At 55.9% G+C, this 57,671-nt stretch carries 53 protein-coding genes (2 of these 53 running past the window's edge); 35 read left to right on the forward strand and 18 right to left on the reverse strand.

Features of this window, described 5'->3' with window-relative positions:
* The 4 genes in view from EY643_RS08955 to EY643_RS08970 are tightly spaced (at most 50 nt apart) and all read right to left on the reverse strand, a layout consistent with a single transcriptional unit that may run on beyond the window.
* Positions 1-391 carry the 5' portion of an SDR family NAD(P)-dependent oxidoreductase gene (locus EY643_RS08955; protein ID WP_152661884.1) on the reverse strand. It extends 335 nt beyond the left edge of the window, so only the first 391 of its 726 coding nucleotides appear in the window; its start codon is at positions 389-391; its stop codon lies off the left edge, out of view.
* A 50-nt stretch (positions 392-441) separates the two neighbouring features.
* The gene (locus EY643_RS08960) at positions 442-1,509 is read right to left on the reverse strand and encodes an alcohol dehydrogenase catalytic domain-containing protein (protein ID WP_152661885.1); all 1,068 of its coding nucleotides are present in this window, start codon (positions 1,507-1,509) and stop codon (positions 442-444) included.
* Between the two features lie 19 nt (positions 1,510-1,528).
* On the reverse strand, positions 1,529-2,587 hold the full coding sequence (locus tag EY643_RS08965) for a phosphotransferase family protein (protein ID WP_152661886.1): 1,059 nt from the start codon (positions 2,585-2,587) through the stop codon (positions 1,529-1,531).
* A 2-nt stretch (positions 2,588-2,589) separates the two neighbouring features.
* Complete coding sequence (locus tag EY643_RS08970; RefSeq protein ID WP_152661887.1) at positions 2,590-3,810, reverse strand: acyl-CoA dehydrogenase family protein; 1,221 nt, start codon at positions 3,808-3,810, stop codon at positions 2,590-2,592.
* An 84-nt stretch (positions 3,811-3,894) separates the two neighbouring features.
* On the opposite strand from EY643_RS08970, the gene EY643_RS08975 reads away from it, so the two are divergent.
* From EY643_RS08975 to EY643_RS09020, 11 genes are all read left to right on the forward strand, one after another.
* Complete coding sequence (locus EY643_RS08975; RefSeq protein ID WP_170287338.1) at positions 3,895-4,635, forward strand: FadR/GntR family transcriptional regulator; 741 nt, start codon at positions 3,895-3,897, stop codon at positions 4,633-4,635.
* Between the two features lie 228 nt (positions 4,636-4,863).
* The gene (locus EY643_RS08980; RefSeq protein ID WP_152661889.1) at positions 4,864-6,375 is read left to right on the forward strand and encodes a flavin-containing monooxygenase; all 1,512 of its coding nucleotides are present in this window, start codon (positions 4,864-4,866) and stop codon (positions 6,373-6,375) included.
* Positions 6,356-6,541 carry a hypothetical protein gene (locus tag EY643_RS19670; protein WP_205743190.1) on the forward strand — a complete coding sequence of 62 codons (186 nt, stop codon included), beginning with the start codon at positions 6,356-6,358 and terminating at the stop codon, positions 6,539-6,541. The genes EY643_RS08980 and EY643_RS19670 overlap by 20 nt, the downstream gene beginning before the upstream one ends.
* A gap of 296 nt (positions 6,542-6,837) precedes the next feature.
* Positions 6,838-7,311 carry a hypothetical protein gene (locus EY643_RS08985; RefSeq protein WP_152661890.1) on the forward strand — a complete coding sequence of 158 codons (474 nt, stop codon included), beginning with the start codon at positions 6,838-6,840 and terminating at the stop codon, positions 7,309-7,311.
* Positions 7,284-7,997 carry a WS/DGAT domain-containing protein gene (locus EY643_RS08990; protein ID WP_152661891.1) on the forward strand — a complete coding sequence of 238 codons (714 nt, stop codon included), beginning with the start codon at positions 7,284-7,286 and terminating at the stop codon, positions 7,995-7,997. Before EY643_RS08985 ends, EY643_RS08990 begins: the two co-directional genes overlap by 28 nt.
* 80 nt (positions 7,998-8,077) lie before the next feature.
* The gene (locus tag EY643_RS08995; RefSeq protein WP_205743191.1) at positions 8,078-9,721 is read left to right on the forward strand and encodes an AMP-binding protein; all 1,644 of its coding nucleotides are present in this window, start codon (positions 8,078-8,080) and stop codon (positions 9,719-9,721) included.
* 175 nt (positions 9,722-9,896) lie between these two features.
* On the forward strand, positions 9,897-10,670 hold the full coding sequence (locus EY643_RS09000; protein ID WP_152661892.1) for an SDR family NAD(P)-dependent oxidoreductase: 774 nt from the start codon (positions 9,897-9,899) through the stop codon (positions 10,668-10,670).
* 152 nt (positions 10,671-10,822) lie between these two features.
* Positions 10,823-11,608, forward strand: a complete 786-nt coding sequence (locus tag EY643_RS09005) for a hypothetical protein (protein ID WP_152661893.1) — start codon at positions 10,823-10,825, stop codon at positions 11,606-11,608.
* Positions 11,605-13,134: a porin family protein gene (locus EY643_RS09010; protein ID WP_152661894.1), complete on the forward strand. Its 1,530-nt coding sequence runs from the start codon at positions 11,605-11,607 to the stop codon at positions 13,132-13,134. The genes EY643_RS09005 and EY643_RS09010 overlap by 4 nt, the downstream gene beginning before the upstream one ends.
* A 60-nt stretch (positions 13,135-13,194) precedes the next feature.
* Entirely contained in the window at positions 13,195-13,998 is an 804-nt protein-coding gene (locus EY643_RS09015; RefSeq protein ID WP_240732870.1) for a hypothetical protein, read from the forward strand.
* Positions 13,999-14,103: 105 nt separating this feature from the next.
* Entirely contained in the window at positions 14,104-14,952 is an 849-nt protein-coding gene (locus EY643_RS09020; RefSeq protein ID WP_170287339.1) for a ThuA domain-containing protein, read from the forward strand.
* Here EY643_RS09020 and EY643_RS09025 read toward each other — a convergent pair.
* Entirely contained in the window at positions 14,921-15,958 is a 1,038-nt protein-coding gene (locus EY643_RS09025; protein WP_152661896.1) for an SDR family NAD(P)-dependent oxidoreductase, read from the reverse strand. The genes EY643_RS09020 and EY643_RS09025 overlap by 32 nt on opposite strands.
* Positions 15,959-16,068: 110 nt before the next feature.
* Between EY643_RS09025 and EY643_RS09030 the strand changes: the two genes are divergently transcribed.
* Positions 16,069-16,902 (forward strand): class I SAM-dependent methyltransferase, encoded by an 834-nt coding sequence (locus EY643_RS09030; protein ID WP_152661897.1) that lies wholly within the window; start codon positions 16,069-16,071, stop codon positions 16,900-16,902.
* On the opposite strand, the gene EY643_RS09035 is transcribed toward EY643_RS09030, so the two are convergent.
* Positions 16,899-17,276, reverse strand: a complete 378-nt coding sequence (locus tag EY643_RS09035; RefSeq protein WP_152661898.1) for a Rap1a family protein — start codon at positions 17,274-17,276, stop codon at positions 16,899-16,901. The two genes, EY643_RS09030 and EY643_RS09035, sit on opposite strands and share 4 nt — an antisense overlap.
* A gap of 114 nt (positions 17,277-17,390) precedes the next feature.
* Here EY643_RS09035 and EY643_RS09040 point away from each other — a divergent pair, with 114 nt between their 5' ends.
* Both EY643_RS09040 and EY643_RS09045 read left to right on the forward strand, forming a co-directional pair.
* Positions 17,391-18,770 (forward strand): M20/M25/M40 family metallo-hydrolase, encoded by a 1,380-nt coding sequence (locus tag EY643_RS09040; protein ID WP_170287340.1) that lies wholly within the window; start codon positions 17,391-17,393, stop codon positions 18,768-18,770.
* Positions 18,771-18,778: 8 nt separating this feature from the next.
* A complete protein-coding gene (locus EY643_RS09045; protein WP_152661900.1) occupies positions 18,779-19,822 on the forward strand; it encodes a TIGR03617 family F420-dependent LLM class oxidoreductase in 1,044 nt (347 codons plus the stop codon).
* Here EY643_RS09045 and EY643_RS09050 read toward each other — a convergent pair.
* Together EY643_RS09050 and EY643_RS09055 are read right to left on the reverse strand one after the other, a co-directional pair.
* Positions 19,819-20,499 carry a nitroreductase family protein gene (locus tag EY643_RS09050; RefSeq protein ID WP_152661901.1) on the reverse strand — a complete coding sequence of 227 codons (681 nt, stop codon included), beginning with the start codon at positions 20,497-20,499 and terminating at the stop codon, positions 19,819-19,821. The genes EY643_RS09045 and EY643_RS09050 overlap by 4 nt on opposite strands.
* Positions 20,500-20,507: 8 nt before the next feature.
* Entirely contained in the window at positions 20,508-21,302 is a 795-nt protein-coding gene (locus tag EY643_RS09055) for a PaaX (RefSeq protein ID WP_152661902.1), read from the reverse strand.
* A gap of 101 nt (positions 21,303-21,403) precedes the next feature.
* Here EY643_RS09055 and EY643_RS09060 point away from each other — a divergent pair, with 101 nt between their 5' ends.
* From EY643_RS09060 to EY643_RS09080, 5 genes are all read left to right on the forward strand, one after another.
* On the forward strand, positions 21,404-22,345 hold the full coding sequence (locus EY643_RS09060) for a fatty acid desaturase family protein (protein WP_152661903.1): 942 nt from the start codon (positions 21,404-21,406) through the stop codon (positions 22,343-22,345).
* An 80-nt stretch (positions 22,346-22,425) separates the two neighbouring features.
* Entirely contained in the window at positions 22,426-23,862 is a 1,437-nt protein-coding gene (locus EY643_RS09065) for a DUF3336 domain-containing protein (RefSeq protein ID WP_240732872.1), read from the forward strand.
* An 89-nt stretch (positions 23,863-23,951) separates the two neighbouring features.
* On the forward strand, positions 23,952-25,076 hold the full coding sequence (locus tag EY643_RS09070; protein WP_152661904.1) for an NAD(P)H-dependent flavin oxidoreductase: 1,125 nt from the start codon (positions 23,952-23,954) through the stop codon (positions 25,074-25,076).
* Positions 25,077-25,122: 46 nt separating this feature from the next.
* A complete protein-coding gene (locus tag EY643_RS09075; protein WP_152661905.1) occupies positions 25,123-27,618 on the forward strand; it encodes a c-type cytochrome in 2,496 nt (831 codons plus the stop codon).
* Between the two features lie 90 nt (positions 27,619-27,708).
* Positions 27,709-30,495, forward strand: a complete 2,787-nt coding sequence (locus tag EY643_RS09080) for an immune inhibitor A domain-containing protein (RefSeq protein ID WP_240732873.1) — start codon at positions 27,709-27,711, stop codon at positions 30,493-30,495.
* Between the two features lie 4 nt (positions 30,496-30,499).
* Here EY643_RS09080 and EY643_RS09085 read toward each other — a convergent pair whose 3' ends face one another.
* The gene (locus EY643_RS09085; protein ID WP_240732874.1) at positions 30,500-31,228 is read right to left on the reverse strand and encodes a sulfotransferase-like domain-containing protein; all 729 of its coding nucleotides are present in this window, start codon (positions 31,226-31,228) and stop codon (positions 30,500-30,502) included.
* Between the two features lie 3 nt (positions 31,229-31,231).
* Complete coding sequence (locus EY643_RS09090; protein ID WP_152661906.1) at positions 31,232-32,143, reverse strand: aminotransferase class IV; 912 nt, start codon at positions 32,141-32,143, stop codon at positions 31,232-31,234.
* 125 nt (positions 32,144-32,268) lie between these two features.
* Here EY643_RS09090 and EY643_RS09095 point away from each other — a divergent pair, with 125 nt between their 5' ends.
* Genes EY643_RS09095 through EY643_RS09105 form a run of 3 tightly spaced genes read left to right on the forward strand, consistent with a single transcriptional unit; the run spans position 32,269 to position 35,284 of the window.
* Positions 32,269-33,045: an efflux RND transporter periplasmic adaptor subunit gene (locus EY643_RS09095; RefSeq protein ID WP_170287341.1), complete on the forward strand. Its 777-nt coding sequence runs from the start codon at positions 32,269-32,271 to the stop codon at positions 33,043-33,045.
* Between the two features lie 11 nt (positions 33,046-33,056).
* Positions 33,057-34,202 carry an ABC transporter permease DevC gene (gene devC / locus EY643_RS09100; RefSeq protein WP_153240977.1) on the forward strand — a complete coding sequence of 382 codons (1,146 nt, stop codon included), beginning with the start codon at positions 33,057-33,059 and terminating at the stop codon, positions 34,200-34,202.
* Positions 34,202-35,284, forward strand: coding sequence for an ATP-binding cassette domain-containing protein (locus EY643_RS09105; protein ID WP_152661908.1), 1,083 nt, complete (start codon positions 34,202-34,204; stop codon positions 35,282-35,284). The genes devC and EY643_RS09105 overlap by 1 nt, the downstream gene beginning before the upstream one ends.
* Here EY643_RS09105 and EY643_RS09110 read toward each other — a convergent pair.
* The gene (locus EY643_RS09110; RefSeq protein WP_152661909.1) at positions 35,281-36,357 is read right to left on the reverse strand and encodes a BamA/TamA family outer membrane protein; all 1,077 of its coding nucleotides are present in this window, start codon (positions 36,355-36,357) and stop codon (positions 35,281-35,283) included. The genes EY643_RS09105 and EY643_RS09110 overlap by 4 nt on opposite strands.
* Positions 36,358-36,422: 65 nt before the next feature.
* Between EY643_RS09110 and EY643_RS09115 the strand changes: the two genes are divergently transcribed.
* Positions 36,423-37,166, forward strand: coding sequence for a YciC family protein (locus EY643_RS09115; RefSeq protein WP_152661910.1), 744 nt, complete (start codon positions 36,423-36,425; stop codon positions 37,164-37,166).
* On the opposite strand, the gene EY643_RS09120 is transcribed toward EY643_RS09115, so the two are convergent.
* From EY643_RS09120 to EY643_RS09135, 4 genes are all read right to left on the reverse strand, one after another.
* On the reverse strand, positions 37,163-38,713 hold the full coding sequence (locus EY643_RS09120; RefSeq protein ID WP_152661911.1) for an acyl-CoA synthetase: 1,551 nt from the start codon (positions 38,711-38,713) through the stop codon (positions 37,163-37,165). The genes EY643_RS09115 and EY643_RS09120 overlap by 4 nt on opposite strands.
* A 273-nt stretch (positions 38,714-38,986) precedes the next feature.
* Positions 38,987-40,690 (reverse strand): class I adenylate-forming enzyme family protein, encoded by a 1,704-nt coding sequence (locus EY643_RS09125; protein WP_152661912.1) that lies wholly within the window; start codon positions 40,688-40,690, stop codon positions 38,987-38,989.
* A gap of 143 nt (positions 40,691-40,833) precedes the next feature.
* A complete protein-coding gene (locus EY643_RS09130) occupies positions 40,834-41,253 on the reverse strand; it encodes a nuclear transport factor 2 family protein (protein WP_170287342.1) in 420 nt (139 codons plus the stop codon).
* A gap of 17 nt (positions 41,254-41,270) precedes the next feature.
* Positions 41,271-41,738 carry a type III secretion system chaperone family protein gene (locus tag EY643_RS09135; RefSeq protein WP_152661914.1) on the reverse strand — a complete coding sequence of 156 codons (468 nt, stop codon included), beginning with the start codon at positions 41,736-41,738 and terminating at the stop codon, positions 41,271-41,273.
* 121 nt (positions 41,739-41,859) lie between these two features.
* On the opposite strand from EY643_RS09135, the gene EY643_RS09140 reads away from it, so the two are divergent.
* Positions 41,860-42,615, forward strand: a complete 756-nt coding sequence (locus tag EY643_RS09140) for an ABC transporter substrate-binding protein (protein ID WP_152661915.1) — start codon at positions 41,860-41,862, stop codon at positions 42,613-42,615.
* A gap of 27 nt (positions 42,616-42,642) precedes the next feature.
* Positions 42,643-43,731: a DUF3089 domain-containing protein gene (locus tag EY643_RS09145; protein ID WP_152661916.1), complete on the forward strand. Its 1,089-nt coding sequence runs from the start codon at positions 42,643-42,645 to the stop codon at positions 43,729-43,731.
* Between the two features lie 38 nt (positions 43,732-43,769).
* Here the strand turns inward: EY643_RS09145 and EY643_RS09150 are convergent, their stop codons facing one another.
* Entirely contained in the window at positions 43,770-44,675 is a 906-nt protein-coding gene (locus EY643_RS09150; RefSeq protein WP_152661917.1) for a VOC family protein, read from the reverse strand.
* Positions 44,676-44,877: 202 nt separating this feature from the next.
* Between EY643_RS09150 and EY643_RS19675 the strand changes: the two genes are divergently transcribed.
* The 9 genes from EY643_RS19675 to EY643_RS09195 are packed head-to-tail and all read left to right on the forward strand — an operon-like array spanning position 44,878 to position 52,539.
* Positions 44,878-45,318 (forward strand): Zn-ribbon domain-containing OB-fold protein, encoded by a 441-nt coding sequence (locus tag EY643_RS19675; RefSeq protein WP_152661918.1) that lies wholly within the window; start codon positions 44,878-44,880, stop codon positions 45,316-45,318.
* Between the two features lie 10 nt (positions 45,319-45,328).
* On the forward strand, positions 45,329-45,844 hold the full coding sequence (locus EY643_RS19680; RefSeq protein WP_152661919.1) for a Zn-ribbon domain-containing OB-fold protein: 516 nt from the start codon (positions 45,329-45,331) through the stop codon (positions 45,842-45,844).
* A gap of 3 nt (positions 45,845-45,847) precedes the next feature.
* Positions 45,848-46,906, forward strand: coding sequence for a lipid-transfer protein (locus tag EY643_RS09165; protein ID WP_152661920.1), 1,059 nt, complete (start codon positions 45,848-45,850; stop codon positions 46,904-46,906).
* On the forward strand, positions 46,906-48,069 hold the full coding sequence (locus EY643_RS09170; RefSeq protein ID WP_152661921.1) for a thiolase domain-containing protein: 1,164 nt from the start codon (positions 46,906-46,908) through the stop codon (positions 48,067-48,069). The genes EY643_RS09165 and EY643_RS09170 overlap by 1 nt, the downstream gene beginning before the upstream one ends.
* A gap of 19 nt (positions 48,070-48,088) precedes the next feature.
* Complete coding sequence (locus tag EY643_RS09175; RefSeq protein ID WP_152661922.1) at positions 48,089-49,717, forward strand: acyl-CoA synthetase; 1,629 nt, start codon at positions 48,089-48,091, stop codon at positions 49,715-49,717.
* Positions 49,718-49,735: 18 nt separating this feature from the next.
* Positions 49,736-50,554: a crotonase/enoyl-CoA hydratase family protein gene (locus tag EY643_RS09180; protein ID WP_152661923.1), complete on the forward strand. Its 819-nt coding sequence runs from the start codon at positions 49,736-49,738 to the stop codon at positions 50,552-50,554.
* Between the two features lie 45 nt (positions 50,555-50,599).
* Complete coding sequence (locus tag EY643_RS09185) at positions 50,600-51,274, forward strand: nitroreductase (RefSeq protein ID WP_152661924.1); 675 nt, start codon at positions 50,600-50,602, stop codon at positions 51,272-51,274.
* Between the two features lie 8 nt (positions 51,275-51,282).
* Entirely contained in the window at positions 51,283-52,044 is a 762-nt protein-coding gene (locus EY643_RS09190) for an enoyl-CoA hydratase-related protein (RefSeq protein WP_152661925.1), read from the forward strand.
* Between the two features lie 54 nt (positions 52,045-52,098).
* Positions 52,099-52,539 carry a GNAT family N-acetyltransferase gene (locus tag EY643_RS09195; protein ID WP_152661926.1) on the forward strand — a complete coding sequence of 147 codons (441 nt, stop codon included), beginning with the start codon at positions 52,099-52,101 and terminating at the stop codon, positions 52,537-52,539.
* 23 nt (positions 52,540-52,562) lie between these two features.
* Here EY643_RS09195 and EY643_RS09200 read toward each other — a convergent pair whose 3' ends face one another.
* Entirely contained in the window at positions 52,563-54,617 is a 2,055-nt protein-coding gene (locus EY643_RS09200; RefSeq protein WP_152661927.1) for a TonB-dependent receptor, read from the reverse strand.
* Between the two features lie 191 nt (positions 54,618-54,808).
* On the opposite strand from EY643_RS09200, the gene EY643_RS09205 reads away from it, so the two are divergent.
* Positions 54,809-57,238: a penicillin acylase family protein gene (locus EY643_RS09205; RefSeq protein ID WP_170287343.1), complete on the forward strand. Its 2,430-nt coding sequence runs from the start codon at positions 54,809-54,811 to the stop codon at positions 57,236-57,238.
* A gap of 55 nt (positions 57,239-57,293) precedes the next feature.
* Here EY643_RS09205 and ribB read toward each other — a convergent pair whose 3' ends face one another.
* A protein-coding gene (ribB, locus tag EY643_RS09210) for a 3,4-dihydroxy-2-butanone-4-phosphate synthase (protein ID WP_152661929.1) crosses the window boundary here: on the reverse strand, positions 57,294-57,671 show its end. Its footprint extends 738 nt past the window's final position; the window shows 378 of its 1,116 coding nt (coding positions 739-1,116); its start codon lies beyond the right edge, outside the window — the gene reads right to left on this strand; the stop codon is at positions 57,294-57,296.

Here is a 57,671-nt window from a genome sequence, read left to right on the forward strand (position 1 = left end):
CGATATTACCCTTGCTGGCTTCCAATAGCGGGAAGAACTCAGTGCACAACTGCATTGCGCCGGTTAGATTGATGGTTAAAATCTTCTCGAAGCCTTCTCGTTCAAACTCCGCCTTGCCCCACAATACAGAGCCTATGCAATTTACCAATACATCCAGCGTTTGAAAATTTTGTGCGAGTGCTTCAATGGAATCGGCATCCTGGATATTCAGGGAATAAAATGTCATGCCCGAAAAATCATTGTCGTAATCTTCAGCAGTGCGTGTGCCGGTAATGGATACGTCTGCGCCCGCTTCTAACAGGGCCTTTGCCACACCGTAACCGATGCCGTCCGAGGCTCCGCATACCAATACGTTTTTGCCGCTAAAATCTAATGCATTTACCAAGCTCATATCGCTTTCCTGTGTTAAAAATGTTTTCCTGGTTTGAGTGAAGCGTCGGGCTAGGGGGTGATAAGTAGCTTCATTACACCGTCTTCCTGGGCATCAAACATGCGATAGGCTTCGGCGCCATCGGAAAGATCAAAGTGATGGGTGAATACGCCTTCGCCTTTAATTCGGCCAGATTGCAACATCGGGATAAGTTCGGGCCATGAATCTACAATACCGGCAATGCCCATGTGCACGACCAGGCTTTTGCCTTGAACGATATGCAGCGGCATGCTGGTATTTGCCTGGAGTATGCCCAGCACCGATAAACGGCCGCCGACGCGGGCCATTTTTACCGCCTGGGTGAGGGTGGGTCCAACACCGACGGCTTCTATGACTGAGTCGACACCCAGGCCCCTGGTATCTTCATAAACGCGTTGCACGGCTTCGTCGGGATGTAAGCCAATGGCTCCAAAGGTTTGTGCCATGTTGCGACGGCTAGCTTGCGGGTCGATGGCATAAACCGCCGAGGCGCCTACGGCAAGAGCAGCCTCTGCTGCAAGTCGTCCTATAGGCCCTTGCCCGATAACTGCCACCGTGTCACCAGGGCCAACCCCTGACATTTTCACACCGTAATAGCCGGTAGCTAGTGCGTCAGTTAGTAATATCGCTTGTTCGTCGCTAACACCCTCTGGAATGCTGGTTGCGGTAAGGTCGGCATTGACGACTTCAAGGTAGTCAGCATGTCCGCCGTTAAGGTCGGGAGAAATGCCGTAGGCTGTTCCGTGCGCTGCACCAGTGCGATACGCCTCGCACAAGTTGGCTTGCCCCGCAAGGCAGCGACGACATGTGCCACAGGCCGCGCCGCCGGAAATAACTATGCGGTCACCCACTTTGTGGGAGCGTACCCCCGAGCCTATTTCCATGACTTCGCCGATGGCTTCATGGCCGGTGCAAAAGTGTTGCATCGGTTGGGAGTAATCAAGCTTACCGATGCGGTCACCGTGATACATATGCAGGTCAGAACCGCAAATACTGCAGTTCAGAACCTTCACAACGAGATTGCGTTCATCACGGATAATAGGATCGTTGAAGGATTCGTAACGAATATCTTTGGGGCCGTTAAAGACTAGCGCTTTCATATTCTGCCTCTTTAATTTTTTAGACTTGAGTAGGGATACCCTGTGCAATCCAGCGATGAGCTCGATTGAAAAGCGTTAAGGTCAAGCCGTGTAAGTGATCGCCCATGGCCTTGTCGGCTTTACCGGCACATGCACGCGCATGGGTTCCTTCCAGAATAATGCCCAGCTTGTAGCAGGCCAGCACCGCGTACCACTGAAGAGATGTAAGGTCTCGGCTAGAGTGCTTGCCATAATGGGCAACCATTTCGGCGATGCTCAAAAAACCATCCGCGGGTTCGATGTTTGTCGTTGTAAAGCCGTCGCCGTCGTCACTGGTAGCCATTACCCAACCAAGATCTATTAACGGGTCACCTATCGTGCTCATTTCCCAGTCAATGAGTGCGGCGAGTTCGCCATTGTCATTGTTGGTCATGGTGTTGGCCATGTGGGCGTCGCCATGAATGATCCCAGGTGTGGTAGCTGCCGGAATATTGTTTTCCAGCCAGTCGTAAATCTCTTGCTGATAGGGCAGGGGAGAGTCGCCGTAGCCTTCAAGCTCATAGAAACTTTCTAATTCGCCGCGCCACCGCGCCGGTTGTCGTTGCAGAAAGCCTTCGGGCTTGCCAAAACCATCAAGGCCCAGGCTTGTGTAGTCCAGCATACCTAGCTTGGCCAGGGCTTCCATATGGCACTCCGACATACGTCGGCGGATGGTAGCATCGCTGCGGTGTGGCTCAGGCATGCCGGTGGATGGGTTGAACCCCTCCACCGGCTCCATTAGAAAGAAGGCTGCACCCAATATGGATTCATCTTCACAGTGGGCAATGTATCCGGGGTGAGGTATACCGCTGCCAGTGAGCGCCTGAAGAATCCGAGCTTCGCGCATCATAACCTTGTTGCTGCTGGCACGAAGGTGCTTGGGTGGACGTCTTAAAACAAAGGGGCGACCGCCGCGCTCAAAATAGAGCAAAATATTTTGGGTGCCACCGGTTAGCAGCCGTTGGTTTTCAAACGCGCCTTCGCTGGGTAGGCCTTGTGCCTGCATCCAGTCACTGAGTCGATCGAAATCAACCAGCTCTTTTTCTACAAGTGCTGGCATATTTATGCATTCTCTACAGCAGCTTTGATGGTCATTTTACCTAGCTGAGACATATGGACTTCACAAGGCCCATCGGTAAAACGAATCATGCGGGCGGTGGCGAAGATGTTGGCAATGGGGGTGTCCTGAGAAATTCCCATACCACCGTGCGCTTGCATGGCACGGTCAGCAACGTCTTGGCACATTTGCGGTGCAACAATCTTGATCATGGCAATCAGGTCTTTAGCTTCTTTGTTGCCCACTTTATCCAACTTGTCGGCAGCGGCCAGCGTCAGTAGTCGAGCCTGTTCAATCTCACAGCGAGACCTGGCAACGTCCTGACGAATGCTGCCCTGAGCAGACAGTTTTTTACCAAACGGTGCACGTTCTTCGACGCGGTGGCACATCAGATCCAGACAGCGCTGGGCGGCACCGATTTGACGCATACAGTGGTGGATACGACCTGGGCCAAGACGGCCCTGGGCAATTTCAAAACCCCGGCCTTCACCCAGAATGATGTTCTCTACCGGGACACGAACATTTTCAAGCAGAACCTCACCGTGGCCTGCGGGCGAGTGATAATGATTCATCACTTTTAGTGGACGAACCAAGGTAACCCCCGGGGTGTCTTTGGGCACAATAATGGTCGATTGTTGGGTGTACTTGGGTGCATCGAAGTCAGTTTTACCCATGACCAACAGCAGTTCACAGCGAGGGTCATAAACACTGGAAGACCACCACTTGCGACCGTTAATCACGTACTCATCTCCATCACGAACAATGGAGCACTCGACATTGGTGGCGTCGGAACAGGCTTTTTGTGGTTCGGTCATCAGGTAGGCAGAGCGAATGTCGCCGTCTAGCAATGGACGCAACCACCGTTCTTGCTGTGCAGAGGTGCCATAACGAGCCAGGACTTCCATATTGCCGGTGTCAGGTGCGCTACAGTTAAACACCTCACTGGCAAATCCCACGCGGCCCATCAGTTCTGCCAGAGGGGCATACTCCAGGTTAGTCAGACCCGGGCTGAATTCACCATACTCTTTAGGCAGGAAGAAGTTCCAGAGGCCTTCAGCCTTTGCCTTGGCTTTGAGCTCTTCCAGAATTGGCGGGACAACCCACAGATTGGCTGGGTCGGTCGTAAAGTCTTCGTAAGCCTCTTCGTTAGGGTAAATATGTTCCTGCATAAAGGCTTCAATGCGAGCCATTAGCTCTTTTACTGCGTCCGTATGTTCAAAATTCATCAATAACTCCCTCGATGCTGGCTTATGGTCGTACTGTCCGACCAAAATTGCATATTATTGGAGCGGTGTGATACAGTCAAGCTCATGCCGACCCAAACCTTGCAGCGTGAGCCCCTCTACCGCCAGATCTACCAGATCCTGGAGAGCCAGATTCTGAAAAGTGAACTGAGGGTGGGAGACACCATTCCCGCCGAACAGGCCCTCGCCGACAGCCTGCAGGTGCACCGCTCATCTGTTCGTGAGGCACTGCGCCTGCTGGAGGAGAATGGCCTGGTGGAAAGAAAGCCCGGCGGCAAGAAGCTGACAGTGCGTTCACCTGATCGCAATAAGATAGGCAGTCGGATTTCCAATACGCTTATTCTCGAAGAGGTCACCTTCAACGAACTTTATGAGGCCATCCGAATTATCGACTCAGATATAGCGGGTGTAGCTGCCGAAAAAATTTCAGACAGTCAGTTGGATAAGTTGGCAAAAAACCTGCGCCAGACTGAGGCGAACCTGGGCGACAGCGAAGCCCTGGAGGAATTGGATTTCGAATTCCACACGCTGATCGCCGAGGGCTGCTGTAACCGGGTATTGCAGCTGAGCAGGCTGGGTATTTCACAACTGTTCTTTCCTGCGGTGCATCAACTTATGACTAATCTGGATGTTAACCAGCGGCTGCTGGAGGCTCACCGACAGATCTACGAAGGATTGCGCAATCACGATCCGGAGCATACGCGCACCTGGGTGCTGAAGCACACGGATGATTTCAAGCGTGGTTATGAAGTAGCAGGGCTGGACATGCAGGGGGCAGTGGGTTCCTTAACCAGTAACGTAGTCTAGTCTGAAAAGTGGTAGTGCCTACTCGATTGCTCGATTTCTTAAGTGCTAACGGGTTATTGCAACTTCGGTCAATGTAGCTGGCACACCGGTGCGTTTGAGTACCATTACATCGCCATTGTTGGCCGGACATGTCAATTTTGGGCAGCGATTGTCATTCCCTTCTGTATTTAAATCGTGCAAGTCTTACTCTCCAGTCGACTATAAAAAAGTCCAATCGAGGGCAATGCTATGACTACAGCGGAAAACAAGCTAGTTGGTAAAGACGATCAACATTTTGATGTAATTATTGTTGGAGCGGGTATCTCCGGTATTGGCTCGGCCTATCACTTGCAAAAAAACTGTCCAGACAAACGTTTTGCCATTCTTGAGATGCAAGACACGTTTGGTGGCACCTGGAAAACTCATAAGTATCCCGGCGTGCGCTCTGATTCAGATCTATATACTTTTGGCTATGACTTTAAGCCCTGGGTCGGCGATCCGATTGCTACCGGGGAAGAAATACTCAACTACATGGGCGAAGTCATAGAAGAAAATGGCCTGGCTCCGCATATACGTTACGGCCATCGTATTACGGCCTGCAGTTGGTCCAGTGCCGAAAACATCTGGCATATCGATGTTACTCGTCTCGTCGATGGAGAACAGCTGAAGTTTACCTGCGGCTTCCTGTGGATGTGCCAGGGCTACTACGATCACGAAAAGCCCTATCTCCCCGACTGGTCGGGGATGGATCGATATCAAGGCGTGCTTGTACATGCGCAGCTATGGGATCCGAATACCGATTACACCGACAAGCGTGTCCTGGTGATTGGCTCCGGAGCAACAGCTGCAACGGTGATTCCCGAGTTTGCGAAAACAGCAAAGCACGTGACCATGCTGCAACGTTCACCGACCTATTTTTACTGTGATGAGAATCGAAATGAGCTGGCAGATCGTCTAAGGCTGATTGGCATAGACGAGGACACTATCCATCGCGTTGTTCGGGCCGACATTATCTATAAACAGTATGAGATGACCCAGCTTTCGGAGTCTGATCCTGATTCGATGATCGAGATGTTGAGGGACCAGATTCGCAGTTACGTGGGCGATGACTTCGAGTTTGAGCCCCACTTTGTACCAAAGTATCGGCCGTGGCAGCAGAGGCTCGCATTTTGTCCGGGAGCCGACATCTTTAAGGCCGCCGTCGATGGCAAATTGACGGTGGTGACGGACACCCTGGAGACATTCACCGAGAAGGGAGTGCGCACTGCATCTGGCGAAGAAATCGAAGCAGATATTGTCGTCGCAGCTACCGGATTCAATTTGAAGGTGATGGGGGGCATCCCGTTCGAAGTCGATGGTGAGCAGGTGAATTGGCACGAAACCGTCAATTATAGAGGCATGATGTTTACCGGTGTGCCCAACATGGTCTGGGTTTTTGGTTACTTCCGTGCCAGTTGGACACTGCGCGTGGATATGCTGGGCGAGCTCGTGTGTAAGCTATTCAAAAATATGGATGCACGAGAGGCAAAACGCGTTGAAGTGGCGTTGCGTGACGAAGATCAGGATATGCAGATATTGCCGTGGATCAGTGATGAGGAGTTCAATCCGAATTACCTGATGCGCGATCTCTCTCTTCTTCCCAGTCGAGGGAGTAAACCTGAGTGGCGTCATAATCAGGATTACTGGGTTGAACGAGAGCAGATTCCTGCCACCGACTTGAACGGCTCTGAGTTTGTCTATGATGGACACCGACATAGGTGATCACATCTGGCTCTGTACCAGGGCAGGGCGCTTCGACGGACTGGAACCATGCTCGAATCCCCGTGCGGAGCTTAACAAGATCGCCGAGAACCAACTGCAGGATCAACTGAACGAATGGGGCCAGACCTGGAGTCCGGCGGTCGGCTTGTTCAGCTTCAACCAATAAAAAGTTTCACATTGGCCGTTATCGTCAAGAAGTGGCCCAAACTATCATTCAAGCCTAGTCTCGGTATACCTACTCTTTATTGCGTAGGGGAAATCTCGTGCCTTATTTGCCCGCCCAGGAAATGTCAACCGCGCCCTGGTAGAGCAGGTAGTCAAGCAAGTGGCATGGGCGACGAGATGTTTACACTGATGACACAGTGTTTCAGCCAGCGGGCGCCCCGGGTTCAATGCAAAAGAATTTCTATAGCCGAGGGCACTCAACGCCTTCATACGACATAAAAAAGGGAGATTTATCTCATGAAGAACAAGTTTCGCATTGCAACAATGGCGGCTGCGGTAGCAGCAACCGGCAGTGGCGCATTGCCCGCTACGGCCCAACAGCTTGAAGAAGTTGTTGTAACAGCTCAGCGACGCGTAGAGAACATGCAAGACGTGGCTATCGCTGTCACCTCCGTGAGTGGAGATCAAATGGACGACGCCCGCGTATTCAATATTGAGAATATCAAGGCGGTCTCTCTCAGCATCTCTTTCAACAAGACCAATATTCCCTCTTCCTCTGCCAACATTCAGATCCGTGGCATTGGCACAACCGGCAATGCACGTACATTCGAGGGCGCTATCTTCGGAACTTATTGCCAGTGCCAAAACGGCTGTTTGATACGCGGAAACAATATTTTCAGCGCGACGATGCCAAGGGAAACGCGCCGAAAACGCGGTTCAATACAAAGATCGGTCACCACCGAGTGTTTGACGGTCGCGAATTTGCGCTGAGTGACATCAAGCAAATCCGTAGCAGTTTTTCCGGTGCAACCGTATACGATGTAATGCTTGCGGTAGTTGGTGGTTCGCTTCACAAATATCTGAAAGCCAAAAAGGACCTCCCGGAAAAGACGCTGAAAATTCGTGCGCCGATTTCCGTTCGTGATGAAAATGACAAGGACAGCGCGGGCAACCAGGTGGCGATGATGATCGTGGGTGGCGGCACGCATCTGGACAGCGCAGCAGAACGGCTGGAGTTTGTGATGGCCGAGACGCAAAGGTCCAAGGCGATGAATGAAGCGATCGGTGCGAAGACGCTCATGGAGATATCCGGCGCCATGCCTGCCGGGCTGACCGCTGCTGGAACAAAGATGATGGCGGGTCTTGCCGACCGGTTCAAGCCTCCAGTCAACACAGTCCTTACCAACGTGCCAGGCCCGAATTTCAGAATGTATTTCTCAGGCGCAGAGTTGGTCAAATCATTCGGCATGGGAATACTCGCCGAGGGGCAGGGGCTTTTCCATGTTGTGACGAGTTATAACGGCAACGTCATTCTCACGCTTCTTGCTGATCGAGATATCTTGCCTGATCCGGAGTTCTACGCCGAGTGCATGCAGGAGAGTTTCGACGACCTGCTGAAGGCCCAACCCCTTAAGAATTCAACGCCCAAGAAGCGCAAGCAGGCCTCTGCCAACTAGGCTCGTTCAGATCTTTTCGAATACTTTGAAGCAGTCATCTGATGATGTTGCATGACACCGTATAACCAGGGAAAAAACGCATGAAAAGAGAGATGTTACCACTGCAATGCTTCATGCAAAGAGTGAGCAAGCAGCCAAAAGCTGCTTACTTGCATCAGCCAGTGAACGGGGAGTGGACTACCTACTCGTATTCCGATGTGGCCAGTATGGCACGCAAAGTCGCCACAGGGCTCATAGAGAGAGGTTGTGAAAAGGGTGACCGAATCAGCCTCATTTCCAAGAATTGCGCCGAATGGTTAATCGCTGATCTGGGTATCATGATGGCAGGCATGGTCAGCGTCCCAATCTATCCGAACGCCGGTGTAGCGACCATCGAGCATGTGGTTGGCCACAGCCAGGCCAAAGCCATATTTATTGGGAAACTTGATGACTATACTGCTGTAGATGAAGCACTTGGCGAATGTGATCGAGTCACTTTCGGTGGATACGCGAAAGAGGGTGTGGATACACTGACGGACTGGTTTTCCCGCTTTGCTGAGCTCCAAGAACCGGTCATGCCACTGCCGGACGATTTGTGGACAGTCGTATATACCTCGGGCAGTACCGGCGTGCCCAAAGGCGTGGGCCTGACCTACAGCAACATACGCGCTTCCTCGCAGGAATTGCTCTCCGACAACTGTGACGTTGAGGGCCGCCACAGGGTGCTTTCATACCTGCCGCTTGCGCATGTGGCTGAAAGGGCCGCGGTAGAAATAGGGTCTATCTACGCCGATGTCGAGGTTTTTTTCAACGAATCGCTAGAGACATTTGTCAGTGATTTGCAGTACGCCAAGGTAACCCAGTTTGTGTCTGTTCCCAGACTCTGGGCTAAGTTTCAGGCGCAAGTGCTCGCCCAGATAGATTACGACACACTGGAAGGTCTACTGCAATCTGACGATGGCTCGACAGTGTCTGCAGCCATCCGCGACAAATTGGGGCTGGGCCACTGCAAAATCTTTGTATCAGGTACTGCACCGATAGCACCCGCCTTGCTAGCGTGGTATTCCCGCATCGGCATCGAGATCGTAGAGGGCTGGGGGATGACTGAGACTTCCGGAGTCGGAGCGGCCAATATACCCTTTGATCCAAGCCGCCTCGGAACAATAGGCATTCCCGTTAACGGACTGGAAATCAAGTTGTCTGAAGCTGGAGAGATGCTTATTCGCGGTGATTCAGTTTTCAGTAGTTACTACAAGAGCCCGGAAGCGACCGCGGAGTCTTTCGAGGATGGTTGGTTTCGCACGGGCGACAAGGCTGAGGTGAGCACTGAAGGTGTATGGCGCATCATTGGTAGAGTTAAGGAGCAGTTCAAGACAGCCAAGGGAAAATACGTATCACCTGTTCCCATTGAATCCCTTGTATCCGCGTGTCCGTTGATAGAACAGGTTTGTGTCACTGGGTCAGGGCAGCCGCAGCCTTACGCCCTTGTCGTATTAGCCCAGGGCGTGAGCGCGAGTAATGAAGACGTTGAAGCCGAGCTGGATCGTTTACTCGAGGATGTTAATGCAGGACTCGAATCACACGAACAGCTGTCTGGCGTGCTTGTGGTTCAGGATGAATGGTCCATCCTGAATGAAATGCTCACGCCTACCATGAAACTCAAGCGTAGCAATATCGAATCTGCCTACTCGCGGTTCAGCGATAGCGTTCGCGGGGTTAGATGGGCTGATTCGGTCGTGGCCTGATGGCCTATTGGCAGATCGCTGGCCGGAACCTTGTGCATCGTGTAGTGATACACGGATACATCTCAGCGTAAAGATTTGAACTAGTCTCAGTCGTTTGCGCTCGTGGTGCGGAGTTCAGCGCTTGCCAACGTATACTCCGGCGCTATCAATTGAGCATTTTCAGGACCTGACCAGCATGAATCAGACCAACGACCTCGTACTCATAACCGGTGGTGGCAGTGGCATGGGCCGCGAGGCTGCGCGCCGCTTTGCAGCAGCTGGCGCGACTGTGGCGCTTTTCGACGTCAATCAGGAGGGGATGGCTGAGACTGCTGCTGGTTTTGATACTGTGCACGCCTGGTCAGTAGATATCACTGATTTTGAGGCTGTTTGTGCTGCGGCTGCTGACGTTGTGGAGAAACATGGCCCGATCGGGCGTTTGTATAACTGCGCGGCGATCATGCCCTTTGGGATTCTTACCGAGCAGGACAATGCCATTATCCACAAGCAGATGGCGATCAACTACGGTGGGCTGGTCAATATTACTCAGGCAGTGCTGCCCGGCATGCTTGAACAGGGTCGCGGCGACTTTGTCAGCTTTGCCTCCATGGCCGGTTGGATTCCGATGCTGAAGACAGGCGCGTATTCAGCCACCAAGTTTGCGGTTCGTGCATTCACCGAGACCTTGTACCATGAGAATATCAACTCGGGTATTCGCTTTGCCTGTGTTTGTCCCCCAGCAGTTGCTACACCACTTCTGAAGCAGGGTAAGGAATCAGACTGGCCCAAGATGTTGGACAGCCAGGGTGAACCCCTCGCGCCTGGCGACGTAATTGATGCGATTGAGCAGTCCCTGGACAAGGGCAAATTTTTTGTTCTACCTACACGCGATAGTAGAATTGGCGTGTTGATGCGTCGATTCCTTCCGGGGCTTATCTGGAAGCAAGTACACGACGTTGAGGGTTTCTAGCCCGATTTGTGAGCGGTCTGGGCAGTACGGATAGATACACTAGCTGCGGTGGTGCCCTAAACTGGGGTAGTAACAGACTGATTTCACAGCGTATTATTAAGGCCCAATCGGTGGGCAGACACATCTAATAATAAGACGATCAGGAAGCGGGTATGACGACATCATCGGCCGGCGTTGGCTTTGAACACCTGGCGCCCCAGCGCGCTTTATCCCAACCCGCAAAGAGCGCCTTCAAAACATGGACGTTGACATGGATAGCCAGCACATTGGCTGTCATGGTCTTGTTTTACGTGGGTGTACTCGATTTTGTGAATAGTAGCCGGGCATCCATGTATCTGATCAGCGTCTGGCTCAATGGCTGGATTGTGGTCTGGTTTCTGCGGCGCTACAGCGGTCAGCAGAAGGAAGATTTGTATCACGATCTGCTCGTAGTCTGGATGGTCAGTTATGCGATCACCAATATCCAGTGGGAGATTCCCTGGGTCATTTTCTCGCCATTCGTGTTCGAGAATATTGTCACTTTAGAGGATCTTGTCGCGCAGACCGACTATATGCGCGAAAAACCCTGGCACCTCTACTATTGGGTGCTTTCCACGTTCGGCGCTCTCGACCTCCGGACGGTGAACCATAACGGCACGTTCTACGCGCTGGAGTGGTATGCGTTCGTCAATCTGGCGACCACATTCTATTTTTTCCATCTCAACAATAAACGCTCACCGTACCGCTACCTGGTAGTGGTGCTAGGGTGTGGTGAACCTATTGCGACGACCTTTATTTTTACATTCTCTGAAGTGTTCGACGGCTTCGTCAACATGCCGGGGAATATCTGGGATACTTTGCTTGCGCTTGTGTGGACGCAGTATCAGTACTTTGTTTTTCCAATGATATTTGGCGCTATTGGATGCAAGTTGCTCGTGCATGACTGGCGGCATTCGTGAGGCTTCTCAGTCTTGATCCAGTCCGTTATGGGCTTGTCTACGCGATGAAGCGCAGGCCCGCTCTTTCACACTCAGTACGACTTATTGGAACGTTTATCCTGGCTGCAGGCGTGACTGCCTGTAGTCAGTTTTCGCCCCAGCAACTTGAGCAGACCCGGCTGGACCTGGCGGAGCAGACAACACAAATTGTCCAGCAGACCGTCAAGCAATACCCGGACACTGAAGCGGAACTCAAGAGTGCAGCCGGTTTCTTTGCCGGGCAGTTCAGCGGTGCCAACATGTTGGTCGCCGGTGGCGGTACCGGGCTGGGGGAGCTACACGACAATCGCGACGGTAGTATCACTTACATCGACATCCGTAGACTCGACCTGGGTCCGGGTGTCAGTGCTTCGCGCTCCAGCGGACTGATCGTTTTCAAGGACGGTAAACTCCTGGACGAGTTTCGTAAAGGCAGAGCCATGCCATCTCTAAGCGCCGAATCCAGTATTGGCGATAGCGGCACAAAGCGCATCGCCTCGAGACAGGGTGAGGATTTCTCCCTTTACTACTTTGCTGAGCAAGGAGCGAGTGCCGTCCTTACGACGCGAGTGGTGAAAGCCAGCGTCAATGAAGCGTTGACGGATACGGGAGTTAGTGACATCGCAATACCTAATGCCACCCTCGATGACAGCGGTGACCACATCGAGAAGCCCCCGCGGCAGTGGGACCGCCCGCTACCCTTGATGGCGCAGCGCGTAGTCGATCTCGGTTACGATCTGCCACTTCCCTTCGGTGTGCGGCTGAACTATGCCGGCATTGACCAGGACATGTATCTTGGTAGCCTCGATGTCGGTTTTAACGGTGGCTCAAAAGAAGCATTCGAGTTCGTGAATTTCTCTGATGCCAGTGCAGAAAGTGATTCCGTGCAGCTGATTTTCGATGCCTGGCTGTTGCCGTTCATGAATGTCTCCCTGTTGGTCGGTGACCTCAAAGGCGATGCCCCAATGCTCATATCCCTTGACGGCAACGGCATGCTGGACCAGTTGGGAGAGGACTGCAGTCGGCCGGGGCCGAACCCACTGTGCAGGCTCTTGGAGGACCAGAGCTTCCTACTTGATATTGAACCTGATTTCAGCGGTACGACCTACGGGGTAGGGGTCATGTTCGCCGGGGGCTGGAATGATTTTTTTGTCACGATTCCCCTTAACTTCAGCTACGCGGATATGGATACCACCAAAACCGACGGTATCGCCTATACCGCCACCCCGCGTGTGGGCTACTCCTTCAAGCTGGGAAAATGGGGTACCGTCTCACCCTTTGTAGGCGGCAACTACCTCAAGGCGGAGCTGGATGTCACGGGCTCGGTGGATGTTCCAGGCGTGAGCCTCACTATTGATTACGAAATTCAGCAAAAGAATGTCGACCGTTGGAATGCACTGGTCGGCGCCAACTGGGATATCTCCAAGCGCTGGGCCGTGTCGGCGGAATACAATGGCTTCACCGGGTCGCGGGATGCGTTTATCACTTCGGTTAACTATCGCTTCTAGCCATAGGGTCAGATAGAGTGGGAATCATCAATGGATGACCCATTCCGAAGGGAAAGCAGGATGCGATCGAAAATTCTAATGATATGCGCAGCGGCACTCGTTGTGCTCCCCGCTAGTGCCCAGGACGAAACGGCCAGCGACAGTGATGTTCAGGATATGTCCGACCCGCTCGCGGTTTACACGCAGGTAGGAGCCGGTGTCACCAATAAGGGTATCAACCTGAAAGCTGGCAGGAGTTACGATACTGGTAGCCCCACGACCATGGCGATGAATGTACTTGAGGCCAAAGGCCTGCTCGGTGAGGCCGTGGGTTGGGACAGCGGTTCAGTGCGCGATAATTCTGCCGATTCTCTGCGTTTGCGCAACTTCAAAGTGGATTTGACCAACGGCCGGGGCGGGCAGTTGGATGTCAGTTATAACTTTGACGAGAATTATTTCGCTGAGGAGAGCGGCACAATTTCCTACGGGGTGATGCAGGCACTGCCGAAATTTGGCTCGATCAACATTTACCCCCTCGTGGGCCTGGGTCTTGCGTTTGGCAATAATGTGCTCGAGGACGATGGCAGTATCGACAGCGGTTATTCGATTCCCGGCACCTACGCCCTTGCCGGAATGTACGGGAAGTGGGCCATCACCGATAAAGTCTGGATGAATTACAACCCCTTCTTCCTCGCTACTTTGTCTGGCTCAGATATTTACAAAGATAACGCTTATGGCGCGGGCAACGACAACGTGCTGACACACGAGATCGCCCTGAGCTATCAGATCAGCCCGGTGTTTAATGTGCGTTACTTTGCCAACTTTACCGACGAGGTGGACTTTGCCGACGGCGACCATCGGGTTGAGTTTAACTACCAGCTCTAGACGCGTGTCGTCGATCGCGCCGAGTGTATATCTTGCTTGCCGCTAGATGCCTTACAATCCAGCAACGCAGCTAACGCGTGAAATCAAACTACTGGGGAATCTATTGTGCTGAAACGAATACTCTTGGGTGTACTGGTCGTGTTCATCGGTGGCGCCGCTTTCAGCTATTACCAGTTGAGGTCACTCGGGCTGATACCCAGGGCTGACTATGAAACACAGGCGCCGGAAGTCCCTGCGTTTACGCGCCCGGCGATTCTGGTGCACAGTAAAACCAATGGTTTCATACATAAAGAAGCTATTCCCGCGGGCAAGGCCATGCTTCAGCGAATTGCCGATGAGAACGGCTGGGAACTCTATTTCACTGATAACGCCGCTATTCACAATACCCAGGACCTGAATAAGTTCCAGGCCGTGGTATGGAACAATGTCTCTGGTGATGTGCTGACGACAGAACAGCGCGCAGCTCTGAAAACATGGATAGAGAATGGCGGCGGCTGGGTTGGCCTCCATGCATCAGGCGGTGATCCGTCTTATCAGTGGCAATGGTATGTAGACGAGTTGATCGGCGCACAGTTTGTTGGCCACACGATGGCCCCCCAGTTTCAGGACGCCCATGTACTGGTAGCAGAATCCATGCCGGGCATCACGGCGCATCTCGAGACGCCCTGGGTGGTGCCAGCTGAAGAGTGGTATGCCTTCGCCAGCAATCCGCGGGACAAGGGATACGAAATACTGCTCACCCTGGATGAAAGTTCCTATATCACCAAGGGGGAGACCTTCTTCGGTCAGGATCGGATGGAAGGAGAGCACCCCATCACCTGGCGTCATCTTCAGGGCGAGGGCAGGGTGTTCTACACGGCGATCGGCCACCAGGCGGCGACATACAGTATCCCTGGATTCCAGCGTATGGTTAGCGGAGCTCTTAGCTGGGTAGGGATGCCCACGGCACCGTAAACCCGGCGGTCATTTCTTCGGTCACTGCCCATAGTTCTGCCGCCATCTTGGCGTCAGTCATGTGGTGCGGACCACTTACATTGACTGGGTTGCAGTCTTCAAAGTATGCACCGGACACAGTGGCGAGCGCTGGCGCCGTTGCTACATAGAGCTGGGTCGCAGCACCCTGGGCCGGTGTTTTGGCGATCAGGCCGCCAAGCAGGCCAAAACCACGCCGAATAATGGTGGGAGCCGTGCGGGCGATGTTGGTTTTCACCAGGCCCGGGTGAATAGCATTACTGGTAACGCCACTACCTTGAAGTTGCTGTGAAAGTTGCAGCGAGAAGAGGGCGTTAGCCAGTTTTGAACGTCCGTACGCTTCCCCGGCATCGAAGACTTTTTCACCGCGAAGATTGTCGAAATCGATTCCCTGAGCGGGCGCCTGCGAGTAGCCCGAGCGGCTGCTCACATGGACTATCCTGCCACTGCCTCTGGCGACCATCGCAGGCAGGAGCTGATTGGCAAGTACAACATGGCCAAGGTAGTTCACCCGGAACATCTTTTCTATTCCACCTACCAACTCCAGGTCGCCGAACGTATTGATGCCGGCATTGAGTATGATGCTATCGGGCACCAGACCCATTGAGGCGATAGCTCCCGCGCAGTCCACGGCCGATTGGAAGTCACTGAGCTCGAGTGCGAGCGGCGTAGTCTTGCCTGTCACGCTGTCGCAAGCGACTTTGGCCTTTTCCAGGGTCCGGCCAGTACCCAGCACGTGGGCGCCGCGAAGGGCGAGCACGCGCATGGTTTCGTAGCCCAGACCAGAGTTGCAGCCGGTGACCAGCGCTACCTTGCCGGTGAGATCCAGTGCCGCTGTGACATCCTCTCCTGTCGATTGCTCGTCGAAGTTACCGATGGGGAGGCTTTGATTGATGCTGACTTGAAATTCGTTTGCACTGCACCCGGAAACAAACGGCGTGCTGGCAGCGGCCGTGCCGGCGAGTAGAATCTGACGGCGTGAAAGCATGTTCGATGGGCTCCGATGAAATTAATTCGTCTCAGTATAGCGAGTTTGTTGCGAATCCCCACCGCCACAAGATAAGCTTTCGCCATCTTTCAAATCATGGAATCCGTCGCATGAAACGTACGTTACTCACTTCTCTGGCATTTCTTCTGGGCGCACAGCTGGCAACAGCCGATGATGCAGCTCTTCAGCAGGCAATTGCAGGCAAGCACCGCACCGAGGCTTACGCGGCCCGCGATGATTATCGCCACCCACTGCAGACGCTGAAGCTGTTCGATATCCAGCCCCAGCACACGGTGATGGAAATCTGGCCCGGCGGCGGCTGGTATACCGAGATTCTCGCGCCTTATCTCAAGGAAGAGGGAAAGTTTATTGCCGCCCACTATGACGAGAATGACAAGCAGGCGAGTTACCGGGCCGGATCACGTCAGCGTTTCGAGAAGAAAATGGCTGCTGACGCGGATATCTTTGGCAAAGTCGAAGTGGCTTCGCTCATGTTCAACGAGGAAACAGGTGAGCTGGCCATCGCGCCAGTGGCAGATGGCTCAGTCGATAGAATTGTGACGTTCCGCAATGCCCATGGCTGGGTTAGCCGTGGCACGGTGGAGGCGGTGTTTGATCACTTCTACGCCGCACTGAAGCCGGGTGGAAAGCTGGGGCTGGTTCAGCACATGGCTGATCCGGAGCAGGACTGGCTGTCGAAGAATATCGGTTATGTGGGGCGCGAATATATCATCGCGCAGGCAGCTCGAGCCGGTTTCGTACTGGAGGCCGAGGGCTTCTTCAACAGAAATGCTCTCGATAACAAGCGCTACGAAGTGGGTGTGTGGCAGTTGCCGCCCGGGCTGCGCAACCTGAAAACCGATGAGGAAAAGGCGCCTTATCTTGCCATTGGTGAAAGCGAGCGGATGACGCTGGTGTTTCGCAAGCCCCAGGCTGGCGGTTAAGATTTACAGGGATAGTGCCGCTGTAGCGCATCGACCATAACGAGGGAGAAGGGCACTTGTATGCCTAGCTCCGAGAACTCAGTGTATTCAGCGTTGCGTACACTGAGTTCCTCTTTGAACAGTTCCAGGGCGAGGTCGAGCGTAATCTCTTCATCGTCCGGAATACACCAACCGCGCTTCTCCTCAGGCAGGTCGCGGGAGATCATAAAAAGCCCGTCCAGAAGACCATCAACGTACATACCCACCTGAATTTCAAGCACCTCGTTGTCCTCACCGTGCTTCGCCTGCATATCGCGGTAGCCGTCAACAGTCAGTGCGGCCTGGGTGCTGATACTGGCAAACAGCCAAGCTGCAGCGATGATAAGACGGTTCATGATGGTTCTCCGGCGGTCGGTCAGCAGTCGTTAGGCGGTGAGCTTAGCATGTGAACGTAGGGTTTTAGCGCACAAGCTGGTAAATTGACTGCAAATTCAAATAAGGGGAATCCTGTGCTTCGTTCTTTCATCTTGCTGGCAACATTGGCCAGCTTTTCTGTAGTCGCACACGCCAATCCTGAAGAGCGTCTGGCACAGGCAGTTCAGATACCCACCATCAGTCATCAAGACCCTGAACTGGTCGATAGAGAGGCTTTTGATGCATTCAAGCAGTTTCTGGAGTCCACGTACCCAAGGGTGTTTAGCGAACTGGTAGCGGAATGGGTGAACGAGTACAGCCTGTTGTTGGTCTGGCCCGGCGTTGGCTCCGGCGCGATTCTGTTTACCGCGCACCATGATGTGGTGCCTATCGAACCGGGAACTGAGCAGGATTGGACGCATCCGCCATTCGCGGGTGTGATTGCTGATGGTCGCGTTTACGGACGAGGCACTGTCGACGATAAGCTCGGAGTGATCAGCCTGCTCGAAGCAGTAGATCGCTTGCTGCAAGAGGGCTACGCACCCAGGAAAACGATTGTGCTTGCTTTTGGTCATGACGAGGAGGTGAGTGGTCGCAATGGCGCAGCAGCTCTCTCGGCGCGGATGCAAGCACTGGGGCTTGAATTCGACTGGATGGTCGATGAGGGCGGCTACCTGCTGACAGGGAACCCCATGTTGCCCGACAACACCATGGCGATGATCAATATCGCCGAGAAAGGCTACACAACGCTCACCTTGACCGCGAAAGGCGAGGGCGGACATTCATCCAGCCCGCCAGCGGTTTCCACTATCGGCCGGCTTGCCAGGGCTCTGGATAAGCTCGAGCAAAACCCTTTTCCCCCACGGCTCTCTGGTCCCGTCAAGGAAATGCTGGTTGCGCTGGCGCCGCACATGGGTCAACCCGAACAACTTATGTTCAGTAACCTTTGGCTCACTGACAAGATGATCGCCGGGCGCATGGCAGAAGACAGGCTGACCGCACCCATGGTCCGCACCACTACGGCGCTGACGATGTTCAATGCTGGGATCAAGGAAAATGTCGTGCCTCAGCGAGCAGAAGCGAAAGTGAATTTCCGCTTACTGCCTGGTGATACCGTAGACAGCGTCATCCGCTACGTGCGCGATGTCATTGATGATGATCAAATCGACATTGCGTCGTCGCCCTGGAGTGGCATGCCGGGCACGGCCAACACGGAAGGCGCAGGCTACCAGGCGATAACCCGCGCGGTAGCAGATGTGTATCCCGAGGCGATTCCAGTGCCGAGTCTGCTCATGGCCACCACCGACACACGTCACTATATCGAGCTCGCCAAAGATCAGTACCGGTTCCATGGCGCAGTGATCGACTATACCCAGGCCTCCGGCATACACGGCACCGATGAGTGGGTTGGTGTCGAGAGCTTCAGGAAGTCAATCGACGTGGCCACTGGCATGATGCGTTACGGTTCGGAATAGTTGCCGGAATGGAAATTCATACCACCCTGATTCAGGACGATCTTGGCAAGGTTTCCGGCGAAATCCGCCGGATCGAGGCTGCGGGTTACAACGGCGTGATGACGCAGGAAAACCGGCACGATCCCTTTTTGCCGCTCGCCGTGGCGGCTGTGAACAGCGAGCGCGTTACCCTGGGTACAGGGGTGGCGATTGCCTTTCCTCGCTCGCCCATGGTGCTGGCTAACACTTGCTGGGATCTGCAGCAGGCCAGCGCCGGGCGGTTTGTGCTGGGAATTGGACCACAGGTTAAAGGGCATAATGAGCGGCGATTTTCTGTGCCCTGGACACCACCGGCTCCGCGCATGAAGGAGTATATTCATGCACTGCGTGCGATCTGGGCGTGCTGGAAAAATGGCGGTACCGAACTCGACTTTGAGGGTAAGCACTATCAGTTCAGTCTGATGACGCCGAATTTTACGCCGGAGCCGATGGCGTATGCGCCGCCACCTGTGACCATGGCCGCTGTGGGGCCCGCCATGTTGCGGGTCGCGGGGGAAGTGGCGGACGGGGTTCGCCTCCATGCCTTTTGTACTCGCAAGTACATTGAGAACGTCATCTTGCCGCAACTGGAGACTGGACTGGCGCGCGGCGAGCGACATCGCGAGGACCTGCAAATCAGTGGCGGTGGCTTCCTGGTTACTGGTGCAAATGACGAGGAGGTGGCCACCAGCCTGGAGTTTTATCGCTCACGTGTGGCCTTCTACGGTTCCACGCGCGCTTACTGGCCTGTGTTGGAACAACATGATCTGCTCGATCTTGGGGAAAAGCTGAATCACCTGGCGCGCGAAGGAAAGTGGCAGGAGATGCCGGCCTTGATTAGCGATGACATCTTGCAGCTGTTCGGAGCGATTGGCAGACACGATGAAATCGTCGCCGAGATCCAGACCCAGTTCGGCGGCCTGGCGGATGTAATCGCCGACAGCGCCTCCTACGATATGCCGGGGAGCCTGCCGGCAGACCTGATTCGTGACATCCAGAGCCTCACAACCCCCTGGGCAGGCTTCAAACGCTAGTCCAGGAAGGTTGCGATTTCAGCCAGCGATTTCTTTTCCAGTGCCGCTGCCGGCACCGTGGCATCCTCGGCGGGGTGCCCGGCTACGATCAGCATGTATGGGCGCTCCGTTGCGGGGCGCTCCAGGATTTCACTCAGAAACTTCATCGGATTGGGCGTATGGGTGAGCGTCGCCAGCCCTGCGCTGTGCAGGGCGTTCAGCAGAAACCCCGTGGCGATACCCACTGATTCAGGCATGTAGTAGTTCTTGCGCTTATTGCCATCGCTGTCAGCTCCGCTGCGCTCGAGAAACACAGCGATTAGCCACGGCGCGGTTTCCAGAAAAGGTTTGTGTTGGTCCGTGCCCAGTTTGTCCAGGTCATTCAACCAGTCCTGGCTGGCTTTGCCGCCATAGAACTCTGCCTCTTCATGTTCGGCGGCGATCCGGATGGCGCGCTTGGTCTCTGGATGGCCCACACAGACGAAGTGCCAGGGCTGGTGGTTGGCGCCTGATGGTGCTGTTCCTGCAGCCCGGATGCACTGTTCGATCACCTCTCGTGGAACTGCCTTGGCGCTAAAACTCCTGACCGAATGGCGGGTGCGGACATGCTCGAAATAACCTTGGGCGCGTTTCTGCATTTCCGTGTCAGAGAGAACCTGACGGTGGGGTAGGGGGATTGCCTCGTAATCGTCCACGATATTCTGCCTTAGCCATTGCTGACAAACTGTTGCCAGATATCCTGCCCGAATTTGTTGTAGCGCACCATCGCGTTGATCATCCGACGTCGATTGCGGCCGTCGACAATGGCATCGGGTAGCAGCGGGTCGGCATTTATTTGGCGGATCACAGCTTCGCCGACCAGAAGCGTTTCGCGGGTCGCCTCGGGCAGAGGCAGCTTGCCAGCACGGTCGGTGCTTTCCTGCATATTTGTGATGTGACTAATGTAGGCGGTTTCGAGGTACTCCCTGGGCCAGAGCGCAAATAGTTCTTTCTCGCTAACTCCAGGCATATCCTCTGACTGCATGACAATGGCTTCCGGTTCCAGCCCAAGGCTGAGCAGTCTGGCCCTGGTGGCGCTGCTGCTTTCGCGGAGGTTGGCCGGCCGATACCAGAGCCCGGTGACATATTCCGCAAAGCCGTTGAGACGAAACGCCCGCTCGCGCGCACGCAATGCCGTGCGATTCACTCGACCAAGATGGCTGGTGTGTACAGCGATCCAGCCACCTCGCCAGGGGCCGATGCGGGTCTCGGCATTGACCCAGTCTCGGGCGGTGCTGGCGATCAATTCACCCTCGGGGCCCATTCGGTAGATCCCTCGCTGAGGTGAACTGAGGAGTCCCTGCCGGGTCAGTCTTCCGACAGTAACACGCATGGTTGCGGCATCGATCTCGAAAAGCTCGCCCCATCGCAACAGCAGGCCTACGCCAACCTCGGGCAAGCTCGGCGCGCTAAGCAGCGAGAGTACCAGGCGCTTGGGGCTGGGGTTTTCTGCGTCGAACATCTGTTGCGAACCGCTCCCTTAGTTCAAAATAATATAACGAAAGTATACATCATATGTTCTATGTTGTTACAATTTGCGAAACGGGAACAGGATCTACCTTGATGAAAACCACCGATTTTCTCACTCGCGAAGAGATAAACGACTTTACCCGCCGCAGTGATCTGGCGGGCGCGTGGATGGTAGTGTCCAACTGGGTGATGATCGCAGCGGTTTTCGCCATAGTCATCACCTGGACCAATCCGCTGACCATTTTGTTCGCGATCCCCCTGCTGGGCGGGCGCCAGCTGGGGCTGGCGGTGCTGATGCATGAGGCTGGCCACAAGACACTGTTCAAGACCGACGCCTTGAATCGTTCAATAGGGCAGTGGTTTTGCGCCTACCCGGTGATGGGCGACGTGGTGGCGTATGGTGAATCGCATCGGGTTCATCACCGCTATGCGGGGACTGACCAGGATCCGGACTTGCCCAACTATCGCAACTACCCCGTAAGCAAGGCCAGCTTCAAGCGCAAGATCATCCGCGATCTCACCGGGCGCACAGGTCTGTTGCTACTGCGCTCGCTGGTGGGCTCAGCCAAGGGGCGTAATGTCATGTTGCGAGAGGGGGAGGAAACCAACTCAGAGCGGCGCGGCCTGCTGGTTAACGCGGTCATGTTTCTGGCGATGCTGGCGATGGGGGTCGGTGCCTTCTACCTGCTCTGGCTGGTGGCCTATTTCATTGCCTATCCCCTGATCGCGCGCATCCGCCAGGTGGCGGAACACGGCAATGTAGCGGACCTCTATGACCCCGATCCACGGAAAAACACCCGTACCACTTATGCAAATGTATTGGACCGCTTGCTGTTTTGCCCCAACCACGTGAACTACCACCTGGAACATCACCTGCTGGCCAGTGTGCCCTGTCATCGCCTGCCGGCGTTGCACCGGCTGCTACTTGAACGCGGCTTCTATGAGGGTCACGAGGACGCAATCGCCAGGAGCTACCTTCAAATGCTCAAGCGGGCAGTACCTGAGCTTGGCGGCGGTGCAGCTCCTGCCACTTGAATAATAAGACCTTGATAGGGCTAAATAGGCGCTATAGATGACGTTGGTTAACACTGACGCAAGCTGGCTGGGGTAGGGAATTGAGTACAAGAGCGCTGCGCAAGATCGAAAAGGCCATGTCGGCCGCAGAAAACTACGATGAGTGGCGGGAAGCCGCCCTCGATTACGACGACCGCTCGGGTGGTGAGCGTTGGCGGAAGCGGGATCAGTCTCGCGATTACGACTACGTCTCGATTCGTCGCCGTCTTGATCGGTTGCGAGAGCTTCGCGCCCGGCACGATTACCCGGGGCTGCTTTTTACCCTGAACGAGGGTATTCACGGCAATGTCGGCGGTATGGGCAGGTCTTCCCTGTATAAAGTCTCCCGGTTGGGAACCAAACAGGTGATTGAGGACTATGTCGGTGAGATAGTCGATTCGCTGCACTTGCTTGCCGATGTCGAGCACGATGAGATCAGTGAGGACGAGCGCCTCGATTTTTTCCGCCGCGCCAATCATTGTTTCGGCCGCTCTGCGTTGATGATGAGCGGCTCCGGTATGCTGCTGTACTTTCATGTAGGGGTGGTGAAAACCCTGAGTGAACATCAGCTGTTGCCGAACATCCTCTCCGGTTCCAGCGGCGGCTCCTTCGTCGGCAGCATGCTCGCCACCCACGGTGAGAAAGATCGCGCGCGCTTCTACGACCCTGAATTTCTGCTGAAGCAGATCGAACAAGAGAAAATCGAGCTCAGTGCACTGCACAAGATCAGGCCGCAAATCCTGCAAATTCACGAAGTTCAGGGAATTATTGAGCGCCTGGTGCCTGACCTGACCTTTCAGGAAGCATTTGAGCTAACCGGTATTCACATGAATATCTCGATTGCGCCAGCTGAAACCCACCAGACATCGCGCCTGCTCAACGCCACAACCACCCCTAATGTCCTGATGCGCTCGGCGATCCAGGCGTCGACAGCCGTGCCCGGCGTATTCCCGTCAGTGACGCTGATGGCCCGGGACAAGTACGGCGACAAGAAAGAGTACCTGCCCTCGCGCAAATGGGTAGACGGTGCGATGTCGGATGACCTGCCTGCCAAGCGTCTGGCGCGTCTGTACGGCGTCAACCACTACATCGTGAGCCAGACCAACCCGCACATCATACCGTTCGTGCGCGATTCCAATCGCCGCAATACCAAGGGTGATATCCTCAAGACTGCCGCCACTCGCACCGCCAGGGAGTGGATCAACGCCTCTGCCGAGATCATGCAGAAGCCACTGGCGAAGCGGCCACGGCTGAACCAACTTACCAATACCATGTTGTCCGTGATCAACCAGGATTACATGGGTGACATCAACATCATGCCGCCATTCCGTTTTCACAACCCGGCGCGCATTCTCGCGCATCTGTCGGAACAAGAGATCATGAAGCTAATAAAGACCGGCGAGCGGGCCACCTGGCCAAAGCTGGAAATGATTCGCGTGCAGACTGAAATCAGTCGTACGCTCGACGATATTTGCCAGGATTTGGGCATTCTCGATTAAATAATCCACTCCTTTCGGCCTGTCTCACCATTCTGGTGAGACAACTATCGGGCCATCCTGTGTTCCTCGAAAAATAACAGGGCCAGGTCATGCAAACTGAATTCTGCAAACAGCTGGGCGTAGACGCGCCGATTTTCGCTTTTACTCACTGTCGCGATGTTGTCGTGGAGGTGTCCCGGGCAGGGGGGATCGGTGTCCTCGGTGCTGTTGGGTTCACGCCGGAACAGCTGCGCGAGGAGCTGGACTGGATCGATGCGCATATCGGCGATCACATTTACGGTGTTGATACCGCCATCCCTCAAAAGTACGAGGGCATGGACAAGTCGACACCGGAAGAGCTCGTGGCGATGATCCAGGATGCCATTCCCCAGCAACACCGTGATTTCGCCGAGAAGATGCTCAGCGATGCCGGTGTGCCCGATTGGCCTGACAAGAATGATGGTATAACGCTGAGTTTTTCAGCCGTGCAGGCACAGGCCCTGGTCGATGAGGCGCTCACTCGCCCCAAGTGCAAGATGATTGTGAATGCACTGGGCACACCACCGCCTGAGATTGTGGCGCAGGTTCATGCCGCAGGTCGTTTGATTGGCGCGCTGGCAGGGCGGCTCAAGCATGGCATCGCGCACAAGGAAGCGGGCCTGGATTTTGTGGTTTGCCAGGGCTCTGAAGGTGGTGGCCACGCGGGAGAAGTTGCGTCCATGGTGCTGTGGCCGCAAATGGTTGACGCCGTTGCTCCGCTGCCTGTGCTGGCAGCCGGAGGGATTGCCAATGGTCGCCAGATGCTCGCTGCTATGAGTATGGGCGCTGCGGGTGTGTGGATGGGCTCGCGTTGGCTGATCTCCAATGAGGCCCAGGCAGAGCCTGCCCAGCGCGAATCGTACAAGTCCGCGTCGTCCGAAGACACCGTGCGCTCTCGTTCCTTTACCGGCAAGACAGCGCGAATGCTCAAGAACGAGTGGACTGAGGCCTGGGAGCGCGACGACACACCTGATCCGCTGCCTATGCCATTACAGGGCTATCTGACATTTGATGCCGTGCGCCGCACCCATCGCTATGCCGGGGTAGAAGAGTGTCAGAAAGTAGCGTTCAATCCGGTGGGGCAAGTGGTTGGCCAGATGAATGCGGAAGAGTCCTGTCGCGACATCATGTTTTCTCTGCTGACAGAGTATTCTGATGCACTTGATCGCATAAACGGGCTCTCACCAGACGCCTGATAGGTTATCATCAGGCGGGTTAACTCACGGAAAATGAGACCCGCCGATGAACACCCTTTTTCGATTCCTCTTTGTATACCTGCCCGCCGGCGTACTGGGCCTCGCCGGTGCGCTGGCCCTCGTCGTATGGCTGGGTAAGCTCGCCAGCTGGGAGGATATTGAGTACCTCGCGGACAAGTATGAGGAAGAGGGCATCGGCCCTGTGTTGTCGGTTATCAAGGTCGAACTTTTCGGGGTTGATGACGCTCTTGTGGCTGACCCTGGCTACGGCCGTATTCCGGTCGCCGGAAAGGGACACACCCCCTGGGTATTGCGCGGCAACCTGGACGGGCGTGTGCGCACTCTCAAGCTGGCTATGGCGCCGCAGCTGTGGGCGGCCTACGAACTGGAGAGCGCATCGCTGTACCAGGTGTGGGAGGGCGATGTGCTGTTCGAGGGGTCGGTGTATGACTACCGGCATGGCCCTCAGCCCACCAGTCGCGGCCAATGGTTTGTCCGCAACGATCAGCCTGTGCAGTGGTTTCTCACGGTCCGGGGTAAAGACAAGCCCGCCGAGGTTGAATACCTCGGTCACGATTACACGCTCGGCAGCGACGAGGTCGTTATTCGCTACGTGTTGCGGGCAGGCAGAAAGCAGCTTGAGGTGCACGAACGTCCGCAGTTAGTCGAGCGTGACGGCCAGCGAATGCTGCAGCGAAGCTTCGACAAGTTTTCCGGTGATACGCAACTGCAGGCCGGTTTTAACACTGCCACAGGTGAGCGCCGCTTGATCGAGGAGAGCCTGATATACCCACTCGCGCAGAGCGCCGACATTCCCGAATACCTCAACCCTGATCGTGGCAGGGACGCAGAGGAGGGCGAATTGGCTGCGGGCGAGCAAGTTATCGCCAACAGTGATTGTCTGAGTTGCCACAACGAACAACACCGGGCAGTGGGGCCCGCGTGGGCGGAGGTGGCACAGCGCTACCGTGGCAAGCTGCAACGAGAGGTGATTGATTCGCTTGTCGCCAGTGTTCGCGACGGTGGGTCAGGTCAGTGGGGCAAGGTGCCCATGACACCACATCCTGGATTGAGCGAGCAGCAGTTGCAGGACGCGGTTACTTACATATTGAAGGTGGAGCCACCGGAGGAAAGCCTGGATGTCCCAACGGATCCAGCGGGTAAGCCTTATTCTGCGACCCGAGCTTACGATGTGCTACCAAGGCTGGCTGCGCATCACCCCGCTTTCGAACTCGACAATCTGGCACCGCCTGGATTTGAACCGAAGGTTGGTGGGCTGCGCTTTCGCGCTGATGGCAAATTGTTGGTGACCAGCTGGGATGCGGATGGCGCCGTTTTTCTGCTCGACCCTGGTGCACCGGAGGAGCAGCGGGTAAAACGGATTGCCGAGGGTTTGCATGAGCCACTGGGTATTGCCGTGCAAGGTGACAGGGTATTTGTGCTGCAAAAGCAGGAGCTAACTGAGCTGATAGATCTGGACGGCGACGAGATCGTCGATCGTTATCGAGCTCATAGCTACGACTGGCAAGCGAGCCCCAATTTCCACTCATTTGGCTTTGGCCTGCTGGAGCGCGATGAGCGTTTCTATTTCCTGACGTCTATTTGTATTCTGCCCGGCGGTGCGAGCTGCCCCGAGCAGTTACTTGATCAAGGTAAATTACTTGAGGTGGATATGGGCGGAGAAGCCAGCGTATACGCCTCTGGCTTCCGCACGCCCAATGGCATCGCCTTCGGGCCGGATGACGCAATCTATGTGAATGACAATCAGGGCGACTGGCTCCCTTCGAGCAAGCTACTGCGGGTTGAGCGCGGCGGTTTCTATGGATCGAGAGCTGTGCCTGATGAAGGTGTGCAGAGTGCGGAAGAAGTGCCGCCGGTCGTCTGGTTGCCGCAGGATGAAGTAGGCAATTCACCGAGTGAGCCTATGGCGATTGAATCCGGCCCCTACGCCGGCCAGATGATACACGGTGATGTTTACAACGGCGGTATTAAACGGGTCTATATGGAGGAGGTTGAGGGGCGCAAACAAGGTGCCGTGTTCCACTTCAGTGGCGGTTTCCTGGGTTCGGTGAATCGCCTGGTGACCGGCCCAGATGGGGCTATTTACGTTGGCGAAATCGGCAATCCTCCCAACTGGGGCGAGTATGGCAAGCTCTGGTATGGGCTGGAGCGGTTGCGCTATAAGGGGCAGCCGGCTTTCGAAATGCTGGCAGTGAAAGCGCAGCCTGACGGCTTCAGTATTGTGCTGACGGAGCCCCTGGCGGAAGACATTAGCGTTCTGCCGGGCGACCTGCATGCGATGCAGTGGTTCTACTACCCGACGGTACAATACGGTGGCCCTAAATTCGATCAGCAGATGCTGGAAGTGCAGAGCCTCACGCTTTCTGGCGATCGCCGCACTCTGCATGCCGAGCTTCCTGGGCTTAAGCCCGGCTATGTCGCTTACCTGCGGCTGCCTGAACACTATCGCTCAGCGACCGGTGCTGAGTTCTGGACGCGCGAAGCCTGGTATACCCTCAACGCTATTCCTTCTCTTCACTGAGATGAGTAGCTTGCTTTTACCGGTGAGTTGAGTGGCACCACTGGGCGCATTCCGGGTAGACTGGCGGGATAATCAAAACTGAGGTCCGTCATGTCTCCCCGCAACCTATTTTTCGCTAGCCTGGCTGCGTTAGCGGCTGTGTCCGTCCAGGCCAAAACCACCAGTAGTGACGCCCAGATCATGGTGGAAAACCTTGCCGCCCAGCGGTTTGATCAACTGGGTCATCCGCAGATTGCCAGCGATTCTATCCAGCCCGCCATAGCGAGCGCGGATCAACCACACAAGCTCTTGATCCTGCCCGTCAGCTTCGCCGATATAGGCTATGACCGGTTTGCCGGTGATCCAGACCAGGACGGGAAAAACCGCGCCTACTTCCAGGAATTGCTCTTCGCTGGCGGCGCTAAGAACCCCGCCGAGGACACGCTTTCCCATTACTACCGACATGTGTCCAAGGGTCGCTATAACCTCACCGGTGACATTTTTCCTGTGGTGGAGCTGAAAGAGCCGTTGAGCCACTACGGCAGGCCGCTACAGACAAGTGATGGACAGTGGCGCAACGACGAGCGCGCCAGCGAACTGGTCGTCGATGCGCTGAAGACAGCCTATGCTGAACACTCCGATTTCCCGTGGTCGGACTACGACCGTTGGGACCCGCAGGACTTCGATGGCGATGGTAATCGCGATGAGCCCGACGGTTATATTGACCATTTTGTGATGATTGTTGCCGGTAAAGGGCAGGCTTCCTGTCAGAGTCTGTACAAGCTCGGGGAGAAACTGAACCCCAATGCCAATGCTGATGCCTTTGATTCGCTCACGCCCGATGAGCAGGCCTGCGCGGACCGTATCTGGCCGCATCGCTTTGCGCTGCAATACAACCTCGATAGTGGGCCGAGCGTCGGGGGTAAGACCAATGCGCGCGGTGGTATCGATCTAGGCAACGGCCTGTGGGTGCTCGATTACAACATACAGTCGGAGTACACCGAAGTATCGACATTCATCCACGAATTTGGCCACTCGCTTGGCCTGCCGGATGTTTACGCCCGGGTAACCAATAACTCGACAGCGGGGTGGGACGTCATGTCCGCTAGTGCGAGTCCTGTGCCGCAGGAGATGAGTGCCTGGAGTCGTATGGTACTGGGCTGGATGAAGCCCTGTGTTATCCGTCCCGAAGCCTATGGTGGCGATGACAAGGGGAGCGTTTACCTCAAGACCATGAACGACTGGTCTGGTAAGCCTGGCTCTGCGGGGAGTGAGGCCTGCGATTCTGCAATGGTGATCCTGCCACCCAAGTATCGTGACATCGAGCTCGGGCCGCTGACGGGAGCGAACGGCAACCAGGCGGCCTATTCAGGGCAGGGAAACGACATGAATCGTAGCCTTGTGCGCAAATTTGACCTGACCGGGGCGGACGCTGATTCACCCTTGCACCTTAGTATGGATCTCTGGTTTGAGATCGAGGCAGAGTGGGATTACCTCTATGTTGAGGTGGCCAAATCCGGCGGTGCGTTCGAGCGCATCATGCCAATGGACAAAGATGGGATTAACGACAAGCAGAGCGTGATGCCCTCTAAAAAAGGCCATGAAGGTGCGGGCTCCGTGCCCGGTTTCACCGGCTTGAGTGGTGACCTCGATGGCGACAATAAGGTTGAGACCGCTGCAGGCTGTGACCCGACGGCAGAGCGCCGCAACGCCGAGGATAGCATCGGCGATGCCAGTATCGACCCCTGTTCCGTCGCCCAATGGGTCAGTGCCACATTCGACCTCGAGGCCTGGCGCGGCGAACAAGTCTCGCTGCGCATCACCTACTTTACCGACATGGCCGCGGTTGAAAATGGCGCCCTGGTCGACAATGTGGCATTCCCTGCCGTGGGCTTTAGCGACGACTTTGAAGGTGCCGAAATCGACGCGGGCTGGATTAGCAAAGGCTTTACTCTCTCCAGCGGCTCCCACAGCCTGACGGTGCCGCATTTCTATGTGCTGGAATATCGCGACCCTTATGCGAGTTTCGACAAGGTTAAAAACTACGACGCGGGGATTTCGCATCCTGGTTTCAGTTTTTTCCCGGACGAAAAGGGTGAGATGGTAGCGTTTTCCGCGAATTATCGCCCGGGTGTAGTGATGTGGTATTACAACGGGGAGTACATGTGGAGCCAGAATGATCCGGCCGAGTTCGGGCCGGGCAAGGGTTACTTGTTGGTCGTAGATTCCACGCCGCAGGAATTCCGCATACCCTTGCTGCCCGAGAAGTATTTCAAGGAAGAGGGCGGTTGGACCTGGTGGGAGCTGGATGACGATGCCCAGGAGCAGTTGGAGCAGGGCTATGTCGATGTCATGTGTTTCCAGCGTAGCCCTGAGTTCTACGCTACCGATGTCGATGAGGCGAAACGCAAGGCCTGTGAAAAGGCGCTCAAGGGTGGCCCTCCGCCGGTGGAAGAGATCACCTGGAATGGCCGTTCACTGATGTACGGCTTCGCCATTATTAACACCATGTTGCCAGGTGAGGCACGCCGCGGGCACAAGAGTGCGAGCTCACTGTTTGATTTGCGCATCCGCGACGGCAAGGTCCAATACCGTCTATACGACAGATTGCTCCGAGCTAAACACTCTGCCGATGCACCTTTCTCTCTCGAACCCTATGACCGTGGCATAGAGTACTACCGCGCCGTGGACGGGGTTATGGCGGTAGAGCGAACTGAGTCGTTTGCGCCCGTGAGTGAGTTCACCGACGCCGCGCCCAATCGCTACCAGAATCCCAAACTGCCGTTTGGTAGTGCGGCGATTCCCGACGAAGGGTTCAGCTACAAATTGGTAGCGCCGGCCAAGGGCGCGCCAGATGACGCCCGAGTGCGGGTTGATTTTCAGTGGCGCGACAAGTAAAAAATCAGGGCAGGAGCCTGCGCTGCCAGAGTTGCCGGTAAGCCGGATCCATGGCGCGTGCGAGTACTGCATACTCTTCGCGCAGTTCCGGCGAAGTGGCGGCGTATTCGCCGAAACCTGTCGACTGTTCCACGTTGTGATACCAGTGTGGCGCCCAGGCGCCATCGCTGTTGCGACGTCCGGTGGGCCATTTGAGCATTGCCTCAGCGGGGAAATGCAGCTGCAGCGCCTCACATAGTTGGCGCAGAATTCCCAGTGGATTGCGCAGTACATCCTGAGAGTCAATGACTACCGGTTCACACCCACATATCTCGCTGATTTCCTCGAATAGCTCGACCTGGCGGGTAATGCCGATGGCGTCTTCGGTTACGGTGGGCATCTTCTTGGCGTAAGAGGCGATTACCGCGGCCGGGTCACGTATCAGAAAGCAGTGCTTGAGCGTCTTGCACCAGCTCATATCCATGCCGCGCGGTATGTGATGTGTCATTTGCTTTTGATACTGCAGGGCGCTCGTCACTGGCACCGCCGAGATCTGCCTGACCACCTCAGCGTATTCGCTACTCTGCGCGGCAAGTATTTCCGCGCGCATGGGGTGGTCCAACCCCGTAGCGCTCAGGTAAGCAGCGTAGAAGGGCTCGTCGACTACAGTGCAGTCCGGCCTGTTCTCCCAGGAGCGCATCATCGCAGTAGATATGTTGCGTGGTCCGGACCACATGGCAATCCGCGTAGCCATTTCTTACCTCGCGCACTCGGCGGCGATCATATCCTGATACAAGGCTTGCAGCCGGTCCACCATGGCGCCGCGTTTGCCGTTGCCTATTGTTCTGCCGTCAATATCGAAGACAGGGGTCAGGCCGGCGAATGTACCTGTCACAAAGGCCTCGTCGGCGCCATACGCTTGCATGACGGAGAAGTTTTTCTCGTAAACAGGTATGCCGTTCGCCTTACATAAATCGATTACGTTGCGGCGGGTGATGCCGTCGAGGCAGTAGTCGCCGCTGCTGGTCCAGACCTCACCATCGCGGATGATGAAAAAATGCGTTGAGTTGCAGGTGGCGACATGGCCGTGCGGGTCCAGCATCAAGGCCTCGTCTGCCCCGGCCTTGGCGGCCTGGATGCACCCGAAAATACAATTGAGTTTGGAGTGGCTATTGATCCGCGGGTCCTGCACATCGGCGTAGCCGCGGCGGACGTACACGGTGTACAGGTTGACGCCGCGATCGTTCAGCGTGGGGTCCGGGTTTTTGTATTCGGGAATGATGACGATGGTCGGGCCGCCGATGGTAACAGCGGGGTCCTGGTAGGGCGTGGCCTTGACGCCGCGACTGACCATCAAGCGAATATGCACATGGTCTTGCATACCATTGGCAGCCAGGGTGTCGTAGAGGCGTTGTTTTAGCGCTTCTTTGCTCAGTCCCATGTCCAGATCCAGGGCTTTGGCGCCTTCCCACAGGCGTTTCATGTGTTTGTCCAGAAATGGAATCACGCCGTTGTGTTCGCGCAGGCCTTCCCAGATGCCGTCACCGAGGATGAAGCCGGAGTCGAAAACCGACACTACGGCCTTATCGCGGTGAAACAGTTCACCGTTGATATTGATCTGGATGTCCGCGTTGCGAGGATCCTGCTGGAAGGTGTGGGTGCTGCCCATGACGGTTATTCCCTGTAATGGTATTTCGTGCGAGGTGGCGTAGTTTGCACCAGATGTGCTGGCTTGCCAAAGCAAGTTTCTTATCTATGCTTACTGGCAGAATAATCAAAAAAAGGACCTTTCTTATGCGCAGGATTAGCGCACTTGCCGTCGTTATTCTCTTGGGCTTTGCCGAGTTTGCGCTTGCGCAGCCGAGGGTCGTCAGCAGCCTGGGACGTATTGAGCCCGCTGGTGGTGTACTGCGCCTTGCCGGCCCCTCTGGTCTTGGCTCTGTGATCATGGATTTGCGGGTCGAGGAGGGTCAGCACGTTAAGGCTGGCGACCTGATCGCAACCCTGGACAGCTTTCCGGTGCGCAAGGCAGAACTCGCACGCCACGATGCTGAGCTACAGAACGCGCTACAGCAGTTGCAGCGGGAAAAGAAACTGGGCCGCTCAATGGCCACCTCGGCCTCGAAAATTGAAGCGCTGGAACTGAGTGTGGCTGCTGCGCGGGCGGGCCGTGCGGCAGCCGCTGCGATGCAGGAGCTCTCCCTCGTAAAGGCCCCCAGAGACGGGCAAGTGCTGTACGTGCACGCACGCCCCGGCGAAAGAGTGGGCGTTGAAGGGGTGATCGAATTAGGCGACACCAGCGTGATGTATACCGTGGCGGAGGTGTATGAAACAGACATTATCCACGTCAAGAAAGGCCAGCAAGCGACCATCAGCAGCCCGGCTCTTGCCGCGCCGGTGACAGGAACCGTAGAGAAAATCGGGCTGAAAGTCGGGCGCATGGATGTACTGGGTATGGACCCTATCGCCGAGGCTGATGCCCGAGTGGTCGAGGTCGATATCCTGTTGCAAGACACTGAGGAGGTCCGCAAGCTTACTCACTTGCAGGTGGAAGTGGAGATCGGCATTTGAAACTCCGGCCGATGAAAATCGCCTGGGTGCAGATAAGCCATCAAAAATTGCGCCTGGTCGCTGCGGTGCTGGGCGTCGCATTCGCCGTGATTCTGGTGCTGGTGCAACTCGGCTTCAGCCAGGCCTTGTATGATTCATCGGTGCGTTGGCATACCTCGCTAGGCTACGATCTCGCGTTGATTAGCCCCAAGACGACCTACATTGTTAACCCCCCCGGCTTTCCCCGAAATCGTCTGTATCAGACTCTGGGCGTCGAAGGTGTGGAATCAGTGACGCCGGTGTATATCGGCATAGGTAAATGGCGCAACCCGGATGATCCCCTGTTAACGCGTAACATCTATGTAATGGGCTTCGATCCCACAGATAGCGGCTTTAGCCTGATCGGAGACGCGCGCACGCAGCGTGCCCTGCGCCATCCAGACAGGGTGCTGTTTGATCGTCTTTCTCGGAGTGAGTTCGGGCCGGTAGCCGGCCCGGTGCAAGCCGGAGAACCGGTCAATACCGAGATCAATGGACGGGATGTGCGAGTAGTGGGGTTGTTCAGCCTGGGCACTTCCTTTGGTATCGATGGCAGTATTATCACCAGCGACCTCAACTTCAGGCGCATTTTTCCCGACCGTTCAGCATCGCGTATCGAGTTGGGATTGATCAACCTGGAGGAGGGGGCGGACCCCGTAGCCGTACAGCGGCAGATTCTGGCCAATATCCCGGCGGATGTGCGGGTGCTCACGAAAGATGAGTTCGTTCAGCACGAGGTAGACTACTGGGCGCGAAGTACCCCCATCGGCTATGTCTTTGGCCTTGGCGTGGTTATGGGGTTGGCGGTCGGTGTAATCGTGGTATACCAGATACTATTCTCCGATGTGCAGGATCACCTGCGCGAATACGCGACTTTGAAAGCGATTGGCTACTCCAATATGTTTCTTTCGCGCATTGTCTTGAGTGAAGCAGTCTTGCTCGCCTTTATCGGATTTATTCCCGGGCTTGGAATTAGCCTGCTGGTCTACGGACAGGCGAGCGGAGCGACTAACCTGCCGATGGAAATGACACCTGAACGCGGCGGCCAGGTACTTTTGCTGACCATTGCCATGTGCGCGGGCTCAGGTTTACTCGCATTGCGCAAGCTGCGCGCAGCCGACCCTGCTGAGGTGTTCTGATGCAGGCGCCGGTGGTTCTCGAAAACGTCAGTTATCACTATCGCACTGCGGTAAGTGAGCGCCGCGTGCTCAGTGATATCAGCCTTGTCATTCGCTCCGGTGAAATCGTGATATTGACGGGGCCCTCGGGTTCCGGGAAAACCACGTTGATCACGCTGATCGGTGCACTGAGGGCGGGTCAAACAGGCAGTGTGAAAGTGCTCGGGGAAGAGCTGCGCGATGCCAATGAGAAGGCGATGACCCAGGTCCGGCGCCAGATAGGCTATGTTTTTCAACAGCACAACCTGCTGGACTCGCTCACCGTCGCAGAAAACGTGATGATGTCGCTGCAACTGGGGGATCAAAAGCTTTCCGGGAAAGAGCAGCGCGCGAGGGTAGAAGAAGTACTGACCCAGGTCGGGCTGGCGGAGCACGTTGACAAGAACCCGAGAGAACTTTCCGGTGGCCAGAAACAGCGCGCGGGTATCGCCCGGGCGCTGGTAACGCGCCCGTCGCTCATTCTTGCGGATGAGCCGACGGCTTCACTGGACAAGGAGTCCGGGCGCAACGTTGTAGACCTGCTGCAAACCCTTTGCAGGGAGCAGGGGGCGTCGGTCGTTCTGGTGACGCACGACAACCGTATTCTTGATGTCGCGGATCGCATCCTGCATCTGGAAGATGGCGAGATACAGTCTGTCAGCGAGGCGATGTCCGCCAACACCAGCCAGATGTTACGGCTGCTGGACCAGCATGATCCAGAGGCGTCACTCTACCTCTCGGCTTTTTCGCTGGCCCTCACGCGCGTAGCCATGGCGGACAACCAGATGGATGACGCCGAGCGCAATGCGATTCGGGAAGTGTTGAACAGCGTTTCCGGGCTCGGCAGTGGCGAGGTAGATCTGGTGATGGAGCTGGCAATGTCCCAGGTGCGCTGCCGCACCGCCTTAAACGGCAGTGGCAAGAATCTATTCAGTGCTGAGCAGGCCGCGCATTTTGTCGAGAGTATGCAGGCTGTTGCCGCTGCAGACGGCGATGTCAGCGACGAGGAAACCGCCGAGATCAGGCTTATCGCTGAGGAATTGGGCTTTCCACCGCCCCCCTAGAAGGGCTGCCCCAGACTCAGATAATAGGCCTCGTTATCACTCTTGCCTTTGGCATATTCAAGCCGTAATACAATGCCTGCCTCAGGCTTCAGATCGAAAATTATACCGGCGCCGGCCATTGGAAAGAGGTTGTCGGATTCGTCGCAGGAAGAGAACTTCGAGTAGAGGCAGCCCACTCCGCCGAACAGCGATGCCCCCCAACGTCCCTTTATGTTGAAGCGAGCGTCCAGATTGAGATGCGTGTAGTGTTCGCCGAGATAGTTGCCGCGAGTGTAGCCACGCATATTCAACGATGAGTAGCCGGAGTTGGGCGCGTCGTGGGTCCAGCGTCCGCGAGCATTGGTCGCCAGGACATGCTCCTTCTCGCCCCATTTCATGTAGTGACTGTAATTTAGTTGCAGTGCGTCAAATGATTCTTCGCCACCCAGGCTCTCGCGATAGGCAACATTGTGAGCGACCAAGTGTTGGCCACTGGTCGGATTGCGCAAATGGTCGCGGTCGTCGTATTCAGCTGCCAGACCGAGTCCATTGGACTGGAAGCCAGTCAGCCCGGCCTGCTCCAGGATCAGATCAAAAAAGCCATCGGCTCCGACGACATAGTCGGACATGATGACTTGCCCGCCCAGGTACCAGTCACTGGCCCCGAACCTGTTCATATAACGGGCGAAAAGAGACTCTATGTTGTCTTCGGTTTTTGCCGGGCGACCTGTGCCGAGAAAATCGTCGTAGTCGTTGCGAACCTTGCCCTTGATAAAACCGAACATGAGTTTGTGTTCGTCGGCACCGAAATAGGTGTCGCCGTAAATCCCGGCCATATAGGAGTCGGTGTCGCTGTAGGTCGCAAAGCCAGTTACCAGCGAAGGCGAGGAACCCTCGTCGAAGGCGGTGATATAGCCGACGACACCGCCGATTGTAGTGCCGAGCTTCGGATCGGCGCTGACCGTGGGTGTGAGCAGCCAGGGGGATTCCTCTGCTTGATCGGGGGCACCCTCGTCGCTGTAGGCAGCGCTTGCCAGGCAGTGGGCCAGGATACTAGCTGCGATGAATCGCACTGTTGGAACGGCAGCTAACATGGGTTGTCCTTGCAAAGAGGTGCTATATTGCAAGTATACCAACGAAAGGGCGGGTGAGATCGCGCATGGATATAATTATCGAAGAGCAGGCCGACCAGGGCAGCTTGAAGGCTGGGCTTGCAGGTGAGACTGAGTTTCGCCTGGGTGACGTCCTGAAAGAAGCCTGGGAGCGCACTGATGGCAACAAGAGAACTGTCTGGTTCGCCATGGCGTTCTATATCGGTCTGGCCCTCCTGATCAGTATTTTCTTTGGCCTGCTGGGCGGTTCTCCAGAAGAGCAAGTGGCTGGCTCCCCAAATGCGATAGAGCAGATCGGTAATCTGGTCTCGGCCCTGGTACTGATGCCTATTACAGTCGGCCTGACGTTTTTGGGAGTGGCGATCGCGCGTGGTTATAGCCCCAATCCCAAGAGTGTTCTGGGTTGGTATGGCGAAACGCTAAGGATATTTCTCCTCGCCGTACTCATGAACGTCATGATCGTGTTGGGGTTGTTGCTATTTGTGATTCCCGGCATCTACCTGGCAGTGTCCTATCAGATCGCGCTGCCCTTGATGATCGATAAGAAGCTTGGCCTGTGGGAAGCCCTGGAAAGCAGTCGCAAGGTCATTGGCCATCACTGGTTTGCGGTACTCGGCTATGACATTGTCCTGGCCCTGCTGTTGGCTATATCCAGCCTGTTATTAGGTGTCCCGCTGATCTGGACAATACCCCTGGCGATTATTTCCTTCGGTGTGCTCTATCGCAATCTTGTGGGTGTCGAGGCAGATACGCTGCAGCGCGTGCTCGCGCAGGAAGACGTGCCTGCCTAAAAGGGCGCTGGCCCGGGGTATTCTTTCCGAAGTTGCGGTTTGAGCAGTTTGCCGGAAGGGTTGCGCGGCAGGGCGTCGACGCATTCATAAAGCTGCGGCACCTTATATCCGGCGAGGTGCTCCCGGCACCACGCACGGAGCGAGTCGCTGTCGGGGCTAGTGCCCGGGGCCGGTACAACCAGGGCCAACGGTGTTTCGCCCCACTTTTCTGAAGCAACACCAATTACTGCTGCCTCCTGCACATCGGGGCAAGCCGCCAGTACGTTTTCCAGTTCCGCGGGATAAATGTTTTCACCGCCGGAGATGATCATGTCTTTTTTGCGATCACAGATGGTGACAAAGCCTTCGGCATCCCAGGTGGCGATGTCACCGGTATAGAGCCAGCCGTCGCGCAGCGCCTCGGCGGTCGCTTCGGGGCGATTCCAGTAGCCTTTCATCATGTGTCGCCCGGACAGGACTAACTCTCCGGCCTCGCCGCTTCCCATCGCGACAGTGTTGCCGTGAGCATCGACAATTTTTATCTCGGTGTGCATCTGTGCGCGGCCACAAGAACCCACGTGCTCAGCGGCATCATCTGGCAGTAGCAGCGTGCCGGGGCCGCAGGATTCGGTCAGCCCGTAAGCCTGGTGAATACTGATACCCAGTGCCGCCCAGGCGTCCAGAAGAGACGTGGGTACCGGAGCCGCACCGGTAGCGATCCAACGCACAGAGGAAATGTCGCACTCGGCGCGCTCGGGCGCATTCAGCATGAATTGGAGCAGGGCGGGTACCGCCATAAAAATCGACACTTTTTGCGCATCGATGCAGCGGAACATCTGGCCCATATCCAGATCCCGCATGATTACGCCGGTGCCGCCCCGGTGGACCAGCAGCGATACCGGATTGAGGCAGCCCACATGAAACATCGGTAGCGGGAGTAAAAAACGGTCGTCACCGCGCATGTCTGATGTCGACATGCTGGTGAATTGTGACCAGATCATACCTGTGTGACTGTGAACTGCGCCCTTGGGGTGGCCGGTCGTGCCCGAGGTGTACATGATGAACAGGTTGTCGTCATCCCCGGCCCCGATATGGGGTTCTGCCGGGTTCGCCGCTGCGAGCAGGGTGTCGTAGTCGTCACAGGGGAGGTCAGCCAGTTCACTGCCGCAGCGAATCCAGTGCAAGCAGGGAAGCGAGGGCTGTACCGTCTGGAGAGTGGCGATGCTGTCATCGAAGTCGGCATCGAAAATCAGTGCAGCAGCCCCTGAATCCTCGAGTATGAAGTGTATTTCTGTGGCAACCAGGCGCCAGTTTACCGGCACCATCACGGCGCCGATCTTGGCGATAGCGAAGTAGCTCTCTACGAATTCTATACCGTTCTTCAGCAGCGTCGCCACACGATCCCCGGGGGCTATTCCCTTCGCCAGTAGCGTGTTCGCAATCCTGTTGCTGCGCTCATTCAGTTGGGCAAAGGTAAAACGCCTGCCGCGCTCCCACTCGACGAACGCTTCTCGCTGAGGAGTGATGGCAGCACGCTTGCTGAGAAACTGGCCTATATTGTCGTGCATAGAAAAACGTCCGGTTGATTAGTTGAACCAGGGGGCGAGAACTGTAATGGTGAGCTGGAGCTGAACGGAAGCGAAGGGCGCGCTCCCGGGGGAGCGCATCGAGACATCAGCCTGCGAGAGGCCCCAGGCCAGAGGCCACAAATACAGCAAATACTGCCATAGCAGCGCTAAAAGAGATTACTTGAGTCATTACTACACCCGACTGTTAGATTTATGTATCGAACCGGTAGTACCGCACTCCAGAGGAGTGGGCCGAATATACCGTTAAACCCCTCAGCTTGCCAGATACGCTTCCTTGACTTTGAGCTTGTGCAGTTTCTCGCTGGCATTGCGCGGTAGAGGTTCCTCGGCAATGACGATCGTACGAGGCACCTTGTAACCCGCAAGGTGTTCCTGCAGAAATCCTCTGACCACTGATTCGTCCAGGGTCTTGCCCGGTTCGGGGTAGGCGACCAGGACCATTTCCTCTCCCATTGCGGCGTCAGGTTCGCCAAACACGACGACTTCACGCACCTCTGCCAGCCGGTAAGCGACCTGCTCGATCTCACCGGGATAGATATTCTCGCCACCCCGGATAACGATTTCCTTTATGCGCCCGGTGATGTAGAGATAGTTCTCTTCGTCGAGTACGCCAACGTCGCCGGTCTTCAGCCAGCCGTCTTTGTCGAAAGCCTCGGCATTGGCCTCGGGCTTCTCCCAGTAGCCAGGCGTGCAGCAGATGCCTCGCATTTGAATTTCACCCGGTTCGCCCGGAGCCTGGACAGAGCCGTCTTCGGCAACAAAACGCAGTTCCATGATGGGGGACTGTACGCCGGCGCTGTCTGGGCGGAAATCGAACAGGGCACCACTCATGGTTGCGCCTACTGCCATGGTTTCTGTCATGCCGTAACCGGCGGACCGGCTTGGGTCCTCGAATCGAGCCGCCATGAGTTCTGGCAAACCTGCTGGCGTCGCTGCGCCGGCGGCACTGACGCGCATCAGGGAACTGGTGTCGTAGCGGTCGAAATCCGGGTTGTGCAACAAGTCCTGGATGATCGCTGGCACGGTAGCGAGGCCAGTGACACGTTCCTGCTCAATCAGTTTCAGTGCTTCAGTGCCGTCCCACTTGTACATCATTACCGCTTTCTGACCCATCATTAGGGGCAAGTAGAAGCCCCCGAGCAAGCCCGTCGCATGAAACAGGGGGACGGTAAGCATCGGAGTTTCGCGCTCGGCACCGCCACGGTATTCCCTGGGGCCGCCCTCAAATTCGGCCACCAACAGTCCCAGGAACATCATGTTCATCAGGGCCTGGCCGATAGTGCGGTGGCGGTGATACACGCCCTTTGGGAAACCTGTGCTGCCTGATGTGTAGAGGATCACTGCGCCATCTTCGGGTGACACGTCAGGCGATTGATAGCTCTGTTCGGTGCCCGCACTGACCACATCGTCAAACAGCGCAACGTTGGTTGGCCGCTGGAAACTCTCGCTCACTGGGACCACAATCGCAGGGATATCCATCTGCTCGTAGCTCTGCTCGATCAAGCGGAACCTGGCTTCGTCGCAGATCAGCAGACTCGCACCGCAGTCGGCAATGGCGTACTCGAGTTCCTCATGCTTGCCCCAGCTATTGATGGGCACAACCACCGCGCCTACCAGTGTGGCGGCACAATAGGCGATAAGCCACTCAGCGTTATTGCGCATAGCAATGGCGATGCGATCGCCCAGCTCTATTTCGTAGTCACTCTGGAGTTGCGCTGCGAGGGCGTCGGCCTCAGCGAAGAGCCGCGTATAGCTGTAACGAGAACCCTCGTAAACGAGGAAGTCCAGCGCACCGTGGTTGCGAGCGTTGGCCAGAACCTCCAGTGCTGTTGTCGGGGCGTGTTTATAACCCTTGTAGGTCTTGCCGTCGACGTCGATGTCGGCCACTTCAAAGAAGGCACCTTCGGCGGTCAATTCGGCTTTTTTAGCGGCTATGGCAGCACCGTTTACGGACATTATTATCGGCTTCCAGATTGCTTGATCAGAAGCGCGACTATAGCTCAGAAGATGTCTGCTGGGAGTGCTTGTGCCGTCGCAAAGGTCCGCTAATTCAAGCTATTAAACCCCGTCGGTCACATTGGGCCATGCGGCCCGGCTGGTCAGGCGTCAGGCGGCGGCTGGATGGCAAACAGGGTGGCGGTATCGAAGAACTCCCGGACCTCCGCAATCAGACCATTTTCCAGCCGATAGAGCAGGCAGTAGTCGTTTTCATAGTCCTTGCCGTTAGCGGTTACCGCTTTGAGCGTAAACTGCATCATCACGTGATCGGCGTCGGCAATAACGGTGCGATAGTCGTACTGCAGGGAGCCTGGCTGGTAGTACTCATCGACGGCGCCAGCAAACAGGCCGGCGATGGCGTCGAGGCCTTTCAACGTGCCGTGCATGGGGCTACTGCGGGGCAGGTGCCACTCTGCCTCGGCGGTGAAGTAGTCGGCCATGGCCAGTGGTGCACTTTCACTCTGGGTGGCAAGTGCCTGGTAGAACGCAAATACTCGGCCTTTGTTATCAATATCCGGCATGGTTTTTTGTCTTCTGTTCAGTGGAGGGCGTTGGACCCAGGTTGGGCGCTGCCGGCCTGGGCAAACAGGTAGTCGAGGCGCAGGCATTCGTCTGCAACCTGACGCGTGGCGCCAATCACGATAGACAGAAAATTCGCCACTTGTTCAAGAGTGAGGCCGGCACCTGCGGGCAGCACGCCGGCCACGACCAACTGCGGCGTGGCGTCGTCGACAACATCCTGGAAAAGCTTGAGGGCAGGGTAGTCCATGTTGAGACGACCGAGTTCCGCTGCAAGTGGCAGTAGCGCCATAGGCCGTATTTCCAGTTCGCTGGTGAACAGCAGCCCCCAGGGCTCCAGAAAGAGCCGGCTGTCAATCATGCCCTCGATATCGCGCAGGGCCTCGATATGAAATCCCTCGCAATTGTCACATTCGTGAAAGTCAACGTGGGCCTGGTTCAGCCATTCCTGAAGAAGGGGTCGGTCAACTTTAACGGGTGTGCTCACGGCGGCTTTTCCTGTGCTGGATGCGGCAAGTTTAAGCGATCGGGTCGATTAGGTCAGCTTTTCGTTTTCCTGTCGCATCGGCGATGATACATTCTTCGCCAGAACTTCACAGGAACTCATCATGTTCAGACAAATGCTATTCAGCCTGGTGCTGGTTTTCACTGTATTTTCGGTTCAGGCCGCAGGCGTGCTCAAAGTCGGCCTATCTGCTGACTATCAGCCCCTGCATTTTAAACAGGACGGAAAAATCTATGGCGTGGAGCCCGACAATGCCCGGGCAGTCGGCAAAATCCTGGGATACCGGGTGGAACTGGTTGAACTGCCTTTTGAGGAACTCCTCCCCGCACTCAATGCAGGGAAGGTCGATGTCATCATGTCAGGCATCAGTATTACCGAGCAGAGGTCGCAGAACATGCTTTTTGCTGACCCTTATCTGAAAGTGGGGCAAATGCCGATCCTGCATCAGAGCAAACTCGGCAGCCATTCTCAGCCCTGGGCGATTTATCGCGAGGGTGTGCGGGTTGGCGTCGAACCGCTCACCACAGGGGCGAAGTTTGCAGAAGAGAAATTGGCTAACGCTGACATCAAATATTTTGACAACCCGGATCAAGCCTTCGCCGGGTTGCGCGAGGACCAGATTGATCTCTATCTGCACGATGCGCCTACCAGTTGGCAGTTGGCTAACTCCACGGAAAACAGTGATCTGATCAGTCTCTATACCCCGCTTACTGAGGAATTGCTGGCCTGGGTTGTGCAAAAGGACAATGCAGCGCTGGCACAGGAACTCAACCAGGCGCTGGAATTGATGAAAGCCAATGGCAGCCTCGAATATATCCTGAACCGCTGGATTCCTGTCAGTATTGAAGTCGCCAACTAATCTGACTCGAGTAGAGGGCTACTTTTAATGAACCAGTTCAGTTTGAAAATTCTTCTGCTGGCAGGGTTGGCCGCCATTGCGGGCTGCAGTGACAGTGATCGCCGCGAGCGGGAGCCCGGGCCTTATGCGACCGACGATATGTGGCTATGCAAGCCCGGGATTGCGGACGATCGTTGCCTGGCGATTGATCTGAAGACGACCTGGGTCTACGGCAATGACGATAGCCGCGCCGTGTTTGAGCACGAGGTGGCCCAGGACCCGGAATTTGACTGTTTCTACGTCTATCCTACCCAGGACTTCTCTGAAGAGCCCGGCAATACTGAGGACCTCACTGATCTAGGCTATCTCGACCGGGCCATCGCTAATCAGGCGGCGCGCTTTAACTCGCTTTGCGCTGTGTATACGCCCAAGTACCACCAGATGACGATTGCCACTTACGGCCTCGACAATGTCCGTGACAGTGAATTCTTTGCGCGCGCCTTAAACGACGTTGAGGCGGCGTTCGACCAATACCTACTCGAGAATCCGGGCCGGAATTTTGTGCTCATGGGCCACTCGCAGGGCTCGCATATGCTGTTGGCGATGATGCAGAATCGCATTGACCGCGATCCCGCAGTGCGCGCTCGAATGATCTCGGCGTTGCTGGTTGGGCCCACCGGTATGTTGCAAGTGCCGGCTGGCGAAGTGGTCGGCGGCAGTCTGGAAAATATCCCGCTGTGTGAACAGGCAGCCCAGACCGGCTGTATCGTCGCGTACGACAGTATGGCTGCCGGCAATGCAGACGCCAGGCCCGTGCCGGACGCGCCGCGCCCCTGTGTGAATCCCACCTTGCTCGGTGGTGAGCCGGGCCAATTGGCTGGAACCATGTATAACGCTGATGAAGGTTTCCCTTTTCCTGAGGGCGTGGATACCTATTGGGTAGCATTCCCCGATCACTACACCGCTGCTTGTGAGCCAGATGGCTTTCTAGGGATAGGGGTGGCGCAAGGGGCCGAACCGGCTGTGCCGCCCAGTGTTGTAGAGTTGTTCCTGGGGGGAAGCCTGCATTCCGCCGATTTCAATTATCCCATCGTCGATTTGCTGCGCATTGTCGAGACGCAGGGGCGTAATCACTAACGAATCTCCCGGGGCGTTGCGCCCCGGGACAGTCAGCTTCAGTCGTTCAGGCCTGGGAAACTGTACTCATGGCCCCAGAGATCTCCCTCTGTGCTGACCGTAGCGACATGTGTCTCCGGGTCAATAAGTAAGCCTTCACAGCCGAACTCAACCGCGATGCCGCCCGGCGCCAGCAAGTAGACTGAGCACATATTGTCATTGATATGACGCCCAAGAGTGGCCAGGAAGTGAGAACCAGCGGCCTTGGCGCGATCCATGGCGCGGCCGACCTCGTCCATATTTTCCACTTCCACCATAATGTGCACGACGCCCAATGGGTGCGGATTGTTGAAGAGAGCCACGGAATGTTGGCGCGGGTTATTGGCGTGCATAAAGTGGATCTTGGCCCCCTCCATTCCCGGTGGATAGAGGACATCGGTGATACCAGTGCCGATGATTTCGGTGTAGAAATCACTCGTTGCGTCGAACTCGGCAGCGGGTAGGACCAGGTGACCGAAGCCGAGATCCCCGGTTTGTTGATAGGTGGTCACGAAAGCGGGCACGCCCTGGGGTGATACCAGCGGGGTGTAATCCAGCTCGCGGCCCCAGTAAAGTTCGATGGTATTGCCTGAGGGGTCCTGGGTGGTGGCAAACGCGGTGACAGCCCGGCGTTTGGCTTCCTCGTTGGTGCCTGGCGTCACCGCATGGCCCGCATTGGCGACCGCAGCACAGCAGCGCTGCCAGTCTTCTTCCGTGGCAAACTCGAGACCGGTGGCGATCAGGCCGTCGCTGTCCGCGGCTTCGATCATCATGCGAAATGGGTGGTCATCCATACGCAGGTAGCGGGCGCCGTTGGCGTCGTCGCGCTCCGCGTCCATGAGGCCCAGTACGCCAGTGCCGAATTCCATCCAGGCGTCCACATCGGTGGCACCAATACGTAGGTAGCCGGAAGCTGCTACAGCCATTTTATTCTCCTGATCAAATTTGCTTGTCCTGCATTATCGACTAATCAGGGGCGCTGGCCATCCCTTAAGTCAGTTATAGACCTGCTGGTTCATCATAGTGATCTGAAAAGTCACTATAGGTTGATCTACGGCGTCATTGAGCGGAAATGTCAGCTCCCTGATACTGATTGTTCAAAGTTCATCCCTATAGGAGGGCTGCGACGTGTCGCAACCAGAAGTCCTGAACCAGGAGTTTACTCTTGGATATACCTACACCCGGTCTACCGGGCCAGTCGTGGGGCGCTTTCTAACCGCGCTCAAGAACCGCAGCATCGTCGGCATCAAGGCCTCTGACGGCAGGGTGATCGTTCCGCCGATGGAGTACGACCCTGATACTGCTGAGGAACTCAGCGAATTTGTCGAGGTAGGCCAGGAGGGTGAAATTGTCAGCTTTGCCTGGGTGAAAGAGCCTCGCGAAGCTCATCCGATGGATAAACCCTTCGCCTGGGCGATGGTGAAACTCGACGGGGCCGATGTCCCGATGATCCATTGCGTTGCCGCAGACCGCGAGGACTCGCTGGCCACAGGCGCTCGGGTAAAAGCGGTGTGGGCGGAAGAGACAGTGGGCTTTATAACCGACATTCGCTGTTTTGAACTGGTTTAGGAGCTGAGTGATGAGTGAAGAACAGGACATGATTACCGATATTGAGGTGCCGATTAACCTCAAGTACAACTTTACCGCCGGCGCAGCTGCCACTCGTTTCCTCACCCAGGTAAAGAAGGGTGTACTCACCGGTCAGCGTTGCCCGGAGTGCGCGCAGGTGTACATACCTCCGCGCGGCTCCTGTCCCGCTTGCGGTTGCGCAACAGAGGAAGAGGTAGAACTCGCTGACAAAGCCACGGTGCAATCGTTCACGATTGTGTCCATCCCCATTCCCAATAATCCCATTCAACCCCCGTACATCATCGCCAATCTGGTGGCTGACGGCGCGAATATTTCCTTTTTGCACCTGATCAGTGAGTGCGTGAACGAAGACGTACATATCGGCCAGCGCGTTCAGGCAGAGTGGAAACCCGAGGAGGAGTGGACCCATGCAATGGACAACATTCGTTACTTTAAACCGATCGACGAGCCGACTGTGCCCGTGGACATGATCGGCAAACTTCCCGTAACCGGCCTGGAGGGCTGATCGATGACAGATATTGCTATTGTCGCCTACCAGCAGTCTGATTGCGTATCGGATGCCGGCGCCACTAATGAAGTGGAGCTGATAATGCCGGTGCTTCAGCGCACCTTCGCGCAAGCCGGCCTGACCAACGCGCAGGACGTGGATTTCGTCTGCAGTGGTAGCTGTGACTACCAGCAGGGCGCGGCCTTCGCTTTCGTGCTCGGTGTGGACGCGCTGGGAGCGGTGCCGCCCATCAAGGAATCCCATGTTGAGATGGATGCAGCCTGGGCCCTGTATGAGTCGATTCTGAAAATTCGTATGGGACACGCCGAGTCCGCGCTGGTCTACGGCTTTGGTAAGTCGTCGCCCGGAGAGCTGCCAATCGTCTTGTCGCAGCAGTTGGATCCCTATTATCTGGCGCCACTGTGGGTGGACACCATTTCCCTTGCCGCGATGCAGGCACGCATGATGTTGGATCAGGGGCTTATCACCGAGCGCGATATGGCGGAGGTGGTTGCCCGCTCACGTCGCAACGCCAAATCAAACCCTCACGCCCAGGTGAACGGCGACGTCAGTGCCGATGACGTACTCGCAGAAGAGACCTATGTATCGCCGCTGCGTCGTTCCGATTGCTGCCCTGTGTCTGACGGTGCCTGTGCCATTGTCATCGCGACGGTAGAGAAGGCAAAGGAATGGGGCAAGCCCTATGCGGTAATCAAGGGCATGGATCATCGCATCGAATCCCACAATATGGGGATGCGTGATATTACCGACTCCCAATCTACACGCCTCGCTGCTGCGGCAGTGGGTGTAAACGACGGCAGGGTGGATGTAGCCGAGCTGTATGCGCCTTTCAGTCACCAGGAATTGATTCTCAGCAAGGCGCTCGGCCTTGGTGAAGAAACGAGTATCAATCCGAGCGGCGGCGTGCTGGCGGGGAATCTGTTGATGGCGTCGGGCCTGGCCCGGGTGGGCGAAGTGTTCAATCGCATCGTTGCAGGTGAAGCGGAGCGGGGCATAGCCCACGCGACTTCTGGCCCTTGCTTGCAGCACAATATGATTACCGTAGTGGAGAAAGCGTGATGGCAGAACTGGCAGCAGTGGTCGGGATCGGCCAGACCAAGTACACAACCAAGCGCGGCGATGTCTCTATTGCAGGCCTCGTGCGCGAGGCAGCCGTCAACGCACTCAAGGATGCCGAACTCGAGTGGGATGATATCGACGCCGTCATCATCGGCAAGGCGCCGGACATGTTCGAGGGTGTGATTATGCCCGAGATCTATCTGACCGATGCTTTGGGTTGCAATGGCAAACCGATGTTGCGCGTTCATACGGCCGGCTCCGTCGGTGGATCGACTGCGCTGGTGGCCGCGTCTCATGTGCAAAGCGGCACCTTCAAACGCGTGTTGACTGTCGCTTTTGAGAAGCAGTCCGAGTCCAATGCGATGTGGGCGCTGTCCAATCCACAGCCGTTTTCCACCCATCTCAATGCGGGCGCTGGCGGTTATTTTGCACCGATTATTCGTGAGTATATGCGCCGTAGTCAGGCGCCATACGATGTGGGTATCAAGGTGGCAGTGAAAGACCGTCTTCACGGTGCCCGCAATCCGCTGGCGCACTTGCACAAGCCCGACATCACCATGGCTGAAGTAGAGGAATCGTTCATGCTGTGGGACCCCATCCGGTTCCTGGAATCTTGTCCTTCATCGGATGGCGCATGCGCGATGATCATCGCCAATGAGGAGCTGGCAGAACAGGCACCCAAACCTCCGGCATGGATACGCGGCGTGGCTATGCGTTCAGAGCCAACCATGTATGCGGGTCGTGACGAGGTGAACCCGCAGGCCGGCCGTGACTGTGTTGCGGATGTCTACAAGCAGGCAGGGATTGTTGATCCCCGCAAAGATCTGGACTGCGCCGAGGTTTATGTGCCTTTTAGCTGGTACGAGCCGATGTGGTTGGAGAACCTCGGTTTCGCTCCAGAGGGAGAGGGCTGGAAACTCACTATGGAGGGCGCCACCTCGCTGGACGAGGGGGGCGATATTCCCTGGAATCCCTCTGGTGGCGTCTTGTCGTCCAACCCCATTGGCGCGTCCGGCATGATTCGTTTTGCCGAGGCTGCAAGGCAGGTTCGCGGCGATGCTGGCGATCATCAGGTGCAAGACGCCAGGCTCGCGTTGGGGCATGCCTATGGTGGCGGCGCCCAGTTCTTTGCGATGTGGGTTGTAGGCGCTGAGAAGCAGTAGGAATTCAGGAGTAGCAGGCATGAACAAGCATTTCAATATCGCAGATATGTATGAGATGGTCGCTGATAAGGTGCCAGGGCGCGATGCCCTGGTGTGCGGCGACCAGCGAGCCACATTTGCCGAACTCGATCAACGCGCCAATCAATTGGCCCACTACCTGACGGCACAAGGGGTTAGCGCAGGCGATCATGTCGGGCTCTATCTTTACAACTGCAACGAGTACCTTGAGGGGATGCTTGCCTGTTTCAAGATTCGCGCGGTGCCTATCAACGTCAACTACCGTTATGTAAAGGATGAGCTGCTCTATATCTTCGACAACGCGGATATGGTCGCCTGTATTCACAATCAGGAATTCACGCCGCATATCGAAGAGGTTCTCGATGCAGCGCCTGATCTCAAGACTTTTGTGCATGTGCTGGACGACAGTGGGATCGATGCGTCTGTCATCGGTTCCGTCGAGTACGAGGCCAGCCTTGCCGACCAATCGTCTGAACGGGATTTTGGTGAACGCGCCGATGAAGATCTCTTCATTCTTTACACCGGCGGTACCACGGGTATGCCCAAGGGCGTGATGTGGCCACACAAGGCGGTTTTCTTCGCTGCAATGGGTGGCGGTGGATGGTTCCATCCCGATGGGGCCATCAACCAGCCCGAACAGATCGTTGAACGCATTGGTGACTTCCCCATCGTCGGCATGGCCCTCGCGCCGCTGATGCACGGTGCCTGTTGGTGGTATGCCTGTATCCAGATGCTGGCGGGGAACACCGTTGTGCTCAGCCCGCATCGTTCTTTAGTAGGTGAACAAGTCTGGGATACCGTTGCGAAGGAGAAGGTCAATACGATTTCCATCGTCGGCGATGCGATGGCTGTTCCTCTGCTGGATGCGCTGGACGCGAATCCTGATCGCTGGGACCTGAGCGCTGTTTTCAGTGTGGGTTCTGGTGGCGCGGTTTTCTCGGAGAGCAAGCAGGAAGCGTTCACCAGGCACTTTCCAAATGTCTTTATCTCCAACTCCTTCGGGTCCTCCGAGTCCGGCAACATGGGTATGGATGGCGGCGGCAAGAAAGGGCAGGGGCTTGGGAATGTCACCAAAAGTGAATTCATGTCCGTGGTCTCGGATGTGGAGGGTGAGCCTCATCGGCATGTGGGTCACGGTGAAATGGGTATTTTCGCGCGCGCAGGTCATATCCCCATTGGCTATTACAACGACCCGGTAAAAACGGCCAAGACGATTGTCGATGTGGATGGCAAGCCCTGGCTCCTGTTGGGCGACGAGGCCCGCCTCGAAGATGACGACACAATCACAGTGTATGGACGCGGTTCCAACTGTATTAACAGCGGTGGAGAGAAAATATTCCCGGAGGAAGTTGAGCAAGCGCTCAAGGCCAATCCTGCCATATTTGACTGCCTGGTTGTCGCTACACCGGATGAGCGTTTTGGTAGCAAGGTGACTGCCGTTGTGGCGCTGCGTGGTGATGCCAGCGTTAGTCTCGAAGAAGTGCAAGCCTCTGCTCGCGAGCATATTGCCGGCTATAAAGTGCCGCGCGAACTCCATGTGGTTGACGAAGTGCCACGTGCCCCCAGCGGCAAGCCCGCTTACCCTAAAGCCCTGGAAATCGCCTTGTCTGGCGAGTTTGTCCAGGCCTGAGCAGAATAAGGAATCAGCATGTCCGAGTTGGAAATTAGCACCAAGAACTGCATTGTCGAGAAAGAGGGCAATGTGCTGATCGTCACCCTCAACAGGCCGGAGGCGAAGAATGCCTTTAGCCCGGAGATGTTGCTGGGCATGTATAAAGCGTGGCGCCTGCTCGACGAGGACGACAGTCTGCGCTGCGCGATACTTACTGCCAATGGCGATACTTTCTGCGCCGGCATGGACCTTAAGGCCGGCGCCGATGGTGATCACCGTTCGACTGATGAATTCATGGCGGTGATGGCCGAGGTGCCGAATGTGCACTGGCAGGCTCTGCTCCGCGACAACCGCCCCAACAAGCCGATTATTCTCGCGGTAGAGGGTTATGCTCTTGCTGGTGGTACCGAGATACTGCAGGGCACGGATATTCGCGTGGGTGCCGAGGATGCCATCTTTGGGGTTACTGAAGTGGCGCGCGGTCTTTACCCCATGTCGGGCTCGACGATTCGCCTGCGCCGCCAGATTCCCTACTGCCTGGCGGCGGAGATCCTGCTCTGCGGCGAGCACGTCACTGCCCAGCAGGCACTGGATTTCGGCCTGATCAACAAGGTCGTACCCAAAGGAACTACACTGGACGCAGCCAAGGATTACGCGGCGAAGATTTGCGGCAATGGTCCGCTGGCGGTAAAAGCGGTGGTGCAATCTTTGCGAGAACATCAGGAATGTATGAGTGAAGAAGATGCCATGCTTGCCTCCGATGGTCTTGCCGGCCCGGTATTTGGGTCAAATGACGCGAAGGAGGGAATGCGCGCCTTCAAGGAAAAACGGCCGGCGGAGTTTACCGGGAGCTGATTTAGACCCGATAATAGTGTTTTCCAACTTACGGACCGGATGTTGATGTCAGAGACCAGCGAGATTTTTCAGTCAGTAGTGAGAGCGCGTCGCTCACTTCGCGCGTTTAAACCCCAGGCAGTAGATAAAGCTCTGCTCGAGAAGATATTTGCAACAGCCCAGTGGGCACCGAGCAATTGCAATACCCAGCCCTGGAAGGTGCATGTCGCTTCCGGTGACGTTCTGGAGAAGCTGCGCAGCGAACTGCCCGCGCGGTTCACCAATGGCGACATCAGTATGGACTTTCCCTACGACGGACAGTACGACGGCGTCTACAAGGATCGTCAGTTCGGTGCTGCCATGGCCATGTATGCCGCCGCTGGTATTGCGCGCGAAGACAAACCGGCCAGGCATGAGCAGTTCATGCAAAACTTCACCTTCTTTGGCGCCCCCCATGTCGCTTTCCTGTTCCTGCCAGAGCCTTTCAGTTTGCGTGAGGCGGCGGACCTGGGCATGTTTGCTCAAACCTTGATGCTGACGCTCACGGCGAATGACCTCGGTAGCTGCCCGCAAACCGCACTCGGATTCCATGCGAATTTTGTTCGCGAGGTGCTCGGAGCAGAGGAGAGCGACAAACTCGTATTCGGTATCTCTTTCGGTTATCCGGAGGAAGATGCAGCAGTCAATGACTGCCAGACTGACCGTGCAGAGGGCAACGCAGCGGTCCAATTCCACAACTGAGGTATAGCATGAGCGAGAAACTGCTCGTAGAAAATCGTGACGGTGTTCTGGTTGTCACTTTCAACCGTCCCGAGCGCAAGAATGCCATCGACAATGATATGTGGGTGGCCATAGAGCAGGTATTCAGCAACGCCAGAGAAGACGACGATATTAACTGTGTACTCCTCTGTGGCGCCGGAGCCAATTTCTGTTCCGGGGTCGATCTTGCCAGTTTTGGTGAGGCCGGTGTTGATGCGCAGGCACTGTTCGACGCCGCAGCGTTGGCCGTCGCCGAGTTCGACAAGCCCCTGGTGGCGGCAGTGCAGGGCGCAGCGGTGGGTGGCGGTGCGACGGTGCTGTTTCATGCCGATATGGTATATGCCGCAGATAGCTTTCGCCTGCGTCTTCCTTTTGCCAGCCTTGGGCTCGTGCCCGAGTGGGCGAGTAGCTACATGCTGCCGGCGAACATTGGGCCGCAGCGAGCGGCCGAACTTTTCTATACTGCCGCCTGGGTCGAAGCAGAGCGAGCGCTGGAGCTCGGTGTGGTTGCCCAGGTGGTTCCAGAGCACGAACTGTTTGATCACGCCCTGTCGCGCGCAAAAGAGATCGCGCAGTGGCCGGTCAACTCACTGCGTGAGATCAAGCGCAGCCTGCGCATGCATCACCTGCCATCTATTCACGCGGCAATCGATGCAGAGAAAGAGGGGATGGCCCGGCAAGCGGGTTCGCCGGAGAATATTGAGGCGATTACTGCTTTCATGGAGAAGCGACAGCCCAATTTTCGCATGTGAGATCTCGTCATGCTTGGCTGCGGGAGCTTGAGTTCTTAGCAAGGAATATCGTCAATGGAAGTGACTTTCCGATCGTTTTCAGCGAATGATGTCGATGCGTGTTTGGCGCTTTTCGATATGAATTGCCCCGAATACTTTGCGCCCAACGAACGTGTTGATTACGCAAAGTTTCTCCATTCAACCCCCCGTGATTATGAAGTCTGTTTAGTCGCTGACGGGATTGTTGGTGCGTTTGGTTTGGTGCAAAACGAGCCCGGGCAAAGCTCTATCGATTGGATTCTGCTCAGTTCGAATATGCAGGGAACGGGCATTGGTACGATTATCATGAACAGAGTGATTGGGCAGGCGCGCGACAATGATGTCAAAATCATTCACATTGCTACTAGCCATAAAGCGCACCAGTTTTTTGCAAAATTCGGAGCGACTATCGTGTCTGAAACGAAAGATGGTTGGGGAGAAGGCATGCACAAAATTGATATGGAGCTGCGCATATAGAGTGCATGGTCCAGCCATCGTCTCTAGAAGTTTCGGCTGACGTAAAATCTGAACTGTCTCGGTTCAAACACGTGGTAATGAATGTCTTCCACACCCTCTGCGGACTCACCGGGCAGACGCGAAGCGTAGAAGTAATCAACGTCGTGATCATCTGAGTCAAACAGGTTCAATACCTCCACTTGAACGCGCCACTTGTCGTTAGACCACCCCAGCGCAAGGTTGGCCATGGTTGAACTGTCAGATTTCACGCTTCCGTCTTCGATTAATGGAACTCCGTCGAAATAACGCACGCGGAACGAGCCAAACAGTCCCCCCGGGTACTGTGCGGCGACTGCGCCGCTAACCACCCATTCAAGCGCGCCGGGAATTTCGTTACCCTCGATGGCGCTGTCGCTGAACTCAGAGTCGGTCCACGCGAAATCTGCCTCCAGTGACCAGACGTCATCCAGCGACCAGAAATTGTTGAACTCTACGCCCCAGCGTTCACTGGGTCGGCTGGCTTCCGTCGTGCCGGCGTCACCCACAAAGAGCAGTTCAGACTCCAGTTCCAGGTACCAAACCGCTGCCGACGTGTTCCAGCTGTCCAGCCAGACAGTTCTGAAGCCGATCTCGGCACCTTTTGATCTCACCAGTGGGTCGACGGAGGAGACTGGTTCGGTTGTGCCGGGATCGACAGTGATGGTCACTCCGCGGGCGTCATTGGAATGGTAGCCGTATCCGCCGCTCAGGTAGGCTTCTGTGTTGTCGGAAAAAGCATAGATCAAGCTCGCTTTTGGGCTGATGATTGAGTCCGTATCATCCCCGGAGTTCGCGGCATCCTGAGCGTCGACATCGAACCAGTAGTAGTCGCCGCGAATACCGAGCACGGCTCGCCATTCGGGAGCGAATCGCCATGCAAGTTCGTAGAATACCCCCGCACTGGCTTGCTCTACGCTATCCTCCCGGATGGTGGCGAGATACTGGCGTGCCTGGGTACGGTGGAGTCCAACCGTGTCGATGTCGTCGTAGCGTAATTCCGCTCCGAGACTGTGGTGAAAATGATTTTCCAGGCCGCCTACCCAGAAGCGGTTATAGCTGCCGCCGTAGATCGTCCGGTCATCTTCCTGCTTGAATTGATCGCCCTCGATAGGATCCTCGAGCAGATAGGTGAAATTGGACCACAGGTTCAATTCGTAATCGATGATATACGCCTGCCATTCTGATCGGTGATCTTCGTGCTCGTGGGTATACTGGCCTGAAAGGCTGCTTCGTCGGGTGTCGCCTCCAAGCGTCGGGTCTATCGAGCCAAATTCATCAATCAAGCCCTGGGACACGGACCGCTGGGGAATCTGGTCGGCGGAATTCCACTCGTTCTCATAGTACATCGCAGTGGTCGACCAGTTTCTGGTCTCGTTGCCGCCACCCACTTTGAGCTGCCCATTGAGCTTCTGCACATCCTCGTCAATATCGCTCCAGGGGCCATCGTATTTTTGTCCTTCCAATGCGCCTGACAGGTAAATGCCGTCTAACTCGACGCTACCCATCCCGAGCAGGCGCTGGTATCCGTTTTCACCTACGCCGAGGGTAAGCCGGCTTTCCGGTAATCGATCGAAGGTGTCTATGTGAACACCACCGGCGGAAGAAAAGTCGCCCAACTCAGCGTGATAGGGGCCCTTGACGTAAGCCATCTGCTCTATCGTTTCGGGGATCAGGAAATTGATATCTGTATACCCCTGGCCATGCCCATGGGTTCGCATGTTCACCGGCATACCGTCGACCCAGGTGGCAAAGTCGGTGCCGTGATCAAGATTGAAGCCACGCAGAAACATCTGGTTGGATTTGCCGGAACCACTGTGTTGCGTAACGATGAGCCCGGGCACTGCTTCAAGGACATCTCCGGGGCGAAGGAGAGGGCGGACCGAGAGTTCCATCTGGCCGACGACACCTTCGGATGCGGTGCGCGCCTCGCCGGCCAGTACCTGGCGGCGTCCGGTGACGACAATTTCCTCAAGCTCCCCGGCCTCTTCATGTGCTTGAGAAGACAGCGGCAGTATCAGTAGCAGCCACAGGCCGCGATTGAATTGCGGGAAATACAGCATAGAAAACAACACCCGATTGGTTTGGCGACCGGCATTCTAATCGCTGGGATGGAATAGGCAAGCGCAAGGCTGTCGACGAGGGTAGTCGTATGAATATTGTTACTGATATGAGCTGGTTCGACTGTGCAAGCAAGCGAAGTCTGGTTAGAATCAATCGACTTGATCACTAAAAACTCTAATAGGTATCCGTGTTGAACTTCGAACTCTCCCGTAGGCTGCGCCTGCCCATTTATACACTTGCCTGTGGCTTTCTTATCGCCTGTAGCGATTCATCCGACCGCAATGACAACCCCGTAGAGCCGCCCGTGGAGCCGCCCCTGCCGGAGTATACCTACGAGGCAGAGATTATCTGGACTGAGTACGGTATCCCCCATGTGGTGGCGCAGGATTGGGCGAGCGCCGGTTATGGTGTTGGCTATGCCTTTGCAGGCGAGAACTACTGCACCCTGATGCGAGAGTACGTGCGCGCTAGCGGTAACTCTGCTCGCTATCTTGGGGAGGAAGGTAGTCTCAACGACGACTTCGTTTACAAACTCTACAACGACGATGTCACCGTGGATCGAATGTACGATTCGCTGTCTCAGGATCAACAGGACGCCATGGCCGGCTACGCCGCGGGCGTGAATCGCTATTTCAACGAGACGGGCGCAGAGAATCTCGCAGAAGGTGAGGAGGGTTGTCGTGGCGCTGAATGGGTGCGCGAAGTGGATTATCGAGACGTGGTGCGGCTGGCTCACAAGGCGATATTACGTGGGTCCAGTGGCCCGCTGGCGGATTTCAGTACTGCGGTAACCGCCCCGGAAGCTCTCGCGTCTCTGGCGCCAGTAGCCCCGGAAGAACGAGCCGCGATGTTTGCCGGGCTCGACAAAGCGTCAGTCGATGCTGCATTGGACTTGCCTCAGGGTTGGGAGATCGGCAGTAACGCCTACGCAATAGGTGCAGATGGTTCCCAAACCGATTCAGGCCTGCTGTTCGGTAATCCGCACTTTCCCTGGCAGGGCAGTCTTCGCTTCTTTATGTTCCACCTGACTGTAGCTGATGAGTACGACGTAATGGGTGCGGCACTGGGTGGCCTTCCGTCGCCCGTGATCGGCTTCAACCGGGACCTCGCCTGGTCGCATACCGTCAGCACCGGTGATCGATTTACCTTCTATGAGCTGACCCTGAATCCGGACAATCCGCTGGAATACGAATACGACGGTGAAATGCGGGAAATCACTTCTGAAACAGTCAGCGCGATCGACAGTAGTGGTGCCGAAGTGGAATACACCTTCTATTTCTCCCATTACGGTCCCATTGTTGACCTGGGCGAGGTTTCTCCGTTGCTCGCGGGATGGCCCAATGCCGCTGGAACACTTCTGACATATCGCGATGCAAACCAGGAAAATCTGCGCGGCTTTGACCAATGGGTACAGATGGGTAAGGCACAAAATCTGGCGGAATTCAAAGAAGCACTGCGTCCGATCGGAATTCCCTGGGTGAATACCATTGCAGCAGACCGCAACGGTGATGCTTTCTATGGTGATATTTCAGCAGTGCCAAATGTATCTATTGCCCAGTACGGCAGTTGTATTCGCGGCACGCTGCAATCGCTACTGACAGGCTTTGGCTACACTACGCTCGAAGGCTCGGACTCGACTTGCGAGTGGGGCAATGACGCGGATACGGCCGAGGGCATCTTCGGTTATGACAGCCTGCCTAAACTGGAAACTCGCGAGTATGGGGCCAATGCCAATGACAGCTATTGGTTATCCAACCCGCGCATGCTGCTGACGGGTTTCTCACCGCTGATCGGCGAAGAGGGCGTTGAACAGAGCATGCGTACCAGGCACACGTTTACTCTGGCAGAGGCGCGTTTGGCTGGGGGCGACAACCACGGCGCCGACCCGCTGTTTAATATTGATAACCTGCGCGCCATCTCTTACCAGGCCGACAACTTTGTCGCTCATTTGATGCAGGATGATCTTGCAACTGTGTGCGATGAAACAGCAGACTGGGCTATGTATAGCGCAAATCCAGCGCAGGCGGCTGAAGCTTGCGGCATTTTGCGAGACTGGGATGGTTCCCATAAGCTCGAAAGCGTTGGGGGACATATCTTCTTCGAGTTCTGGCAGATTGCCCGCGGTATTGAAAATCTCTGGAGTGTGCCCTTTGAGGTTACCGAGCCTGTGACTACGCCCGCAGTGCTGAGTGAGGATCCGATGGTCGTGGAAGAAGTACGGTCCGCGCTTGGCGCTGCCGTTGATCGTCTGGTGGAGGCGGGTATCGCATTGGATGCGCCCTGGGGTGAAGTGCAGTTCGTTGACAAGAATGGCGAGCGCATTGGCATTCATGGCGGTTCGTCGCGCATGATGTTCAGCGTCATTACTTCAGATCTTGTGGACGGTGAGGGATATAGCGCTATCGAACACGGCAACAGCTACATCCAGGCTATCACCTGGGATGAGTCTGAGTGCCCTGATGCGTATGCAATTCTTACCTATTCACAATCTACCGATCCTGCCTCTGCCCATTACGCCGATGCTACGAAGCTTTACAGCGAGGGCGGCTGGATCGATATGCCTTTCTGCGAAGCTGCTAGAGACGAGCAGGAAATTGCCCGCGAGAGCATTGCTGAGTAGGCAATCGCTCAACCAACCTTGAATAGAAAAAGGCGCCGTTGGCGCCTTTTTCTATTCAAGGTTGGATGAAGTCGGTGACTTCCAGGTTGAAACCGGAGAGGGCGTTAAAGTGAATTGGCGCAGACATCAGTTTCATTTTGCCAACACCCAGCCGCCGAAGAATTTGTGAGCCGGTGCCAATAACACGGTAATTCTGTTGACCGCTTGTGTCTGCCGACCCAGTTACACTGAGCGGCTCAGGAAACTGTACAACTTCCGCCAGGGCCTGCTCTGCGCTTTGTTCCTGCCCTATCAGTACCACTACACCACAGCCTTCGCTAGCAGCGTGGGCCATGGCTCGGCGATATGACCAGCCGGGCGCCGCGTCGGGAATGGATGTGGCCAGCACGTCGCGCAATGTGTTGACGGTCTGTACCCGGACGGGTACTTCAAT

Source organism: Halioglobus maricola (genome assembly GCF_009388985.1).
Lineage (GTDB): Bacteria > Pseudomonadota > Gammaproteobacteria > Pseudomonadales > Halieaceae > Halioglobus > Halioglobus maricola.

Coding starts and splice junctions, on each gene's coding strand:
- EY643_RS08965 (WP_152661886.1), bottom strand. CDS start 2,587: ATGCCAGCACTTGTAGAAAAAGAGCTGGTTGATTTCGATCGACTCAGT.
- EY643_RS09015 (WP_240732870.1), top strand. CDS start 13,195: ATGCGATCGAAAATTCTAATGATATGCGCAGCGGCACTCGTTGTGCTC.
- EY643_RS09005 (WP_152661893.1), top strand. CDS start 10,823: ATGACGACATCATCGGCCGGCGTTGGCTTTGAACACCTGGCGCCCCAG.
- EY643_RS08975 (WP_170287338.1), top strand. CDS start 3,895: ATGCCGACCCAAACCTTGCAGCGTGAGCCCCTCTACCGCCAGATCTAC.
- EY643_RS09025 (WP_152661896.1), bottom strand. CDS start 15,958: ATGCTTTCACGCCGTCAGATTCTACTCGCCGGCACGGCCGCTGCCAGC.
- EY643_RS19680 (WP_152661919.1), top strand. CDS start 45,329: ATGAGTGAAGAACAGGACATGATTACCGATATTGAGGTGCCGATTAAC.
- EY643_RS09185 (WP_152661924.1), top strand. CDS start 50,600: ATGTCAGAGACCAGCGAGATTTTTCAGTCAGTAGTGAGAGCGCGTCGC.
- EY643_RS08995 (WP_205743191.1), top strand. CDS start 8,078: ATGAAAAGAGAGATGTTACCACTGCAATGCTTCATGCAAAGAGTGAGC.
- EY643_RS09000 (WP_152661892.1), top strand. CDS start 9,897: ATGAATCAGACCAACGACCTCGTACTCATAACCGGTGGTGGCAGTGGC.
- EY643_RS09045 (WP_152661900.1), top strand. CDS start 18,779: ATGGAAATTCATACCACCCTGATTCAGGACGATCTTGGCAAGGTTTCC.
- EY643_RS09055 (WP_152661902.1), bottom strand. CDS start 21,302: ATGTTCGACGCAGAAAACCCCAGCCCCAAGCGCCTGGTACTCTCGCTG.
- EY643_RS09180 (WP_152661923.1), top strand. CDS start 49,736: ATGTCCGAGTTGGAAATTAGCACCAAGAACTGCATTGTCGAGAAAGAG.
- EY643_RS09150 (WP_152661917.1), bottom strand. CDS start 44,675: ATGGCTGTAGCAGCTTCCGGCTACCTACGTATTGGTGCCACCGATGTG.
- EY643_RS08970 (WP_152661887.1), bottom strand. CDS start 3,810: ATGAATTTTGAACATACGGACGCAGTAAAAGAGCTAATGGCTCGCATT.
- EY643_RS08960 (WP_152661885.1), bottom strand. CDS start 1,509: ATGAAAGCGCTAGTCTTTAACGGCCCCAAAGATATTCGTTACGAATCC.
- EY643_RS08985 (WP_152661890.1), top strand. CDS start 6,838: ATGAAGAACAAGTTTCGCATTGCAACAATGGCGGCTGCGGTAGCAGCA.
- EY643_RS09130 (WP_170287342.1), bottom strand. CDS start 41,253: ATGCCGGATATTGATAACAAAGGCCGAGTATTTGCGTTCTACCAGGCA.
- EY643_RS09145 (WP_152661916.1), top strand. CDS start 42,643: ATGAACCAGTTCAGTTTGAAAATTCTTCTGCTGGCAGGGTTGGCCGCC.
- EY643_RS09175 (WP_152661922.1), top strand. CDS start 48,089: ATGAACAAGCATTTCAATATCGCAGATATGTATGAGATGGTCGCTGAT.
- EY643_RS09035 (WP_152661898.1), bottom strand. CDS start 17,276: ATGAACCGTCTTATCATCGCTGCAGCTTGGCTGTTTGCCAGTATCAGC.
- EY643_RS09190 (WP_152661925.1), top strand. CDS start 51,283: ATGAGCGAGAAACTGCTCGTAGAAAATCGTGACGGTGTTCTGGTTGTC.
- EY643_RS09030 (WP_152661897.1), top strand. CDS start 16,069: ATGAAACGTACGTTACTCACTTCTCTGGCATTTCTTCTGGGCGCACAG.
- EY643_RS08980 (WP_152661889.1), top strand. CDS start 4,864: ATGACTACAGCGGAAAACAAGCTAGTTGGTAAAGACGATCAACATTTT.
- devC (WP_153240977.1), top strand. CDS start 33,057: ATGAAAATCGCCTGGGTGCAGATAAGCCATCAAAAATTGCGCCTGGTC.
- EY643_RS09195 (WP_152661926.1), top strand. CDS start 52,099: ATGGAAGTGACTTTCCGATCGTTTTCAGCGAATGATGTCGATGCGTGT.
- EY643_RS09105 (WP_152661908.1), top strand. CDS start 34,202: ATGCAGGCGCCGGTGGTTCTCGAAAACGTCAGTTATCACTATCGCACT.
- EY643_RS19670 (WP_205743190.1), top strand. CDS start 6,356: ATGGACACCGACATAGGTGATCACATCTGGCTCTGTACCAGGGCAGGG.
- EY643_RS09120 (WP_152661911.1), bottom strand. CDS start 38,713: ATGCACGACAATATAGGCCAGTTTCTCAGCAAGCGTGCTGCCATCACT.
- EY643_RS09165 (WP_152661920.1), top strand. CDS start 45,848: ATGACAGATATTGCTATTGTCGCCTACCAGCAGTCTGATTGCGTATCG.
- EY643_RS09115 (WP_152661910.1), top strand. CDS start 36,423: ATGGATATAATTATCGAAGAGCAGGCCGACCAGGGCAGCTTGAAGGCT.
- EY643_RS09090 (WP_152661906.1), bottom strand. CDS start 32,143: ATGGGCAGCACCCACACCTTCCAGCAGGATCCTCGCAACGCGGACATC.
- EY643_RS09060 (WP_152661903.1), top strand. CDS start 21,404: ATGAAAACCACCGATTTTCTCACTCGCGAAGAGATAAACGACTTTACC.
- EY643_RS09095 (WP_170287341.1), top strand. CDS start 32,269: ATGCGCAGGATTAGCGCACTTGCCGTCGTTATTCTCTTGGGCTTTGCC.
- EY643_RS09080 (WP_240732873.1), top strand. CDS start 27,709: ATGTCTCCCCGCAACCTATTTTTCGCTAGCCTGGCTGCGTTAGCGGCT.
- EY643_RS09170 (WP_152661921.1), top strand. CDS start 46,906: ATGGCAGAACTGGCAGCAGTGGTCGGGATCGGCCAGACCAAGTACACA.
- EY643_RS09085 (WP_240732874.1), bottom strand. CDS start 31,228: ATGGCTACGCGGATTGCCATGTGGTCCGGACCACGCAACATATCTACT.
- EY643_RS09140 (WP_152661915.1), top strand. CDS start 41,860: ATGTTCAGACAAATGCTATTCAGCCTGGTGCTGGTTTTCACTGTATTT.
- EY643_RS09125 (WP_152661912.1), bottom strand. CDS start 40,690: ATGTCCGTAAACGGTGCTGCCATAGCCGCTAAAAAAGCCGAATTGACC.
- EY643_RS09075 (WP_152661905.1), top strand. CDS start 25,123: ATGAACACCCTTTTTCGATTCCTCTTTGTATACCTGCCCGCCGGCGTA.
- EY643_RS09110 (WP_152661909.1), bottom strand. CDS start 36,357: ATGTTAGCTGCCGTTCCAACAGTGCGATTCATCGCAGCTAGTATCCTG.
- EY643_RS09070 (WP_152661904.1), top strand. CDS start 23,952: ATGCAAACTGAATTCTGCAAACAGCTGGGCGTAGACGCGCCGATTTTC.
- EY643_RS09200 (WP_152661927.1), bottom strand. CDS start 54,617: ATGCTGTATTTCCCGCAATTCAATCGCGGCCTGTGGCTGCTACTGATA.